The sequence below is a fragment of the Clostridium intestinale DSM 6191 genome (assembly GCF_900130055.1).
Taxonomy (GTDB): Bacteria; Bacillota; Clostridia; order Clostridiales; family Clostridiaceae; genus Clostridium_T; species Clostridium_T intestinale.
This window is the reverse complement of record NZ_FQXU01000004.1, coordinates 461371-519041: the sequence shown is the minus strand read 5'-3', so window position 1 is coordinate 519041 and position 57671 is coordinate 461371. Positions and strand designations below refer to the sequence as shown.

Here is a 57671-nt window from a genome sequence, read left to right as displayed (position 1 = left end):
GTTAGAAGAAAAGAAAAGTTAGAATTAGCAAAAAATTTAATGGATGTACTTTCAGTAGAAATGATAGCAAAGAAAACAGGATTATCAATAGAAGAGGTTGAAAAATTAAGAGAAAGTAAGTAAGGAATGTAACTGAATGGGAATATAATTAAAGTTTTGTGTGGTTAAATATAGAAGTTTAGAAAAAGATGAACTAAAAAAATTATTAGGGAATTCCATGTGAGTTAGATTAATTATCTAGCTCACTTTTTTTAGCGAAGAACTAAAGAACTTTAGATGAAAAAAATAAAGGAACCTTAGAAGTTAAGAAATAAAGAACTTTACTGGCAAGGAACTTTAATGCAAAAGTTCCTTATTTACAATAATAATGTTATTTAATTAATAAGATAATAGGGTTTTTACAATATTATTTCTTAAATTATAGCTTTGTTTGTTGACAAATTTCTATAATCTAGTATAATTTAATCTAAATACTTCATCAATTTATCAGAATAAAGCGATGAAGCGAAGTGATTGGGGGCTAGAATTGTGGCGGTGAAAAATTTCTTACCTGAGGGGTCTAGAGATTTAATCTCAGAGGACTGTTACAAGAAAGAGGAAATCAAGAGGATTCTTGAGAAGAAAATGGAGATTTGGGGCTATGAACAGATAATAACACCTACCTTAGAATATTATGATATCTTTAATTCTCATCCAGAAGGTTTTAAACAGGAAGACATGTATAAGTTCTTTGATAATAAAGGAAAAATTCTTGTCTTAAGACCAGATATGACTATTCCGATAGCAAGAGTTGTTAGTACAAAATTAAAAGAATATGAGAGGCCTATTAGAATAAGATATACCTCAAATATTTATAGAGTCAATGAAGCTTTTGGGGGAAAGGCAAATGAAATAACTCACTGTGGGGTTGAGTTAATAGGAAAAGAAACCCTAGAGGGTGATTTAGAGGTTATATTTCTTGCTATAAACTCACTAAAAGCTTTAGGTCTTAAAGGCTTTAAAATAGAGCTTGGACATATGGGAATAATAACTTCTATATTTAATGAAATAGATATATCTGAAGAGTTAAAAGAGAAAATAGCAGTTTTAATAGAGAAAAAGAGGCTTGGGGAGCTTGAAAATATATTAGAAGAAATAAGCTTAGAGGAATCTAAAAAAGAGTTTCTTAAAAAGCTTCCATGGCTATTTGGAAGTGAAGAGATACTAAAATCAGTTAAAGAGTTAGAGATATATTCACAGGTAAAAGATTCTATAGAATATTTAGAAAATCTTTTAGAGGGAATTAAAAAATTAAACCTAAAAGAATATGTATCTTTAGACATGGGTATGATTCCTAAAATCAATTATTATACGGGCGTAATAATGAGAGGATATGTACAAGGAGTTGGAAAGTACGTGCTCCAAGGCGGACGATATGATAACTTAATCAAATCCTTTGGGGTTGATAATGGGGCAATAGGGTTTGCAATAGACATTGATTCCTTAGGGGATGTTTATGAAATTAAAGAAAAACTTGTAGAGAAAAAACTTTATTTTTCAAGTGAAAAATTTCTAAAAGCATTAGAAAAAGCAGAGGAATTAACCATTAGTGGATATAAGGTGGAATTGATTCCTATAAATGGAGATATAGAAATAGGTGAAAATGAAATAGTGCTTTAGTATGGAGGGGTATCGTGGCAATAAATATAGCTTTAACTAAGGGGAGATTAGAGAAAGAAAGTATCAAAATATTTGATAAGGCAGGGTTTGATGTATCAGCTTTAAAGGATAAAGGGAGAAAACTTATATTTAAGGACAACAAAATGGATTATAACTATTTTTTAGTTAAAAGTGCAGATGCTATAACCTATGTTGAGCATGGTGTAGCTGATATCGGAATAGTTGGGAAAGACACCTTAATAGAAAGTAATTCTAATTATTACGAAATGCTGGATTTAAAAATAGGGGAATGTAAGTTTATAGTAGCATCGCTTCCAGATTCAAAGTTATTTAAATCCTACAGTAATATAAAAATAGGGACAAAGTATCCAAATGTGGCTAAAAAGTATTTTTATGAAAAGGGAATGGATGTTGAAATAATAAAAATTGAAGGTTCTGTGGAGCTGGCGCCTATACTTGGGTTATGTGATGGAATCGTAGATATTATGGAGACTGGAATAACTTTAAAGGAAAATGGACTTATAGTGAAAGATGAAATATGTGACATTAGTGCAAGGGTTATAGTTAATAACACCGCATTTAAGCTAAAAGAAAAAGAAATAAAAGAATTTTTATTTAAGGTTAGCGAGGTAATATAAAAAAAGAGGGGGCTATATATGTTAAGAATTTTTAAATTCAACGAAGAAAGCAGAGATTTGGTAATAAAAGAGCTAAAGGATAGAGAAGGAAAAGAAGACAAAAAAATTCTTAATTCTGTTGAAGAAATAATAAGTAAGGTAAGGGATGAAAAGGATAAGGCACTTAAAGAGTTAACTAAAAGCTTTGATGGGGTAGAGCTAGAGGATTTAAGGGTATCCGATGAAGAAATAGAAGAAGCTTTTAGTTTAGTTGAAGATGATTTTATAGAATCTCTTCAAAAAGCTAAAAAAAACATCTATAAATTTCATGAGATGCAAAAGGGGAATTCATGGATAAATACTGAAGCTAATGGAGTATATATGGGGCAAAGAATTATTCCATTAGATAAGGTGGGAGTTTATGTTCCAGGAGGAACGGCAGCTTATCCATCCTCTGTACTTATGAATACAATTCCTGCGAAAGTTGCAGGAGTAAATAAAATTGTTATGACAACACCACCTTCTAAAAATGGAAAGGTAAATCCATATATTTTAGTTGCTGCTAAAATTGCAGAGGTAGATGAAGTTTATAAAGTTGGGGGAGCTCAAGCTATAGCTGCCTTAGCTTATGGTACTGAAAGTATAGAAAAGGTGGATAAGATAGTAGGACCAGGAAATATTTATGTAGCTACTGCTAAAAAACTTGTTTTTGGTAGTGTTGATATAGATATGATAGCAGGGCCTTCTGAAATCTTAGTTATAAGTGATGAAACTAGTAAAAAGGAATATATAGCAGCAGACTTATTGTCTCAAGCTGAACATGATGTTTTAGCCTCTTCAATATTTTTAACAACATCGGAAGAACTATTAAATGGTGTTTGTGAAGAGATGGAGAAGCAAACTAGGGAGCTTAGTAGAAAAGAGATTATAACAAAATCCATGAGTAAATATGGTATAGGAATACTTTGTGAAAGTATAGAGCAGTGTATAGAACTTTCAAATATAATATCACCAGAGCATTTAGAACTTATGGTAGCTAATCCTATGGAGCTACTTGGAAAAGTTAAAAATGCAGGAAGTGTATTCTTAGGGCAATATACTCCAGAACCAGTTGGGGATTATTTTGGAGGACCTAATCATGTATTACCAACCTCAGGAACAGCAAGATTTTTCTCAGCTTTATCAACAGATAGCTTTATCAAAAAATCTTCATATATATATTATTCAAAGGAAGCCTTTTATGAGGCATCTAAAGACATAATTAATCTAGCTAGTAAGGAGGGGTTAACAGCCCATGCAAATTCTATAAAAGTGAGGTTGAAGTAATATGAAAAAGATAAATTCTTATAAATCAATGGATAGATCAAAACCAATAAGGCTTAATTCTAATGAAATATCTACTAATATGTATAGGGATTCCATATTCTCAATGACTTCAATATTATCAACTATTCAGTTCAACAGATACCCAGAGGATAATCCTTTAGCTTTAAAGAAAGCTTATGGGAAGTATGCAGGGGTAAGTGAAAAGAACATAATAGTTGGTAATGGTTCTGACGAGATGATTAATCTTATGATTACTTCAGCTATATCAAAGGGGAAAAAACTACTAACCTTAGATCCGGATTTTTCTATGTTTGAGTTTTACACTTCCCTACAAGACGGAAAGCTTATAAAAGTAGACATTAATAAAAATGGGAAAGTAGATATAGGCAAGCTTATTAGAAAAGGTAAAGCTGAAGAAGTAAGTTTGATTATAGTATCTAATCCTAATAATCCTTCTGGAATAGTTTTATCTAATGAAGACATAATTAGAGTGTGTGAGGCTTTTGATGATATCCCTATAGTAATTGATGAAGCTTATTATGAGTTTTATGGAGAGACTATGATTGGTTATATAAATAAATATAAGAATTTGATTATTACTAGAACCTTATCTAAAGCATGGGGGTTATCTTCTTTAAGAGTTGGATTTTTAATAGCCTGCGAAGAAAAAGTAAATGAACTTATAAAATATAAGGCTCCATACAATGTTAATAGTATTTCTCAGGCTTTAGCTGTAATAGCTTTAGGTTACGTTGAGCTAGTTAGGCAAAATACTGCAACAGTTATCGAAGAAAGAGAAAATCTTATAGAAGAGCTAAAGAGAATAGAAAAAGAAAGTTGTATGGATATAGTTTTTTATCCTTCTAAGGCAAACTTTATCTTTGGAAGAACTTCTTATAAGGAAGCTCTTATAAATGGACTTAAAAATAAGAACATATTAATAAGAGATTTTGAAGATGATGATAGCTTTAGAATTACTATTGGAACTTATCAAGAAAACAAAAAGCTAGTGGAAGCCTTGGAAAGCATATTAATTTATCAAGGAGATTACGGATATGAAGTTGAGAGCATCTAATAAAGAAAGAAAAACCAAGGAAACGGAAATTAAAATTGAACTAAATTTAGATGGAAAAGGAAATGCAGAAATTAATACTGGAGTAGGTTTTTTTGATCATATGTTAACTCTACTTGCTTTTCATAGCTCTTTTGATTTAAAAGTTGAAGCTAAAGGGGATTTATATGTAGATGATCACCATTTAGTTGAGGATACAGGAATCTTACTTGGGCAGGCAATAAAGGAAGCTTTAGGAGATAAAAAGGGGATAAAAAGATATGGAACCTTTTTTCTACCTATGGATGAAGCTTTAGCTATGGTGTCTTTAGATATATCAGGAAGAGGATTTCTACATTTTGAAGGTGAGTTTAATAGAGAAAGTATAGGGAATTTCTCAACTGAAATGGTTAAGGAGTTTTTTAGGGCTTTAGCTATGAATGGGGAAATAACCTTACATGGAAGAATTCTTTATGGGGAGAATGACCATCACAAGATTGAAGGTTTATTTAAAGCCTTAGGAAGAGCACTAAAAGAAGCAGTAACTATTGATGAAGATAACAAAGATAAGATTCCATCATCAAAGGGGACTCTCTAGGAGGAAGTTGTATGATAAGTATTATAGATTATGGCATGGGTAATCTTAAAAGTGTAGAAAATGCTTTTAAGTTTTTAGGAATAGAGGCAGTTATTACAAGAGATGAAAAAGAAATAAAAAATTCTAAAGGAATACTTCTTCCTGGAGTAGGGGCATTTCCAGATGCTATGAAGAATTTAAAAGAATATAATCTTGATAGCATAATTAAAGAGGAAGTAAAGAATGGAAAACCGCTGCTAGGGGTATGTCTTGGTATGCAGCTTCTTTTTTCTAAAAGTTATGAAGGTGAAGAGTGTGAGGGGTTAGACCTAATTACAGGAAGTGTTAAAAAGCTTCAAGGAGATATAAAAATACCTCATATAGGATGGAATTCTTTAGAGTTTAATAGGGAAGATAAACTTATAGATGAATTAAAAGAGGAGAGCTATGTGTATTTTGTTCACTCCTTTTTTGCTACAGATATGAAGGAAGAAGATTTACTTGCCTATAGTATTTATGGAGATAATAAAATACCTGCCTTAGTTAATAGAGGCAATGTATATGGAGCACAATTTCACCCAGAAAAAAGTGGAGATGTGGGGCTTAAGATTCTAGAAAATTTTTGGGGGATGATTAAATGATAATATTACCTGCAATAGATATAAGAGGGGGCAAAGCTGTTAGATTATATCAAGGAGACTACACAAAGGAAGAAGTGGTAGCTAAGGATATATACGAGCAAGCAAAAGAGTTTCAGAAACTTGGGGCTACTCACCTTCATTTAGTGGATTTAGATGGTGCTAAACAAGGAGCAGGAATTAATGAAGAAATAATATTAAAGCTTGCAAAAACTGTTGATATGTCCATTGAAGTTGGTGGAGGAATAAGAACTCTAGATAGAATTGACAAGCTATTAGGAAATGGAATAGATAAGGTTATATTGGGTACAGCTGCTATGGAGCAAGAGGATTTAGTGAAAGCTGCATTAGCTAAATATGCAGAGCGTATTATTGTAGGTGTAGACGCTAGAAATGGTAAGGTGTGTGGAAATGGATGGCTTAGCGAAAGTGATTTAGATTATATTGATTTCACTAAGAAAATGGCTGACCTTGGAGTAGACAATGTAATAGTTACTGATATAAGTAGAGATGGAACCCTTCAAGGGGCTAATATTGAGATGTTAAAAACTCTTAGCGAAAAGGTTGATATAAAAATAACTGCTTCTGGCGGGGTAAAAGATATTGAGGATATTAAGAAACTTAAAGAATCAGGAATATATGCAGCAATAACAGGCAAAGCCATTTATTCAGGAGAACTTTCATTAAAGGAAGCTTTAGAGGTAGGTGGAGAATATGCATACTAAAAGAATAATACCTTGTTTAGATGTAGCTGAAGGTAAGGTTGTTAAAGGTATAAACTTTAAAAGTTTAGTAAATGTAGGAGATCCTGTAGAGCTTGCAGATTATTATAGCAAGGAAGGGGCAGATGAATTAGTTTTCCTAGATATTAAAGCTACCCATGAAGGTAGAGGAATCATGGAAGACATGGTAAGAAGAACTGCTGAAAAAGTATTTATTCCTTTTACTGTAGGTGGGGGACTCGGTTCTTTAGAGGATATAAAGAGAATATTAAGAGCTGGAGCAGATAAGGTATCTCTTAACTCAGCAGCAGTAAAGAATAAGGAACTTATAAAAGAAGGAGCCTATTACTTTGGTTCTCAATGTATAGTTTTAGCTGTAGATGCAAAAAGAAGAGAAACTAAAGATGGTTGGAACGTTTATGTTCATGGAGGCAGAATAGATACAGGTATTGATGTTCTTAAATGGATAGAAGAAGGTGTTAAACTTGGAGCAGGTGAAATTCTCTTAACTTCTATGGATAGAGACGGGACTAAAGAAGGATTTGACAATGAGCTTTTATCCAGGGTTAATGATATAGTTAATGTCCCAGTAATAGCGTCTGGAGGCTGTGGGAGCCTAGAACACTTCTATGATACCTTTAATGAAGGAAAGGCTGATGCGGCCTTAGCAGCTTCTTTATTTCACTATGGTGAACTTACGATAAATGAAGTTAAGGATTATTTAAGAGGAAGAGATATACCAATAAGGAAATAGAGGTTAGAGATATGTTTGATATTGAAAATTTAGATTTTAATAAAGGAAATTCTTTAATACCAGCTATAGTTCAGGACTTTAACACAAAAGAAGTTTTAATGCTTGCTTATATGAACAAAGAAAGTTTAAAAAGAACTATAGAAGAAGGTACTACATGGTTTTACTCTAGAAGCAGAAATGAATATTGGAATAAAGGGGCAACCTCTGGTAACATGCAATACGTTAAAGAAATGTATTATGATTGTGATGGCGATACAATACTTATTTTAGTAGAACCAAAGGGGCCAGCTTGTCACACAGGTAAGGTAAGCTGCTTTTTCAATAAAATTGAGAGGTAATTAATTATGGAGAATGTAATAGAGAATTTATATAAAATAATTTTAAGTAGAAAAGAAGAGGGAGAAGAAGGGTCTTATACCAAATATCTTTTTGATAAAGGACTAGATAAAATATTAAAAAAGGTAGGGGAAGAAGCTACAGAAGTTATTATAGCAGCTAAGGGAGATAATAAAGAAGAACAGGTAGCTGAAATATGTGATTTAACTTATCATCTTTTAGTTTTAATGGCGGAGCTTAATATACCTATAGAAGAGGTTAGCGAGGAACTTAACAAAAGAGCTAAAAAGATAGGAAATTTAAAAGAAGAGAGAAAAGAGATAGAAAAATTATAAGGCTAAAGTAGAACTGATAATGAATCTGTTCTACTTTAGCCTTTAAGCTTTATGAACTTGAGGTAGATGTTGTTTTTTGAATATTATCATTTTATTTATAACAAAACCTAAAGAACCCGTTATGATTGAAGAAAGTACGGCTGCAAAATTTGCACATAAATTAAGTTGCAGTTTAAGTGGGTTCATATCATTTATTAATACTAATAACTTTGCATCGAATATTCCAAGAACAAATAGCAAAGAAACATACCTAAAATATGATTTGTTGGAAGCTTCTGCTTTAAAAGTGAACTTTCTATTTAAAAAGTAACCAGAGGTTGAATAAACAAGTATAGATATAAATTTAAAGAAATAATTTATGTTCCCTGAATATAAACCAGTTAAATGCCATAAGATGTTTAATACTATAACATCTATAATGATATTAGATGTACCTATTAAAGCGTAACACGCTAATTGAAGAAACGTTTTTATTTTAGATAAACTTTTAAGCAAAATGTGTACCTCCACAATTTTTCTATTTTATTAATTCATAAGGCCATTCACTAATACCTTCATATAAATGATATATGTTTTCATATTCAAATTCTTTCATAGTGTCTATAGCTAAATGACTTCTTCTACCTGTTCTACAATAAACTAAAACTGGATCTTTTCTATTTGGAGAGAAATCTTCTAAGTCATATTCTAGTTCCTCATAAGCTATGTTTACAGCACCAGATACATGTCCCTCTTTAAATTCTGAATAGCTTCTAACATCCAAAATTTTAAGATTAGGATTTGATTCTATAAGTTTTTTTGTTTGGGTATATGTTAAGTTAGTTATCTTGCTTTCCATTATAATTCTCCTTCTTTATACAAACACAAAGATATTCTATCATAATAAATTAAGTTTGTACTGAAATTATTATAAATTTAAGAATTATTCTGTAGAAGATTCCAAAGGGGGCTCAGCAAGTTTATTTAATGTTTATGAGTGGTATAATTAGAAATATACAGAAATGTTGGAGGGATTTATAATTGTCTGAAAATATTAAAGAATTTAAGCTTTTAAATAGTGAGCAAAAGCAAGTTGTAGAGAATCTAGAAGATAATATAGCCCTTCTTGCTCCAGCAGGTACAGGGAAAACAAATACCTTAGCTTTAAGGGTAGCAAATATAATTCATAATAATAAATGTAAACCAGAGGAGATTTTATGTCTAACCTTCACTAATAAAGCAGCTAAAGAGATGAAGGATAGAATAAGCAAGCTTATAGATAATGACTTAGGGGATAGGATAGAGGTATTTACCTTTCATTCCTTTTGTTTCAATTTATTAAAAAGTAGAGGAAGGAATCTACAGGAAATTTCCTTGGATTTTATAGTTTATGATGAAGAGGATTGTAAGGATATAATAAAAGAAATTCTTCCTAAAGAATTTAAATATGGAGAAAAAGAAATATATGCTTTCATAAATCTTATCAAAGGATTGAAGGATTTTAATGAAAGTTATGAAGATACTCTAAACAGAGTAATTAATACCTCAGAGAAGGATGGCATAACAGAACTTCATAAGATAGCATCATCAGGAAGATATTTTGATTATGAGCTTTTTAACTTCTACAAGGAACATGCAATAAAGCTATTAAGAAAATATGATAAAAAGTTATTAGAATACCATGGAATGGACTTTAATGATTTAATAATAAATACAATAAATTTATTTCAAGAGGAAGACTTCTATGAAACTTTAAATTTAAGCTATAAATACATTCATATAGATGAGGTACAAGACACTAATTTAAGAGAATATGGGGTACTACAAAAACTTTTTAAAAGTAATAAGATAATGCTTTGTGGAGATACTCTTCAAACAATATACAGATGGAGAGGAGCCACTGGAGGAGCTATATTTAGAAAGTTTATGAAAGAAGAAAAAGCTGTACTTATAAAGCTTAGGACTAATTATAGAAGCACTGAAAACTTGCTTTTAGGGGCAGCCTCTTTTGTTAAAAACGTACTTCCAAATCCTCAAGGATATGGATATGATTTAATCGCTAACAGCGAGAATAAAGGAGAAAATATAAAGATAACTTCCTATGAAACACTTCAAAAAGAAGCTTTAGGGATTTATGAAAAGATACTTTCATTAGGCAATATTAATTGCTCTAAAGTAGCCATACTCACAAGAAATAATTATCAAAACCAAGAGTTATCAAATATCTTTAGAAAGATAAAAGAGAATATGCCAAAGGAAAAACAGTTAGAGTTTATGCTTGTAGATGAATTTAAATTCTTTAAAAGAAGTGAGATAAAAGATTTATTAGCTGTTTTTAAGTTTTTAGTTAATAGCTATGATAACAGTTCTTTAAAAAGAATTGTAAAGAAGTTTGGGAAAGGTATAGGAAATATAACCATAGAAAGTCTTGAGAAAGGTGAAGAATTAAATATAGGAATAAGATTTATGGACTTAGTTCAAGAGGAAACCTTTAATTATGGGGAACCTTTTAGACTGCTAAATGATAGTATTAACAGCGGAAATGTAGTAGTCATGGATGTTGAAAGCACTGGAATAGATACCTCAAATGATGAAATTATTCAAATAGCAGCTATTAAAATCAATCTTTTGGGTGCAGTTGCTGAAAGTTTTGAGAGGTTTTTAATACCTAAAAAGGAACTTGGCTCTTCAGAAAAGGTTCATGGTTTTTCTAAAGAGTTTTTATTAGAAAATGGAGTAGAAAGTATTAGGGGCTTAGAGGAATTTGTTGATTTTTCAAAAGGATGTGTAATAGTTGGTCATAATATTAACTATGATCTTACAATAATGAAATCACAGATAGCTAGAGAGCGTGCAAGGAAACTAGATATTAATGGAGTTTTCGATACTCTTGATATAGCTAGAAGATTTTATCCAGAATTTGAAAATCATAAATTAGAGACTTTAAGTAAAAAGTTTAGGGTTGAAAATCCATCTACTCATAATGCTATGGATGATATTTTGGCAACAAAAGATATATTAATGGAGATGGTTAGACAAAAGATAATCCCTACTTCTTATGATAGAGCCAATTTCTACTCACCTTATCTTAATAAGTTTAAGGGTATTAAAGATAATATAAATACTTTGAAGAAACTATCAGAAAAGCTTTCTCCAGAAGATATTTTAGAAGAAGTTATTAATATGTTTAACGTATATGAACTGTATGACAAGGTAAAGATTGAAAATATAAAAGAGCTATATGAAATAGTTAAGAATTTTTCAAGTGATTTAAAAGGTAATATTAATGATAAACTAACTGAGATATTGAAGATAACAGCCCTATCTAATTCAGAACTGGATACACTTATAGAAAAGTTTCCAAAGATACCTATACTAACAATTCATGGAGCTAAAGGGCTTGAGTTTGATTATGTTTTTATGCCGTATTTAACAGAAGGAAGTTTCCCATCCTTTAGAGCTATTAAAGAAGATAAATTACTTGAAGAAAAAAGTGTCTTTTATGTAGGATTAACTCGTGCTAAAAAAGAACTTTTCCTTAGTTATCACAAGTTAAATGGAAGTAAAATAAGAAATAGAAGTCAGTTTATAGATAATATAGATTCAAACTTTATAGAACAGATAAATTAAAAGGCACTCAAAGAGTGCCTTTTATATCTTCATTATTCTATTTTCAAAATGTACTTCTTTAAGACCTATTGAATCTACAAATTCATGTGCTATTTTAAAGTTAATGCCTATTGCAGTTTTCCCGTGGGCATCAGAGCCTAGGGTAACATACTTTCCGCCTAATTCTTTATACCTAGTGTATATTTTGTGAAGGGAAGCATATCTTTTTTTATCAGCAATAGTTCTAGTATTAAGTTCTAATATCTTACCTTTATTAAGAAGTTCAATAAATATTCTATCTATATACTCTTTATAGACTTCTAAATGGATTTCTTTATCTTCATAAGGTGCATATCTGCAAGGATAATCTATATGTCCTAATGCATCAAAACAATCAAAGTCTTTAACATCCTTTTCCATTGTCTCGAAGTATTTTAGATATAAAGCGTGTTTATCTGAACCAACTTTAAAAAAGTCCAAAGACATATCGTGTCCATCAATGCTGTGAACTGACCCTATAACAAAGTCAAAGTTATTAGAATTTACAACTCTAGTATATTCTTGTAAAAAGTCTGAATTCATACCTATCTCTATACCAAGACCTAAAGTTGCAGAGCGATAAGATTCATAGGTTTTAAAATAATTTTGAACATCTAATCTAAACATATCTGGATCAGGAAAATCTAAATCAAGGTGTTCTGTAAGTACGATACCAAGATTTTGTTTTTTACTTTCCTCAAGAACTTCTTCGATTTTCATAGTAGAATCACTAGAAAAAATAGTATGCATATGATTATCAAAAATCATCTTTATCCTCCTAAATTTTAAAGATATAAGTTATACCTAGATTATATCATAAAACTCAATGAGATTATATGAGGAAAATCCCCTTAAAAAGAGCATAAGAGCCTTGAGAGGGGACTCAAAACTCTTATTATAATAGGGAAGAATAAATCTTCTACTTCATTATACATAAATTACCTTATTAAAAAATTACAAATAGCTTAAAAGTTATTAAAAAATACTTAAGAATATATTAAGTTCGTAAGGATTTGTGGTATTATTAGTTTCAAGAAAGAAATTATCAGTAAGAAAGGTTGCTAAAGAATATGTTATTATTTAAAATTGATGGAGTTAGTTTTTATAAAGAGGATTTTCAAGATGATTTTCATGAATATCAAGATATTATTCCTATAATAGAGGAGTTTCAAGATGCATTAAACATAGAAAAAATAACTTGTGCAGATTTAAACGACTGTTGTGAGCAAACAAAAGAGAATTATTTTGCTCAGATACAAGGATTTATTAATGAAGAAGATGAATTTTTACTTATAGATGAAGTTGAAGAAGGAAAAGAGCATTTAGACTTATTTGTTATAAGAATATATAAATGTATGAGCTGTAATAAATGGATGATTGACATCTTGGAGTAATTTAAATGGGGGGATGTTAGTGAAGGATAAATTTTTAAAACTTTTAGAAAAACTAGTAGTATACTGTAAAAGAAATATTAAGATTATAATACCTATTATTTTAATCATTTCCTTAGCTGTAGGTTATGGAATAGGGTATGTAAGAAGTACAAAAAGGTATTTTTTTAATAACCTGACAAAGGCAGTAAACAAAGAGGACACAAAAAGATTATCTAAACTTATCTCTTATAAAGGAGATAAAAACGATCTTATACCGTTAGTTGAATATTTAAGAATTGATAATAATAAAAATAGTTTTCTACAATCTATTAAAAACAATGAAAAATATAATAACTTTACTTTAATTCAAGACAAGGGACTTTTATTTAATAAATATAAATTAGAAGTAAAGCCAGTAGAAATACATATTGGGGTTAATTATCCATCGGAAATTTACATAAACGATTTAGAGTCTGGTAAAGTCGATGCAAATAACAAGCTTAGTATAACTAAAGCTATTCCAGGTTTATATAAAATAGAAGGAAAAGCTGTAAATGAATATGGTGAAGTTAAGGCAGATAAGGAAGTTTCAATTTTTAAAGATATAGAGGTATCCTTAGAACTTAAAGGTAACTCCTTAACTATAAATTCTCCTTATTCTAATGGAAAAGTTTATATAAATGGTGAAGATATAGATAAAAAGGTAAGTGATATTAAAGATTTCAGCTTTTTTTCTTCCGATGAAAAAAACAAGGTATCTTTTGATTACGATTTTCCATGGGGAACTATAAAAAGTGAAGAAGTTTCTATAGGTAAGTATCCAGAGGTAGCTCCTAAAATTAATATAGTAAATGATAAACTTAAAGAAGATATAAACAGCACTATAAAAAGTTTTTATGATAGCGTATTAGCCTCTCTAAATAAGGAAGATATGAACCTTATTAAAGAAGTACCAGAGGATTTAAGATTTTCAATTTACTCTGATTTAACTAAAAAGTATTTTCTTCTTAAAAATACCTACACATTAAAAGACCTAGAAATAAATATGGAAGAAGATTCTTTTAAAAACGTTGAAGGAAATAAATATACAGGTAAAGCCTTAGTTAAATTAAGTTATTCAACTTCAAAAAATATTGCAGGTTTAGTTTTTGGAGAAAATAAAGAAGAGAAGTCTTTTATAACCTTCTGTGAGTATATTGATGGAAAATGGAAGATTGTTTCATTAAACAAAAATTAATTAATATAAAAAATAAAACATTATATAAATAGTAGTAAGAAATATTTTTGGAGATGTAAATATGAAAAAATCCTTAGGAATTTTAAGTGTTTTCTTTATCTTAATAATATCCTTACTACTATTTTTTATATTAAGTTATAGGGAGAGACCGAGCAATATTAACAAGGAGTTATGGGATTGGGGAAAAAAGGTCACTAAGAGTTTAAATAATTCTATTGAAGATTTAGCTAAAACTAATATAAGTGATGATAGCGTTTTTTTAAATAATTCAAATAAAGCTAAATTCTTTTTAATAAAAGATGAACAAAAATTTAGGAAACTGATTTTTAGGCAAGGAAAAGACTTAGTAGATGAGGGGAAAGTGGTTACTAGTGAAGAAAAAACACTTTATAAGGCGGTAATAGATTATTACATACAAATGGAGAAGGTTGATGAACTCATAAATGAACATGATGGGGTTGCATTAAAGAATTTGGCTGAAGAAAATAAGGACAACTCAACAGGGGAAGCTAAAAAAACAGAAATAATAAATGAACTTGTGGTATTAAATAATTACAATAAAGCCGTAAAAAATATATATGGATATGATGAAGAAAGTAAAATTAACAAAATAATAAAAAAGTTAAAAGCTTTTAAAAGTTAATAATACATGACATGAAAAAATTCTATAATGATAAAAATTAACCATTCTAATGTGAATATTTTCAAAATAATCTTAAATATAATTAAAAATTCAGTTATATTGTTAAAAATAATTGATTTTACTGTTATAATGTTGAAAGAAGATATTTTATGGGGGTATGGAATGGTAAAGAAAAGTATAATAGTTATTATGAGTATCTTTTTTTCATTGACTTTATTTCCTGTAAAGGAAGTTAAAGCCGAAAATTCAGATCAGATTAAAAATCAGATTGAAAATAATCAAGATAAGATAGATGGACTAAATAATCAAAAAAATAAACTTAATCAAGAAAAGAAAAGTAATGAAAGTGAACTAGATAAGCTTCAAGAAACAATTGATGAAAAAAATAAAGAGCTTTTATCATCACAACAAAATGTTTCTAAATATCAAAAAGAAATAGATGCCCTGCAAGCAGATATAAATTCTGTACAAGCTGAGCTAGATTCTTTAGAGAAAGATATAAAAGACAAAGAACAAGAGATTATTAAAAAAGAAAAAGATAGGGAAGAAAAAGAAGAGTTATTAGGAAAAAGATTAAGAAGCATATATAAGACTAGTTATGAAGAAGAACTTATAGTTATGCTATTAAACAGTCGAAGTTTTGGAGATTTTATTTCTAAAATGTCAATGGTATCAAGAGTTATAAAAACAGATAAGGGTATGATAGAAGAAGTAAAAAAAGCTAAAAAGGAAGTTGAAGAAGGAAAAGCTTCTTTAGAAAAAAAGGTTTCTTACTTAAATACTGAAAAAAATCAGATAGCACTTATGCAGGAGGATGTAAAAGCCTCACAAAAAAGTTACATAGAAGAGCAAAACAAAATTAATGCTCAAGTTAGCTCTTTAAAAACTTTAGAGTCACAAAAACAAGGGGTTATAAACAATATAGCTTCTAAAGAGCAACAGTTACAGGGTGAAATAGAGGATTTAAATTCTTATAATAAAGATTTACAAAATCAATTAGATCAAATATTTAAGGATATAAACAATAATAACAACAATTCGAATAATGGTGGACAATCTAATAATTCAGGTTCAGAAAGTTTTATAAGACCTTCTACAGGAAGAGTTACCAGTGTATACGGAGCAAGAGTAAATCCCGTTACAGGAGTAAATGGATTTCATACAGGAATAGATTTAGGAGCACCAATGGGGGCACCTATAAAAGCATCAAAAAGCGGTAAAGTTGTTACTGCATCATACATATCAGGATATGGAAACACAGTTATATTAGATCATGGAAGTGGAATTCAAACACTATACGCTCATTCAAGTTCTTTGGCTGTATCTGTTGGACAAACAGTTAGTCAAGGACAGGTAATAGCTTATGTAGGTTCTACAGGTAATAGTACAGGACCACATTTACACTTTGAAATTAGAGTTAATGGACAACATCAAAATCCAACCAATTATCTTAGTTTTTAATAAGGTATCTCTTTAAAATAGTAAAATATATATAAATTTATTAAAAAGTTATTTATTACATAGAATTATATTATATAATCTATTACATAAGTAAAAAATAATGTTAAATTATATAGAATAGATTTTTAAGGAGGAAAAAATGATAGGAATAGAAAAGCCATCTTTATTAAAAAATACACCAGAGTATGAAGATGCTGGAGATAATGTTGTTGTACTTTCTGCAAAGGAAAGAGAAGAACTTGGATATGATAGAGGTTGTTGTGCTAACGGCAATCCTTGCTGTAAGGATAAAAAATAACCTATAAATATTATAAAGAAAAGAATAAATAAGTACCTTACATAAATGTAAGGTTAAAAAGGGAAATGTAAGCCTAAGTTATGGCTGTACATTTCTTTTTTTATTACAATTAATGTATAGTCAAATCAATTAATTGGAGGAAGTTTTATGAAATTATTAGAGGTAAATAATTTAAAAAAGATATACACAACTAGATTTGGAGGTAACCAAGTTCAGGCTCTTAGCAATGTAACATTCTCTGTAGAAGAAGGTGAATATGTTGCTATAATGGGTGAATCTGGTTCTGGAAAAACTACTTTACTTAATATACTTGCATCCTTAGATAAACCTACTAGTGGAGAGATTTTACTTCAAGGTAAAAACGTAGTTTCTATTAAAGAAAGTGAAATAGTTGCATTTCGTAGGGAAAATTTAGGGTTCGTATTTCAAGACTTTAACTTACTTGATACCTTTTCTTTAAAGGATAATATATTTCTACCACTTGTTTTATCAAGAAAGTCTTATGATGAAATGGAGAAAAGATTAACTCCAATTGCTGGGAAATTAGGCATAAAGGATATATTAAATAAATTCCCATATGAAGTATCTGGTGGACAAAAACAAAGAGCTGCAGTTGCTAGAGCTTTAATTACAAATCCGCAGCTTATTTTAGCAGATGAACCAACAGGGGCTCTTGATTCTAAGGCTACAGATCATCTTTTGAAGTTATTTTCTGACATTAATAAAGAAGGGCAAACAATACTTATGGTTACCCATAGTACAAAAGCTGCAAGTCATGCTGGAAGAGTTCTTTTTATTAAGGATGGGGAGGTATTTCATCAGCTTTATAAAGGTTCAATGTCTAATGAGGAGATGTTTGAAAAAATTTCAAATACCCTTACAGTCATTGCAACTGGAGGTGTGGTGAATGAATAAACTCTTTTATCCAAAACTTGCAGCTATAAATATAAAAAAGAACAGTAAAACCTACTTACCGTTTATAATAACCTGCATATGCACTATTGCTATGTTTTATATAATGCATGCACTTTCAATGAATGAGGGTATAGAAAAAGGACCTGGAGCTTCTGCAGTAAAAAGCACCCTTCAATTTGGAACTATAGTAATAGGGATATTTTCAGCAATATTTCTTTTCTACACAAACAGTTTTCTAATCAAAAGGCGTAAAAAAGAGATTGGATTATATAATGTCTTAGGTCTAGAGAAAAAGCATATCTCTAAAATATTGTTTTTTGAGTTTATCTATACCTTACTTTTCAGCCTAATATTTGGACTGATTTCAGGTATTATATTAAATAAACTTATGTTTTTAGCATTACTAAAGATTCTAAATTTTAAGGTAGCTTTTGGATTCCAATTATCAGTACAATCTATTTTATTTACGTTGACCGTTTTTGTAGGAATCTTTGTAGCTAATTTGTTATTTAACTTGATTCAAATAAAAATTTTGAAACCTATAGAATTATTAAGAGGTAATGAGATTGGAGAAAAAGAACCTAAGACAAAATGGTTTATGGCGTTAGTAGGGTTAATAGCTCTTATTAGTGCATATGTAATTGCATTAACTATTAAATCTCCAGTTGCAGCTTTAGGAAGTTTCTTTATAGCCGTTATATTAGTTATGATAGGAACTTATGCACTTTTTACAACTGGAAGTATAGCGGTGTTAAAAATACTTAGAAAAAATAAAAGATTTTACTATAAGACAACTAATTTTATTTCTGTTTCAGGTATGATGTATAGAATGAAACAAAATGCAGTTGGTCTTGCGAACATTTGTATTTTAAGCACTTGTGTACTTGTGATGATATCAACAACTGTTTCTCTTTATTTAGGAGTAGATGATGCTATAAAAAATAGGTATCCTAGAGAGATAATGATAAGCAGTAACAAGATTACAGAGGATCAGGCTAAAAATATAAATGAACTAATAGATACTGAATTAAAAAATACTAATATAAATTTAGATAAAAGATTTAATTATTGGAATAACGAATTTAATACTGAAAAAAATAACGAAAACTTTCAAGTTGTAGATAAATCTGGTTTTTCAAATGATTTACATGGTATAAATCTTATTTCTATTTCTGATTACAACAGAATAACAGGTGAAAACATAAGCCTTAAAGATGATGAAGCAGTTTTTTATTCAAATGTAGATGGTTTTGATAAAAACAGTATTACTATAGAAAATAAGGTTTTTAAAATCAAAAAAGCATTAGATAAACCTATAGAGGAATTTGAAAGTGACGGAGATGACTTAGGCAACAATTATTTTCTGTTCGTAAATAATATAGATTTGCCAAATGTAAAAGGTAATAAATTTTATGATCTTGAAATGGATGTTAATGGTTCAGAAAAAGATTTAGTTACACTAACTAATAAAATTAGAGAGGCCTTTAATAAAAATGGAATTGATATTTTTGTTGATAGTGCAGCTGGAGCTAAAGAGGAGTTCTTTTCATTTTATGGAGGTATGTTGTTTATAGGTGTATTTTTAGGAGCATTATTTTTAATGGCAACAGTACTTATCATTTATTATAAACAAGTTTCAGAAGGATATGATGATAAAGAACGTTTTGATATAATGCAAAAAGTAGGAATGAGCAAAGCTGAGATTAAGAAAACAATTAGTAGACAAATACTTATGGTATTTTTTCTACCCCTCATTACAGCAATAATACATGTTGGTTTTGCATTCCCAATGATAACTAAGATTCTTAAAGTGTTAAACATTACAAATGTTAATTTATTTATGTGGCTTACATTAGCAACAATACTCGTCTTTGTTATAATTTATGGAATAGTATTTAGTTTAACTGCAAGAGCTTACTACAAAATTGTTGAATAAATAAGTTATTTAAGGGTGTAAAATAGTTTTTGAAAAGCTATTTTATGCCCTTATAATTTTAATGAAATAAGATGTTATAATATTAGGACAATAGGACATTAGGTTATCCTAATATTAGGATATTATAATATTGGGACAACTTTAAAACCTTAAGAATAATATACAATTATAGAATTAAAAAAGGATTTTAAATAAATGAAATTAGATTATAGTAATAAGGCAGCTCCTTTATACCATCAAATTAAAGAGTTTTTACTAAATAAAATTAAAAATAATAAATACAAGGTTGGAGACAAACTTCCCTCCGAGTTAGTATTAACAGAAGCCTTTAAGGTAAGTAGAGTAACAGTAAGAAAAGCGTTTGATGAACTTTTAAAAGAGGGATATATAAAAAAACAAAGAGGAAAAGGAGCTATTGTTATTCAAAATGAAATTAAAACTCCATCCTCAAAAATAGGTGATTACTTAGAAACACTTAATTTAGATCCTTGGGATAGACGTAAAATGATTGGCATTGAAGTGATTAAATCAAGCAGTAAGATATCAGACATGATGAACTTGGAGCGGGGACAAGAAGTAAAGCGGATTGGAATTACAATCTATTCTGTTCAAACGCCTGTATCATACTCTGAAACATATTTATTAAATGAGATAAAAATACCTAATGATTATAAGGAATTTGCAGGCGAATTACATGATATACTAGAGAATTATAATGATATTATAATATCAAAAATTATAGATTATATTAAGATTGTAAAAGTTAATAAAACAATAAGTGATATATTGAAAGTTGAGGAAAATAGCCAAATAATTAAGAAAACAAGAACTTCCTATGATGATAAAGGGCGGGTATTTGAGTATACTGTTTCTTTTACAAGATGTGATAGATGGGAACTAACAGTAGAGGTATTACCACAATTAAAGAGTTAATGAGATTTATTTTGTAATGAAGGGGCGAAATAATTATAGGTCGAGATTGGGCCATATGGGGTCAAAGAAGATTGAAGGTTTATGCTTTAATAAATTTGGTATATAATATTAATATAAATGAATTTCTTGTAGGAGGTATTGTATATGGAAAATAAGGACATTAATTTATATGATATTTTCATGAATTATACTTATAATGATATTATGAAATTATTTGACAAATCAAAAACAAAAGAAGAACAAGATTTTTATGCAAATTTAGGTAATATGATATTACAGAGAGAACAGATTAAGGTTATAGGTAAATAGTATGAAGAATTATACTATTTTTGCTGGAGTAAATGGATCTGGAAAAACCTCTATATATAACTCAATCTACTATAATGAAAATAAATATGAAAAAAGAAGCTTAGCATCAATAAACCCACTTATTAATGCTAAGCTTTATAATCTTTATTTATTCAACAACCTCATCAACTAATGAAATAGTTTCTAAATCTTTTGGTACAAAAACATTTCCTCTAAAGAAGTAATTAGCCTCAGCAGAGTAAAATTCTTTTTTATTAGCCAAATTATCATCTTCTGTATGTATTAGAATTAGGTTTTTAACTCCTAACTTTTCAGAGATTTCAGCTGCATCTTTTACTGTAGAATGATGTTTTTCATGTGGTGAGTAGATATCTTTTTGTTCATAAAGACAAAAAGCTTCATGAATTAAATAGTCAGCATCATTACAATAATCGAATAAATCATCTTTATAACCTTCGTCACCTAAAAAGACAACTTTTTTATTGTCTAAAGTCTTAAAAGTAAAACCAAATTGTTTTAGTTTTGAGCTGTTAATATTAAAGAAAGTTACATTAAAATCTAAAATATCTATATTAAACTTATCAGTTACCTCAATAAATTTAATTCTATTGTCAAAGAATTTAGTGTTTTTTTCGCTTAAAAGTATAGTACAGAGTTGTTTTGCAGTTTCTAGAACTTCTTTATGTCCATAAACATTTAAGTTTCCTTCATAAACTTCGTTAGAAATTTCACTAGCTATAGCGCGAATAATCCAGCTTATTCCGTTAATATGGTCATTGTGAGAATGGGACAAAAACATATTATGAATTTTGTTTAAGGGTATTCTAGCCTTCTCTAAATTAGTTAATATAAGGTTTCCACCACCTGTATCAACTAAAAAATGCTCATTATTTTCATCTGATATAGTGAAACAAGTATTAAAACATTTCGTAACCATAGCACTACCTGTTCCTAAAAAATTTATTTTACACATAAAACCTCCGATAACCTTAAATAATAAAGTTATCAATAATTATATAACATAAATATAAAATTTACAAAATGTATTATTAATTTTATACACTATAAGGTATAATATATTTGTTGAAATAAAAACCTAGGAGGGAAGAAATTTGGGAAAACCTAGTATTTTTAGTAGAGAGTATGAAATAAAGATGAAAAGAAGACGTAGAAGAATATTTTCACTAATCTTTGTTTTAGTAATAATTGTAGGGATTTTTGCTTTTAGAAGCAATTTAAATACTTATATAACTAAGGCAAAAGATGGGATTTCCTCTATATTCAACAAAAAAGATGAAGCTAATGAAAATCAGTTAGCTACGTCAAAAGAAGAAGAAACAGAGGTTATAGAAGATAGCAATAAAGAAGAAAATATTACTGATCAAAAACCAGTGGATAATCCTCAGGATCAAGAGCAAGCTGTAGAAATTAAGTTTGGGAATGGTGATACTGCAAAAGCTTTATATGAAGGTGAAGGGGATAATAAGCAATATAAGCTAGTTACAGGCCTTCAAAACAGTAATACAGCCTATGTAAGCCCTTCAGGAAAAAGTATAATAGCTACAGATATTACAACTCAAGATCTTAAGCTTATTGATATAAATGGAGCAGAAGCAATAGTTACAAAAACTCAATATGTTTCTAAAGCTGGAGAAACCTTTAATAAAGATGACATAATAAAGAGGTATCAAGGATATAAATGGGCAAATGATGGAAGATTTATAGATGATTCTCATATAGCTTATTTAAGTTATCTGCCATATTTTAAAACTGGTGATATAGATACATATGTATGGATATTAGATACTTCAAATGGTAATCATACTGCTATCTGGGGCTTAAAAGGAAAAAATATTTCCTTTGGTAATGTAACTGACAATAAATTAGAAGTAACAGTGGATGAAAAAAAATATCTATTGATGAATAACGGAAGCGTATCAAATCTGTAAATCGTGGATATAATTAAAATACATATTGCTATTTGAAAATAGGATGGGTTAATCTCATCCCTTTGTTTTTGGAATTCTTATAGGGAAATTAAGGTTATATAGCTTTATTTAAGAAACTTTTCCTAAAATATTTGATATATTAAAAGTTTGTATGTTATAATAACCTAGTTAAATAAGAACTATTTTCTAAAGGCGAAGAAATTAGGAGGAAAATGTAATGGAAGTTAAAATGGAAAAAATAGAAACAAACGTAGTTAAACTTGAGATAAAAGCTACTGCTGAAAAGTTTAACGAAGCTTTAAATAAAGCTTTTAAGAAAAATCAAAAGAAGTTTAATGTTCCTGGATTTAGAAAAGGCAAAGTGCCAATGGCAATAGTAAAAAAATATTATGGTATGGAAGCTTTATATGAAGATGCTATAAATATAGTTATAGATGAAACTTATTCAACAGCTTTAAACGATAATAACGTAAGACCAGTTGATTATCCAGAAATCGACGTATTAGAAGTTGGAGAAGGAAAAGAACTTGTTTATACAGCAAAAGTTACTGTATATCCAGAAGTTGAACTTGGCGAATATAAAGGCGTAGAAGTTGAAAAAGTAGCTTATGAAGTTTCTGAAGAAGAAGTTCAAAAGAGATTAACTTCAATGCAAGAAAAAAATGCTAGAGTTGAAACTAAAGAAGAAGGAACTGTTGAAAAAGGAAATATAGCAGTTATTGACTTCAAAGGATACATAGATGATGTTGCATTTGAAGGTGGAGAAGGAACTGATTACCCATTAGAAATAGGTTCAGGAAGCTTCATTGGAGATTTTGAAGATCAATTAGTTGGTTTAGCTATAGGAGAAAGCAAGGATGTTAATGTTAACTTCCCAGAAAACTATGGCAAAGAAGAATTAAATGGAAAACCAGCAAAATTTGAAGTAACTATTAAAGCTATTCAAGCTAAAGAAATGCCTGAATTAGATGATGAGTTTGCAAAAGAAGTATCTGAATTTGACACTATAGAAGAAGTTAAAGAAGATATAAGAAAGCAAATAGCTGATGCTAATGCAGATAGAGAAAAAAGAGAATTTGAAGAAGCTGTTATAAATAAAGCTGTAGATAATGCTAAAATTGATGTACCAGAAGTAATGGTAGAAAAAGAATTAGAATCTATGGTTAAAGATCTTGAAACAAGATTACAATATCAAGGATTAACTTTAGAGCAATATTATCAATTCACAGGTAATGATGAAGAAAAGATGAAATCTTACATGAAAGAAACTGCTGATAGAAAAGTTAAAACTGATTTAGTATTAGAAGCTATAGCTAAAGCAGAAAACTTTGAAGTATCAGAAGATGAATTAAAAGAAAAAGCTCAAGAAGTTGCTAAGATGTACTCAGCTGAAGATTCTGAAAAAATGGCTGATTTAATATTAAAAGCTCAAGAGTCAGTATTAAAGCATGATGTATTAGTAGAAAAAACAATAAAATTATTAGTTGAAAATGCTAAAGTAAAATAATAAAATAGTATATAAGATATAATTGCCAGAAACAATATTTCTGGCAATTATTTTCAATATAGTAATTAACAAATGATGAAAAGTTTTATATAATTTTAATATAATTACTTTTATATAAATTGGATATATTATAACTAAAAGGGTAATGTATATAGAAAGCGAGGGATTTAGAATGAGTTTAGTACCATATGTCATCGAACAAACAAGTAGAGGAGAAAGAAGCTACGATATCTTTTCTAGATTATTAAAGGATAGAATAATAATGCTTAGTGGAGAAGTAAACGACGTAACTTCAAACCTAGTTGTATCACAGTTATTATTCTTAGAAAGTGAAGATCCTGATAAAGATATATATTTATACATAAATAGCCCAGGTGGTTCTATTACCTCCGGTATGGCAATTTATGATACAATGCAATATATAAAATCTGACGTTTCAACTATATGTATAGGAATGGCTGCTTCTATGGGAGCATTCTTACTATCATCAGGAGCGAAGGGTAAAAGATTTGCACTTCCTAATAGTGAAATAATGATACATCAACCACTTGGTGGATTCCAAGGTCAGGCTACTGATATTGATATCCATGCAAGAAGAATTTTAAGAACAAAAGAAACTCTTAATAAAATATTAAGTGAAAATACAGGTAAGCCATTAGAAAAGATAAATGCAGATGTTGAAAGAGATTATTTCATGACTGCAGAAGAATCAATGGAGTATGGTTTAATAGATAAGGTTATTAGAAAAATAGAAACTGCTAAAGAAAAATAATTGACTATTTTAGAGAGGTGTATTGGATGGCAAAATTTGATGATAAGAAGCAACTAAAGTGTTCCTTTTGTGGGAAAAATCAAGATCAAGTTAAAAGATTAATAGCTGGTCCAGGAGTTTATATCTGTGATGAATGTATAGAACTTTGTTCTGAAATAATTGCAGATGAATTTGAAGAACCTAAAATACTGACATCTACAGAATTACCAAAACCATTAGAAATTAAAAGTCACTTAGATGAATATGTAATAGGTCAAGAAGATGCTAAAAAATCACTTTCAGTTGCTGTCTATAACCATTATAAAAGAATTAATGCAAAAGAAAAGGAAACTGATGTAGAGCTTCAAAAGAGTAATATATTACTTTTAGGACCTACTGGATCAGGTAAAACTCTTTTAGCTCAAACTCTTGCTAAATTTTTAAATGTTCCTTTTGCCATAGCAGACGCAACAACTTTAACTGAAGCTGGTTATGTAGGAGAAGATGTAGAAAACATTCTTTTAAAGCTTATTCAAAACGCCGATTATGATGTAGAAAGAGCAGAAAAAGGAATAATCTATATTGATGAGATTGATAAAATCGCTAGAAAATCAGAAAATCCTTCAATAACAAGAGATGTATCAGGAGAAGGTGTACAACAGGCACTTTTAAAAATATTAGAAGGAACTACAGCTTCTGTACCACCACAAGGTGGCAGAAAGCATCCTCATCAAGAGTTTATACAAATAAATACATCTAATATTCTATTTATTTGTGGTGGAGCATTTGATGGTATAGATAAGCTTGTTGAAAAGAGAACAAGAAGAAGTTCTATAGGTTTTGGAGCAGAAATAACTTCAAAAACTAATAAGGACGTAGGTAAGCTTTTAAAAGATGTAATGCCAGGAGATTTATTAAAGTTTGGATTAATTCCAGAGTTTGTAGGAAGACTTCCTATAGTTGTAACATTGGAGTCTTTAGATCACAGTGCATTAATCAGTATTTTAAGTAAACCTAAAAATGCTTTAGTTAAACAGTACAAAAAGCTATTTGAATATGATAATGTTGAATTAGAATTTGACGAAGAAGCTTTAAGAGCTATTGCAGATGAAGCAATAAAGAGAAGTACTGGAGCTAGAGGACTTAGAGCTATTATAGAGGATACTATGACAAACATAATGTATGAGATACCTTCAAGAGATGATATTGCTAAAGTTGTAATAACTAAAGAATCAATAATATCTAAAGAAGAGCCTACAATTATCATAGGGGAATCTAAAATTAAAGAAGCTAAAAGTAAAAAACTTAAAAAAGGTAAAGATGTAGAAACAGCTTAATGCTATATTAAAAGTCTCTTATATAGAGGCTTTTTTTATTTTCTTTTTTTAGAATTTGTTAACAAAATTTTAGAATAGGATTGTATAAGACAGTCAATAATAACAATGTAAAGAAGGGAGGGTAATTAATGGAAAGTATTAATGTGATGGTCTTTCTACAAATAATATTGATCCTTGTTTTATTTATGCATGTGGTTACAAATTCTAAAACTACTCGTAATCAAAGAGTGGTTATAGATAAAGAAAGTAAAAAGGAAATGGAGAACCTTAATAAGCTGAGAAATATAAAATTAAGTGAGCCACTTACTGAAAAAAGTAGACCTAAAGAATTTAAAGAAGTAATAGGTCAAGAAAAAGGAATAATGGCATTAAAAGCAGCTATATGTGGTCCTAATCCTCAGCATGTAATAATTTATGGTCCACCTGGAGTTGGTAAAACTGCAGCTGCAAGATTGGTATTAGAATATGCAAAAACTAAAGGAAACACTCCATTTAGTAATGAAGCTAAGTTTGTTGAAGTTGATGCTACTACAATAAGATTTGATGAAAGAGGGATAGCAGACCCTTTAATAGGCTCTGTACATGATCCTATATATCAGGGGGCAGGATCTATGGGGATTGCAGGGATACCTCAACCTAAACCAGGAGCTGTAACTAAGGCTCATGGAGGTATATTATTTTTAGATGAAATAGGTGAATTACACTCCACAGAGCTTAATAAATTATTGAAAGTTTTGGAGGATAGAAAGGTATTTCTAGATTCTTCGTATTATAGCTCAGAGGACCCTAATATGCCTGTGTATATTAAAGAAGTATTTGACAATGGGTTGCCAGCAGATTTTAGGTTAATTGGTGCAACCACTAGAAGTCCAGAGGAGATAGCGCCTGCAATTAGATCAAGGTGCGTAGAAATATTCTTTAGGGCTTTAGATGAGGAAGAGATACAAGTAATAGCTCAAAATGCTATTAATAAAATAAATCTAACTATAGATAAAGAAAGCTTAAATAAAATTTCAAGATACTGCACAAATGGAAGAGAAGTTGTTAATATTGTTCAGTTATGTTCGGGTTTAGCTATAAATGAAGATAGGAAAAACGTAACTATTAAAGATGTAATGTGGGTAATTGAAAATGGGCAGTATACAGAACGCGGAGATAAAAGAATATATGATAAACCTCAAGTAGGAATTGTAAATGGGTTAGCTGTATATGGATCAAATTTAGGAACCTTGATGGAGATTGAGGCTACAGCTAAAAAGGTTGATAAGGAAAAAGGAAATGTTAAAATTACTGGTATAGTTGAAGAAGAGGAAATAAGCAGTAATAATAGAAAAATAAGAAGGAAGAGTAATGCTCATTGCTCTGTACAAAATGTATTAAGTATTTTAGAAAACATTTTTAAAATAGATTGTTCATCATATCATATTCATGTTAATTTTCCAGGTGGTACTCCAGTAGATGGGCCTTCAGCTGGAATAAGTATAACTTGTGCAGTTTATAGCGCTATTAATGGAATACCAATAGACAATAAGGTTGCTATGACTGGGGAAGTATCATTAATAGGCAAGGTTAAGCCTATAGGCGGAGTAAGTGCAAAAATATTAGCGGCTAAAAAATCTGGAGCTACAACTGTTATAATTCCAAAAGATAATTATGATGAAAGCTTAGAGAAAATAGAGGGTATAAAGATAGTTCCAGTAGAAAATATTAAAGAAGTTTTGGAAGTAGCTTTATTTAAAGATTATTCTCAAAAGAAAGATGATAATGTAAATATTGAAGTGTTATATGCAGAGGGTAATGAGAGCTTTTAGTTAAAAAGAAAAATCCATCTAGATTTTAGGTGGATTTTTTCTGCGTAGAGAACAAACATACTCTTAAGAGATTGAAAATTGTTGAAAAATAAGAGGTTTATGTGTATAATTATTTAACTAGAGAAGTACAATCTTTAAAGGGAGGAAATTTAAATGAGTGAAAAGGTTAAACTTCTTCCTCTTATTCCACTTAGGGGCTTAACTGTATTCCCTAATATGGTGATTCATTTTGATGTTGGAAGAGAGAAGTCCATAGCTGCATTGGAAGAAGCTATGCTAAATAAACAAGAGATATTTTTAGTATCACAAAAGGATGCTAAGATAGATGATCCAGAGATTAGCGATGTATATAATGTTGGAACTATATCTATAGTAAAACAACTTTTGAAGTTGCCAGGAGATACCGTAAGAGTATTAGTTGAAGGTATAGAAAGAGGAAGATTAGTAGAGTTTATAAATAGGGATAAATATATTAAAGGAAATATAGAATCTATTTATGACAATAATGATGAGTATAAAGATAATGTAGAATTTCTTGCATCCTTAAGAAAACTAATGGATGATTTTAGTGAGTTTTTAGATTTATCAAATAATAAGACGGCTGATGAAGTTTATGACATGGATGAAAGTGATGAGCCAGGTAGAGTCATAGACATAATTGCTTCCTATTTAATGTTAAAGCATAAAATTAAACAGGAGATATTAGAAGCTTTAGATATTAAAGAAAGAGTGGAAAAGCTTTTAGTAATAGTTAAAAATGAAATAGAAGTTTTAAAGTTAGAAAAAAAGATTGGTTTTAAAGTTAAGAAGAAAATTGATAAACTTCAAAAGGAATATTATTTAAGAGAGCAGCTAAAGGTAATTAAAGAAGAACTAGGTGAGGATATTGAAGAAAAACTTGAGATAGAGAAATATGAGAATTTAATAAAAAAAGCAAAACTTCCAAAAGAAGTGAAAGAAAAAGCTACTTATGAGTTAAATAGATTAAAAAATTCATCTTCTTATTCTCAAGAAGGTTCAGTTATTAAAACTTATTTAGACTGGATATTAGAGTTGCCCTGGAACAAATCAACTAAAGATAATTTAGACTTAACTAAAGCTAGAGAGATATTAGAAGAAGATCATTATGGATTAAGTGATGTAAAAGAGAGAATAATAGAATATCTAGCTGTAAAGAAGATGAGCGACAGTTTAAGAGGGCCTATTTTATGTTTAGTAGGGCCACCAGGAGTTGGAAAGTCATCAATAGCTAAATCAGTAGCAAAATCTCTTAATAGAAACTTTATTAGAATATCATTAGGTGGAATAAGAGATGAAGCTGAGGTTAGAGGTCACAGAAAAACTTATGTTGGGGCTATTCCAGGAAGAATAATATATGGTATAAAAAATGCTAAATCAAAAAATCCATTAATATTATTAGATGAGATAGATAAGGTAAGTAGAGATTTTAAAGGTGATCCATCAGATGCCTTGTTAGAGGTTTTAGATCCAGAACAAAATTCTAATTTTAGAGATAATTATATTGAGTTAGATATGGACTTGTCAAAAGTCATGTTTATTACTACAGCTAACTCCTTAGATTCTATCCCAAGACCATTATTAGATAGAATGGAGATAATAGAGGTTTCTGGGTATACATATGAAGAAAAGTTCAATATTGCTAAAAAATATTTATTACCAAAAGTTTTAAAAGAACATAATTTAGATGAGAATAAGCTTAAGATAAGTGAGTCTGTAATTAAAGATGTAATTGAATATTACACTAGAGAATCAGGAGTAAGAAATCTTGAAAGAAAGTTAGGAACTGTTGCTAGAAAAGCGGTTACTGACATAATGGAAAAAAACAAAAACAGTGTTTCTATTAATACAGGTAATTTAGAAAAATATTTAGGAAACAAGATTTTTACTTATGATAAGATTGGAAAAGATGATCAAGTTGGAGTGGTAACAGGTATGGCTTGGACTGCTTACGGTGGAGATACTCTTCCTGTAGAGGTTGTAGTTATGAAGGGCACTGGAAAGCTAGAACTTACAGGTCAATTAGGAGATGTTATGAAGGAGTCAGCAAGGGCTGCTTATTCTTATGTTAGAGCTCATGCTAGTGAATATGGTATAAATGAAGACTTCTATAAAGAAAAGGATATTCACATACACGTTCCAGAAGGGGCTGTACCTAAAGATGGTCCTTCAGCAGGAGTTACATTGATAACTGCTCTTGTAAGTGCTTTATCTAACAAAAAGGTTAGGCACAATGTTGCAATGACAGGAGAGATAACATTAACTGGAAAAGTGCTTGCTATAGGTGGGCTAAAAGAAAAAGCTTTGGCAGCATTTAGGGCTGGAATTGACACAGTAATTGTACCAAAGCAAAATGAGAAAGATGCTAATAAAATCCCTAAAACTATAAGGAGTAAATTAAAATTTATATTTGCTACTAAAGTGGAAGAGGTTTTAGAACATGCATTAATTGGAGTTGAATTAAATGAATATTAAACAATCTGAATTTATAATATCAGCAGTAAAAAGAGAACAATATCCTATAGATGGGATGCCGGAAGTAGCTTTTGTAGGAAGATCAAACGTAGGAAAGTCTTCAATTATAAACGCAATAACCAATAGAAAAAAGTTAGCTAAAACAAGTCAAACCCCAGGAAAAACTAGATTAATAAACTTTTTTCTTATAAATAAAGAATTTTATCTTGTGGATTTACCTGGTTATGGATATGCTAAGGTATCTAAGACTGAAAAAGCAAGTTGGGGTAAAACTATAGAGTTATACATCAATGATAGAGAAGAACTTAAAAGAGTTGTTTTATTAGTAGATTGTAGGCATAAACCAACAAGTGATGATATCACAATGCTTGAGTGGACTAAACATTTTGGATATGATTATGTTATAGTAGCAACTAAAAGCGATAAACTTTCTAATAATGATCTTAAGAAAAGTGAGAAGATAATAAAAGAAACTTTAAAATTAGGAAAAGAAGATAAGCTGTTTTTCTTTTCCTCACTTAATAAAAAAAGAAGAGATGAATTAATAGATTTTGTTTTTGGTGGAATTGTAGAAGAATCAGAAGAGTAATAAAAATAAAAAATCCCATTCTAGGTTAAGGCCTAGAATGGGATTTTTGTTGTATATAAATATATATTCCATATAATCTATAATATTCCAATATTTTGTAGCAACTTTTTGAATTCCAGAATAGTATATACTATAAAATCTTAATTATTTAAAAATGAGAGGAGGATTTTCCTGTGGAAATTAATGAAATTTTAAATGGATTAGGCGGACAAAAGGATAACTGTAACAATAATGGGTTCGGCGGAAGTTGGATCTGGTTAATTCTGTTGTTTATACTATTTGGTAGCGGCTGTGGTGGCGGATTTGGAGCTGGTGCCCCTGGCGGATATCAAGGATATGCTCCAGTAGGAGACACTTATACTTGTAAGTGTAAATGCAAAAAGAATAAGTGCTGCTGCGGAAGTATGCCAATGTATCAACCATATGCAGCTCAACAAGGTGCTGGCTGTGGATTTAATTCATGGTGGATAATAATATTATTAATATTCTTCTGTGGTTGTGGAAGAGGTTTCGGAAACAATGGCTGCGGATGCAATGATAATAATAACGTTTGTGTTTAAGCTAAAAACATTATCGATAAAAAATTAAAATAACTTGAATTTAGGAGGAAAAATATATGAGTAAACATTGTTGTTGTAAACCAGATCCATGTTGCGGACAGCCAATGGGAGGTTATCCAATGGGAGGATACCCAATGGGCGGCGGATACCCAGGCGGATTCGGTGGATTAGGTGGATGCGGATTCGGTGGAAATGGAATATGGTGGATAATAATATTATTAATATTCTTCTGTGGTTGTGGAAGAGGATTTGGTAATAATAATAACTTCTGCTAATATAAAAAATAACTTTAGAAGAAAAATAGTATAAAGATACAATTGAAAGGAGCGATTTGTATGAGTAAACATCGTCATTGTGATGAATATGAGTATTGCTATCAAACAGCAGTTAATCCTTATATGAGTGCTGGAGTAGCTCCATATGGTGGTGGTTGCGGATTTGGTGGAAATAATATTTGGTCACTTATAGTGTTATTAATTATACTTTGCAAACCAGAAGTATTGTGCAATGACAGAGCATTTATATTAATTTTATTGTTCTGGCTTTGTGGAGGTTCTGGAGTAGGAGCTGGAGCAGGAGCACCAGGTTTCGGATTTTAGTATAATAGTTGGAGGGCAAAGCCCTCCAAAAAAATATTCACATATAAATATATAATCTTCACCTATAGATATCTAATTATACATATATAAATAAATACATAGAAGTACATATCTATCTAACAATATGTAGGAGGAAACTTAATGTCAAGAAGAAGACATCGAAATAGATCTGAGAATATACCTAATCCTCAAGCTCAGCCCAATAATATGAATCCTATGGGAAATCCTATGGGATTTAATCCAAATCAATTAATGGATATGTTAGGCGGCAATTTTGATATGGGACAAATTGCAAGTTTATTGGCTGGAATGAGTGGAGAAGGCTTTAATATGAATAGTTTTGCAAATCTTGCAAATATGTTTAATATGAATAATAGCGCACCTAATATGGGGAATATGGGAAATGCAAATGGTATGGGCAATATGGGCAACCTAGGGGGCCTTGGTAATATGGGTGGTCTAGGCAATTTAGGAAATTTAGCAGGACTTGGTGGTTTAGGTGGATTGGGAGATATAGGAAATATAATAAGCATGATGGGGTTAGGTAATATGGGAGGAAATAGCTCCAATAATTTCTCGGATAATTCAGCTTATAATGAAAATGTAAACTTCAGTGAAGCTAGTACTGAAGAAGTTACTGATGATGATAGAAATATGCAAATGATGAAAGCAATGAGAAGAATTGTGGATCCTGAAAGAGTAAAGTTTATAGATAGAGTTATTGATCTTTATGAAAAAGGAAAATTTTATGATTAATATGAAACATATTGAATAGAATGTGACAAGAAGGTAATACTACAATTATAAGGAGATTTATCTCCTTGTTATAGTAAGTTTAACTTATTATAACTAAACCCCCCATCCCCCTTTTTAGGCCGCTTTAGCGGCCTTTTATATTTATGAATAAGTTATGGATGATATATTATATTTATTATCTGAATATTTTAAAGAAATTCGTATACTTATAGATTCATTAGCTTTAGATTTTGATTTGTCTGTCTTTTTAAAGTTAAGTTCCCACATAACTGATGATATGTTTCCATTATTATCCCAGTCAGTATCTACAAAAAAGGCATCCTGTAAGTTATAGCTATAGAGTTCTTTTTCTAATTTCCACAATAAAGCAGTGTCATTTCTTGATATGGAGCTACTAAAGATATTAGGAAGCTCAGATGGTTCATAAGGATTTTCTACAATATCTGTAAATTTAATAACCTCATCTTTACCTGGGACAGGAGAGTTTTCATAGGTTATATCTTTAAAATTACTACCTATAAGCATATGACTTTCAAAAGAAAATACTCCATTAACAATAGATCCAGAAAATACTTTTGGTGTTTTATTATTTTTTGAATTAAGAATTCCTATAATGTTATTTTTGGAGAAATGAATATCATCAAAACCAGTACCATTCCATCTAAAAATATGTGAAATAGGTGTACCTTCTTGAGAGGATTGAAGAAAAATTTCTGGAATACCATCTCTAGATATATCACGTATAAAAAGTCTCATTCCCCAATAAGGATATTCTTTTCCTAAGGAGCCTATTTGTTTGTCTGGAGACAACATGTAGCTTTTATCTTTAATATTTATACTAGCATAATACTTATCCTCTTTAGTCGTAATGTATAAAATATCCTCATTTCCATCTCCATTAAAATCTTTTTTAACTCCTTTTTCTATATCCTTTTTTGCCATTACCATAGAAGTTTCATCATAAGATTTTTGTGAAAAGAGACTATATATAAACAAAAGCGATAAAAAAGTAAATATAAAAAAAAGTGCTATATAGATATTTCTCTTAGTTAGAAAAATAACTTTAAACTTCATTAATAATCACCTCAATAGAATTATATGAAGGCGAGAGAATTTTATTCTAAATATAAATAGTATGAAGGAATTAATATTGAGCAAAATATTTATTAAAGGAGGCGTGATATATGAAGAAATATATTTGTTTTTTGCTTGTATTAATTTTAGGGTTTATGCCAGTAGCTTGCAAGAAAATTGACAAGAGTAGAGATAAAGAAGTTATTGTTTTAGTAGAGAATAATAGTATACCTATTATGGATAATTTAAATAAAATATTAGATAAATTTAAAGAAAGTAATAGTGAGATTAATCTACAGATAATAACCAAAGATAATATTAAGGATGCAATTAGTAATAAAGATTTGTCTCCAGATATATTGATAACTACTAGAAGTAGTTTTATAGAAATATTTAAGGAAAATGAACTACAAGCAATAGATGAGATAATAAAAGAGGAAAAGTATAATGAAAATTTTTATAATATAAATACATCAAGTGGAAGATTAAAGGATAAATATTATGGGATAGGTGCTTTTCCATATACAATAGATTTTTTATATAACCCTAAGGCTCTCGAAAAACTTAATATAAAAATCCCTGAAAATTCAGCAGATATGTTAAATTTATTAAAAACTTTAAGGGATAAAAATATAAAAATCCCCTATATTCTACCTGAGGAGGTTAGTCTAGAGTTAGCATTATCATCCTATATAGCTAATTTTTTATTAGTGTCATCTCAATTAAAAGATATTTATGGAGATAGTGAAGAAGATTATAAAAAGTTAGAATCTATGCAGCAGATGTTTTCTATAATGAATTCAATAGTTTCTAGTGGACAATTTAATCTAACTAACTTTTATGTAGGTTCAGAACATAATATAGAAGAACTTGAAAATGAAGAAATACCTATATTAATAGGGACATCATTTTTATCTAAAAACATAAAAAAAGTTAATTCAATAAAAAGTATATCAAATATTAATTTGACTGAAAACACAATGTTTTCTCCTGTAGGATTAGGTGCAATGATATCTCTTTATGCTGAAGGAGAAAATAAGGATTCTTCTAGAAAGTTATTGGGATATTTAGTTAAAGAAGATACGTATTCTGACTTATCAAAAGAAGGAATAATAGTTGCTAATAAAAACTTAGATATGAGTTTAGAAGGTGTAAGGGGAGCTATGGCAAAAAACATTGTTAACGCAAATGAAAATAATGTTTTCTACTTTTATAATATTCCTAAGAAATATTTATCAAGCCTAAAAGAAAAGTTAAAAGAAGTAATGAATGGTAAATATGACGGTAATGAATGGAATGATATTATTAAGTAAAAAAATAAAGCTACCTAAAAAGTAGCTTTATTTTTCTTGGCATTCTTCACAAACACCATAGAAATAAATTTTGTTTGAAAGTATTTTGTACTTTGAGTTTTGTTCAGCCTCAGTGTTTAGTGAACTAAAGTCTAAGGTATCTAGATCATCGACTCTACCACATTCAACACATTGAACATGAGGATGCTGTCCTAAAGTACCATCATACCTAAAATTGCCTTCACCAACATTTATCTCTTGAACAAGACCAACCTCTACTAAAGTTTTTAATGCTTTGTATACGGTTGCCAGACTCATAGTAGGATATTCAGTTTGAAGGGCTTTGTAGATTACTTCTGCTGAAGGATGTTCATGTGTACTTTTTAGGTACTTATAAACAGCAATTCTTTGAGGTGTTAATTTAAGCTTTTTTTCTCTGAAAATAGAAGTTATATTATCCATGGTCACCATCCTTGAATTTAATTAATTATATTATATGATAATAATTATTTACTGTCAATTCTTATTTATTAATAATTTATTCATAAAGAGAAATAAATTTCAAATAATATAAAAAAATGCTTGTATTACTACGAAAAGTTTGATAAAATAAAAACATGGTTGTTAAACAATTAACAATCCTCATAAATCCATGTTCATTTTATTTCATTTAACTTTAAGAACAGTTTTACTGTTCTTTTTGTTTTACACACCTTATTGCTGTAGAGGCTTTTTCTCAAGCCTCGTTAAAGTCATTTAGTATTATTATCCTGTAGCACGTCACGTAGTGACTGCATTAGATTAATTAGTTATTATAGATAATCACATGTATTAGTAAAATCTAGGACAACTAATTCTACTGGAAATTTTTTATACTCAATATAAAATAATAAAGTATATACGTATAAAAAACAACATAAAATTTAAAAATAATACAATATTTTTAAATGAGAAGTTTTGTACAAGGATAAAGTGAAATTACTTAAAATGTTAAATTTATAATAAATATGTTATAAATTAGAGTTATGCTTTATTTAGGTGTTGAAAGAAATATTTAACAATGGTAAACTATTCTATAAAGTGAAACTTAGCTTCAGAGGGAGTTTTAATCTCCCACTGAAGGTTAGTTGAACTAATCTAGGGGCGTGCCACTGTTATCTCCCACTTTAATAGAAAAGTAGAGAACCAAAATCTTTGATTTTGTGTGATTCACTTTCTCCTTTAGGTCAGATGGGAGTGTTACAGTGGCTAGACATTAGATAATGAAAACAGGAGGTGTAAGTTATGGCAAAATACAAAGTTGGAGAAGAATTAATAATAGTCAATGATGAAAATGTAGAAAAAAAGAAATTAAAAGAATTAACTTATCTTAAAACAGATGAAGACTTTGCACAAATTTCTTGGGGACTTAAGATCATTGATGTAGAATACAACAATCCTAATGTAACTCTTACATATAGAAATGTTGATGGAGAGATAAATAAGGTATTTGCTGTTTGCAGAGATATAGAGAATTTTGATCAAGAAAAAGTTTTAGAGAAAGCCCTTCTTAAGGCCTTTCAAAATGAGATAATAAATATATCTGTGGTTAAAAATACAAATTTTAAAAAATAGATAAAAATAAAAATTAAATTATTTACTGGTAATATAATCAGTAAATAATTTAATAATTAAAATACATTATTTAAAGTGGAAACCTTTACGGGTATGGGGGTATGAATATGAGTCAGTGTCCATTTTGGTCAATAAATGGGGAGAAAATTAACTGTTATTCTGAATGTCCTATTCATGATGGACTAAAAGCAGATGAGATTTGTCCGTTTAAGGAACTAGTAGAAGTTAAAAATATATCTATGAGTGCTTTTGATAGGTTTAACTATGAAGAAGAATTTAATTCATTAGATTTACCTAAAATATCTGTGTATAAATAAAGAGGATGATAAATCATCCTCTTTATTTATACATATTTGAATATTTATGAAGTAATCCTTGTTTTAGTATCCATAAGTCTTCAGACAAGTCTACATAGTAGGTGTGTGGATTCTCAAATCTTAGAACTTCCGGCCATAATTTAACACTTTCACTTATTACTAAGTCTCTTATATCCATAACTGATGGAGAAGAGTAGCAGCTTTTACCCTTGTTAAAAATCTGAACTCTCATGTCTTTAAGATAATAATTAGTTACTTTTTTTCTTTTCCAAGTGTGGATAGGATTAAATAACTCTAAAGGTTCATTTTCATCAAGGTTTTCATTTCCTAAAGCAATTAGGTCAGCAATAGCCATATGACTGTTTTTATCAAAAACTCTATAAAGTTTTTTGAAACCTGGATTCGTAATTTTCTCTTCATTTTCACTAATCTTTATCTTAGGAATAATTTCTCCGTTTTCTTCAATAGCAACTAATTTATATACGCCACCAAATACAGGTTCACTTTTAGCTGTTATTAATCTTTCACCAACTCCAAATATATCTATAGTTGCTCCTTGTTTTAGAACATCACTAATTATATATTCATCAAGAGAGTTAGAAACGATTATTTTACAGTCAGGATATCCTGCATCATCAAGCATTTTTCTACACTTTTTAGAAAGATAAGTTATATCACCTGAGTCAATTCTTATAGCTCTTGGTCTATAACCTTGAGGTGTAAGAATTTCATCAAATACTTTTATAGCATTAGGTATACCAGATTTGATTACATTATAAGTATCAACTAAGAAAACACAATTATCTGGGTAAGTTTTTGCCCAAGCTGCAAAAGCTTCATATTCTGTAGAAAATAATTGTACCCAGCTATGAGCCATAGTACCGGAAGCAGGAATATCAAACATTTGCTCTGCTATTGTGCATGCTGTAGATGTGCAGCCACCTATCATTGCCGCTCTTGCACCATATATTGCACCGTCGTATCCTTGAGCACGTCTAGAACCTAATTCGATTACAGGCCTTCCACCAGCTTCTCTACATATTCTATTAGCTTTAGTAGCTATTAATGTTTGATGATTTATAGTTAGTAATATCATAGTTTCAATAAATTGTGCTTGGATTATTGGTCCCTTTACAGTAACTAAAGGTTCATTAGGAAATACAGGGTTTCCCTCAGGAACAGCCCATACATCACAAGTAAATTCAAAGTTTCTAAGATAATTTAAAAAATCTTGAGAAAATATATTTTTACTTTTTAGATATTCTATATCATCATCATTGAATCTTAAGTTGCTAAGATATTCAATTAATTGTTCAACTCCAGCCATAATGCAGTATCCACCGCCATCTGGAACCCTTCTAAAAAACATATCAAAATATGCTACCTTATCATAGATATCATTACTAAAGTAACCATTACCCATAGTTAATTCATAAAAATCAGTAAGCATAGTAAGATTTCTATCATTTTTAACATCAAAAACTTTAGTCATATTAGTACCGTCCTCTACTAAAAAATAATATAAAATTATTGTAACCCTATAAGATAATTATTACAATATAGTTATTTAATAAATAACATGTCAATAATATAGATGATAAGGTAACTTGAGGTATTTTTATGTATAAATTAGATGAGTTTCAAATAAAAGCTGCAACTTCAGATGAACGAAATTTACTTGTAGTTGCGGCTCCAGGGTCAGGAAAAACCACTGTAATAGTAAATAGAGTAAGGTATTTAATTGAAGAAAAAGGTATAAGTGCAGGGAATATTATTGTGATTACTTTCACAAAATCCGCTGCCGTAAATATGAAAGAAAGATATCTTAAAGAGAGTATAGATAAGAAAGCTCCCTTCTTTGGAACATTTCATGGATTGTTTTATAAACTATTAATAAGACACTTAGGAAAGATAGATATTATTTCATCCACAGATACTTATAGAATTATTGAAAAAAACTTAAAGATATACATAGATGATGTATCAGAGGACAAGGTGAAGGAAGTTTTAAATGCGATATCCCTGCATAAAACTTCTTTAGGAGAGGTAGCTATAGATGATTCCATTATAGCAAGTTGTTTTGAGCAATATGAATTATATAAAAAGGAGAAAGACTTATTAGACTTTGACGACTTACAAATAAATATGTTTAAGATTTTGTCTGAGGACCAGAGTATATTAGATAAATATACTAAGATGTTTAGATGTATTTTAGTCGATGAATTTCAGGATTGTGATAGTTTGCAGCTTAAAATATTGAAACTTTTAAATAAAAACAATAGTGTATTTTGTGTAGGTGATGAAGATCAGTGTATATATTCTTTTAGGGGATCTAGACCAGAATGTATGGTTAATTTTCATGAAGAGTTTAATGGAAGGAAGGTATATCTTTCTTACAATTATAGAAGTTCAAAGAATATCGTTGATATTTCTAAAAAACTTATTGAAAACAATAAAAATAGAAATTTTAAAGAAATAATAAATTATAGAAAAAGTGATGGAGAAATTAGATTAATTAATCCATATAGTGAAAAGTTTCAAGGAGAGGATATTGTTAATCGTATAGAAGAAAAATATACACAGGGAATTCCTTTATCAACAAATGTTGTGATTTATAGAACAAATGTTGAAGCGAGAAGTATAAGTGATGAATTAATTAAAAGAAAAATTCCATTTAGATTTTTAGATAAGGAGTATAATTTTTTTGAGCATTTTATATGTAAAGATATAATTGCGTATATGAAGTTAGCAGTAGATCCCTATGATTTTAATAGTTTTAAAAAAATAATAAATAAACCTTTTAGATATATAAGCAAGCAAAATATAGATATAGTGGGAAATGATATAATTAAGGATAATGTATTTAGTAAACTTATCAATAAAGGAGATTTAAAAAGCTTTCAATTAAATAAAATAGATAGATTAAAAAGTGATATAGCATACCTAAACAAGGTCTCTATAATGACCGCCTTAGATTATGTGCTAAATGATTTAGAGTATAGGGAATATATAAGAGAGTATTCAGAAAAGTTTAAAATCTCCTCAGATGATATAGAAATTATAATACAAGAGTTAAGAACTATACTTACAGAATTTAAAACAATAAGTCTATTTTTAGCTCATGTAGAACTAGTAAAAGAAGAGCTTAGTTCCCTAAAGAGGACAACAAAAGAAGATGGGGTACTATTAAGTACTATTCATGGTGTTAAAGGGCTAGAGTTTGAAAGTGTGTATATTTTAAATTGCTGTGAAGAAATAATACCCCATGGAAATTCCAAAAATATTGAGGAAGAAAGAAGACTTTTTTATGTAGGAATAACAAGAGCTATAAATAATTTATATATTTATTCTCCTAAAACAATTAGGGGGAAATTTGTTAATAGTTCAGTATTTTTAAAAGAGTTAGACTATAAAGAAGAAATCAGGGATTATGGTTATAAAAATGGGGATAAAATAATGCACAAAGCTTATGGCAGTGGAATAGTTAAGGACATAAGTGGAGATACTATAGATATAGTTTTCGAAAATGGAGTCGAAAGAAAGTTCTCATTGATAGTCTTGGTGAAAAATGGTATTATAGGTTAGAATATGGATTGCTTGGGGGTATATAAAAAAGGAGTGATTGTATGGTCTCATTTAAAAAAATGTGGGAAGATGTTAACTCATTAGTAATTGCAGGAAAATTTAATGATTTAGAAAACATTAAAAGTTATGAAGAAGGCTTCATTGTAAATAATGAAGGAGAAACTATGTTTTTGGATTCTCAAGACTTTATTGACTTTTGGTGTAAAATGCTTCTGTATAAAGAGATAGATATGTCTTCAAAACTTAATAACCAAAACGATAATTTTAATCTGATATACATGTTAATAAGACAGTTACCATATATAGAAGAAAATCAAGGAAAGTTAACCTTAATGTCTTCTTTTGTTGAAAAGCATTAACGTATATAATATAATTTTATTATGCTCATATTCATATGAATATGAGCTTTTATTATAAGGAGTAGATGCAGATATGGATATTAATGATTTTAAAGGTGATGATTTAATTTTCGCATTAGATATAGGAACAAGAAGTGTTATAGGAACAGTTGGTGTAATTAAGGAAAATAAATTTTATGTTATAGCAGAAGAGTACATAGAACATGATGAAAGAGCCATGATAGATGGACAAATACATGATATAACTTTAGTAGCGTCTAAAGTTATGCACGTTAAGAATAAGTTAGAAAAATCTTTAGAAAAAGAGTTAAAGGAAGTTTTTATAGCAGCGGCTGGAAGATTTCTTAGAACCTTAGAGGTAAGTGTAGATCAAGAATTAGATTCTAATGAGGAAATCACTAAGGATGTAATAAGAGGTTTGGAACTTCTTGGAGTAAGTAAGGCTCAAGAAGAGATTCAAAGAGAAAAACAAGGAAAGTTATATGCAGTTGGATATAGTATTAAAAACTATTATTTAAATGGATATAGTATATCTAATCTATTAGGACATAAAGGGGAGCAAATAAAAGCAGAAGTAATAGCAACATTTTTACCGAAGTCAGTAATTGAATCCCTTTATGGAGTTATGAATAGAGTTGGATTAAAAATAATAAACATGACTTTAGAGCCTATAGCAGCTATGGAGGCTGTAATACCTCCAAACTTAAGACTATTAAACTTAGCATTAGTAGATATAGGAGCTGGAACGTCAGATATAGCAATATCATCGAATGAAACTATAGCTGCTTATGGAATGGTTCCTTTAGCTGGGGATGAAGTCACAGAAGCTATTGTACAAGCTCTTTTGGTAGATTTTAATATGGCAGAAAAAATTAAAAGAGAGATTTCTACAAAGGATAAAGTTGAATATTTAGATATCATAGGTCTTGAAAATACCGTATCTAAAGACGAAGTTTTAAATATTATAAAACCAGTTGTAGAAAAAATATCAGAAGAAGTTTCAAGTAGAATTATTTCTTTAAATGGTGGTAAGTCTCCATCAGCGGTATTTTTAGTAGGTGGAGGGGCTCATACTCCAATGATGAAAGAATTATTAGCTAAAAAATTAAATCTTCAAGAGCAAAGAGTTGCTATAAGAGGAAGAGAAGCAGTCACTCAATGTGTTGTATTAGATAACAACATGGGGAGTGTAGGTGTAACTGTATTAGGAATAGCATTAGTGGGGGTTAAAAGTGCAGGACGAGATTATATAGATGTGGTACTTAACGATAAAGTTATAAGTTTATTTAATTCTCACAGTCACAAGGTTATGGATGTATTAATTCAAGCTGGAATTAGCCCTAAGGTTCTTATGGCCAGAAACGGGAAAAGCTTAAGATATACTTTAAATGGCGTTAAAAGAGTGGCTTTTGGAGAATTAGGTGATAAAGCCAAAGTATACATAAATGGAAAAGAAGAGACATTAGACAGCAAAGTTAAAAATGGAGACAATATAGAGCTTATCTATGCAAAAGAAGGCAAAAATGCATCTGTCAAATGTATTAATTTAATTGAAGAAATCAATACCTTAAGCTTTAAAATAGACGATGAAAATCATAATTTAGAGCCTATATTTATTAAAAATGGAGAAACTGTTTCTCCAACTGAATATGTGAAAGAGGAAGATGAAGTACAAGTAATTATTCCTAAGACCATAGATGATATTAAAAAATATTTATTTGGTAAAGAAATTAAATTATATAAAGAGAATATAGAATTGGGAAATGAGTACATAATAAAAGAGGGAGATAATTTAACTACAAAAGTTAAAAATGTTGAAGAAAGTGTTAATACAAGCGGAGAAATATTAAAAGTTAATATTAACGGAAAAGAAGTAGTTTTATCTGGAAGAAAAAGCTATGTGTTTGTGGATGTTTTTAACTATATTGAGTTTGATCTTTCTCATGCAAAAGGAAGTATAAATTTAAAATTAAATGGAAAAGCAGCAGCTTATACTGATATGTTAAAAAATGGGGATAATATAGAAGTATTTTGGAGTTAGTAGAAGGGGGCAAGTTATGATAGATTTTCTAGAAGAAGCAAAGGCAATAAAAAAAGAGCTAGTGGCATGGAGAAGAGATTTTCACGAAAATCCAGAGCTAGGATTTGAGGAATGGAGAACCTCTGGAGTAATTAAAGAGTTCCTTAAAAGTGAAGGAATTCCATATACAGAAGTTGCTAAAACTGGTATATGTGCAGTTATAAAAGGAGGACAAGAAGGTAAGACTATAGCATTAAGAGCAGATATAGATGGGTTACCTATTCAAGACAAAAAAAGTTGTGATTATAAATCAAAGGTTGATGGTAAAATGCATGCATGTGGACATGATGCTCATACAACCATATTATTAGGTGCAGCTAAGCTTTTAAATAAGTATAAATCAGAATTAAAAGGGAATGTTAAGCTTTTATTTGAACCAGCAGAAGAGACTGTTGGGGGTTCGAGATTTATGATAGGTGAAGGTGTTCTAGAAAACCCTAAAGTAGATGGAATAATTGGACTTCATGTAAATGAGGCATTAAGTGCTGGTGAAATTAAAATAAAAAAAGGTGTTGTTAACGCTGCGTCTAATCCATTTAAGATAAAGGTTAAAGGGAAAGGTGGGCATGGAGCAGAACCTCATAACGCTGTAGATCCTATAGTAATGGCATCACATCTTGTTCTTGCGCTTCAACCTTTAGTAAGTAGAGAAATTTCACCTGTTAATCCAGCAGTTATAACTGTAGGTAGTATAAATGGTGGATACGCAGAAAATGTAATCCCTGACGAAGTTACATTAAAGGGAATAATAAGAACCATGACAACAGAAGATAGAGAATATGCTAAAAAGAGAGTAGAAGAGATAACTAAAAGCATAACAACAGCTTTTAGAGGGGATTATGAAATAGAAATACAAGAAAGTTATCCTTGTCTTTATAATAATGATGATATGGTAGACTTAGTTTCAGAAGCCGCAGTTAAAATTATAGGTAAAGAAAATGTTAAAGAGCAGCTTGTTCCATTTATGGGAGTAGAAAGTTTTGCATATTTTGCGATGGAGAGAAATGCTGCCTTTTACTTTTTAGGAATAGGTAATAAAGAAAGAAATATAGTTAGTCCTATACATAATGCTCTATTCGATATAGATGAAGATTCTCTACCAGTAGGAGTAGCTATTCAATGTCAAAGCGCATTTGATTATTTGACAAGAAAGTAATTTAATATTAATCTATTTAGATGGAGAAATATACATTTGGAGTTGATTGTGTGAAAATAGAAATAGGAACAAATGAAGCAGGGCAGAGATTAGATAAATTTTTAAGAAAATTACTAAAAGATGTGCCATTAAGCGTTATATTTAAAGCACTTAGAAAAGGTGACGTTAAAGTTAATGGGAAAAAGCAAAAGGAGAAGTATTCTTTAGAGGTAGGAGACTTAGTTGAAGTAAAATACATAACTACTGAAACGAAGAAAAAAGAACCTAACTTTCAAAAAGTTGATGCTTCAGGATTAAAAATTACATATGAAGATGAAAATCTTTTACTTGTTGAGAAATGGCCAGGAGTATTAGTACATTCTGATAAAAAAGATGGTCCTCCAACTTTAACAGATTATGTATTAAGCTATCTTAATGATAAAGGGGATTATCTTCCAGAAAAAGAGGTTACTTTTACACCAGCTTCTTGTAATAGATTAGATAGAAATACATCTGGAATGGTGTTTTTCGGTAAAAACTTCGAGGCTTTAAAAAGTTTAAATGAACTTATAAGAGACAGGGAAGTTAAAAAATATTATACAGCCTTAGTAAAAGGTCGTATAAAAGATAGGGTTTATGAAGGGTACATATTAAAGAATCAAGAAAATAATGTATCTAAAGTATATAATGATAGAGTTCCAAACTCTAAAAAAATTGCTATGGAAGTTAAAACTATACAAAGTAATGGAGCTTTTTCATTAATTGAGATAGAGCTTATAACAGGAAGAAGTCATCAATTAAGAGCTCACTTAGCAGAACTTGGCAATCCGATAATAGGAGATGCAAAGTATGGGGAGAAAAAGCTAAATTCATTTTTTAATAATAAATTCGCACTAGATTATCAATATTTATACGCATATAAAGTTATATTTAAAAATGTACCAGAGAAATTTAGCTATCTTAAAAATAAAACCATAGCAGAAGGACTTCCGCCAATGTTTAAGAAGATAAAGACGGATGTGTTTAAATTTTAGTATAAGATAGGGGTTTTCTTATGAAAGAACAATCAACAACTAAAGGCTTTGCCATATTATCTATAGCAGGGCTTTTAGTTAAGATTTTATCTGTATTATATATTCCTTTTTTAATTGGTCGTATAGGTGATGAAGCATATGGGATATATAATAAGACTTATGAGGTTTTTGTTTTTATATATGCGGTTTCTAACACTGGGATGCAGGTTGCCGTATGTAAGATAGTTGCAGAACTTAGAGCTTTAGGAAGAGAACGAGATGCAATAAGAGCTTTTAAGCTATCTAGAAGGATGCTTTTAATAATAGGAAGTATATTTACTGTTATACTATTTGTTTTTGCCAGACCTATAGCTGAGTTAAGCAAAAGCCCAGGGGTAACTTATGGACTTATGGTTTTATCACCTACAATAGTTATAACATCTGTGCTTGTGAGTTATAGAGGATATTTTAATGGAAGAAACAGTATGGATTCCCTTGCTATATCTCAGGTGTTAGAGCAAATTATAAATGTAATTGTAAGTTTGACTTTTGCAACAATACTTATAAAAACATCTGATGAGCTTGGAAGTGCAGGGGGAACTGTAGGTACTTCAGTAGGAGCATTAGTAGCTTGTATATATCTCATAATAATATTCAAAAGAAAAAGATTTATAGATGAAGCATCAAAACAACCTTATACTGGAAGACGTATATCTGATAAAAAAATAATGAAAAGAATAATTAGATATGGTTTGCCTATAACTTTAAGTGCTGGATTAGCTAATTTTGGATCAATGATAGACATGTTTAATGTAAGTGCTAGATTACAGGCCATTGGATATTCACAAAGTAATCAAGATATTTTATATGGATTGTTAGGGAAATATAAGACTTTAGTAAATGTTCCACTTATCTTTATTATCTCTTTAGGGGCAGCATTACTTCCTGCTATATCTAGGTCTGTAGTTTTAAAAGATAAGAAGGAGCTTAAGAGAAAAGTAAGTTTTGCATTTAGAATGACCTATGGTATAACAATTCCTGCGGCTTTTGGCTTAGCAGTTCTTTATAATGAGATATATAAATCTTTTTATAATAATTTAACAGGTAGTATGCTTATGCTGTATGGTTCAGGAGTAGTAGTTTTAATGGCGTTAAATCAGATACAATCTACTATGCTTCAAGGAGTTAATAAATTTAGTTTCCTAATATTAAGTTTTGGGACAGGAATAATAGCTAAAATAATAGTTAACTATGTGTTAGTTGGAATTCCAAGTATAAATATTTATGGAGCAATAGTTGGAGGATTTGCATGTTACTTATTCCCGGTTATTCTAAATCAAATGAAGTTACAAAAGACTATTAAAGTCAAAATACCACTTATAAGAACAGCAATTAAGCCAACAGTTTCAGCTATAGGAATGTCAATAAGTATTATGATAACAAGATTATTACTTACTGCAATATTGCCAAGCTGGTTTATGGAGAGAAGAATATTTATGATTATTCTAACCTTCACTTATATAATGGTTGGGGTAGTTACCTATGCATATATGATGATATTTACAAAAGGCATAAGAAGAAAAGAAATAGAAGATATGTCACCAAGAATATATGGTAAAATACCTTCTTTCATGAGAAAACATTTAAAATAGAAAAGACTATAGTATTAGCTTTAAAAAGTTAGCACTATAGTCTTTTTTGTTACTATAGGAAAGCCACACAAAAGGGGTGATGGCTATTATTTAATCTTCTCCAAGTCGCCTGCTTGCAAATAGTAAAAATATAAATAAAGCACCTATGAGAGACATTACTATCAAGTTTTTAATAAGTATTGTATCTGAGCTGAAGAGATTAAGTAATAAGCCGATACTCATATATGCTAAAATTCCTATAAATATATAAATTAGTATGTTTATATAAGAAAATTCTAAGCTAATAACCTTATTTACTTCTCTTAAATTTATTGTCAATCCTATTGCAGAAGTTATAACAGCTGTAATAGCTATTCCATAAATATTTATAGAAGGTATAGATGTTAAAATAAATAAAGAGCTTATTTCAACTATTTCAATTATTAAAGAATTTCGAACTATTATACCTTGTTTACCTAAACCATTTAATATCCCAAACATGCTTATGGCTGGGAATAAAATTGGGCTAGCAAATGACGCTGCTTTAATATAAGAGCCAAGATCATTTCTAGTAAAAAACATATACCCAAGAGAGTCTGGAATAAGCTGACAGAGTATAAAAGTACATAATCCTAAAAGAAAAGCAATTTTAATTACTTGCTTTATTCTATTAGAAGCATTGAAATAGTCTTTACTTCCCATGGTTTGTGATAAATCAGGAATTAAAAGTGAATTAATAGATGAAATAACTATTATGGGAAAAGTAACAATAACAAAGGCCATTCCATTAAATTTACCTATCATAGCTAATGCTTCAGAATAAGTAAGTCCAGAAGCCATAAGTCTCCGGGGTACTATCAATGTAGCTGTTGTGCTAAATATTGAAGTCAGAAAACTATTTAAAGCTAATGGAAGAGATATTACTAAGACATCAAACAATAGTTGAGGTCTTCTTTCTGTTTTTGTATATACCTTAGGCACATTCCTTAAGGTGTGTTTATAATAAATAAAAAGAAGTATAAGGCTTTGTAATTCTCCAATACATAAAGAAAAATATGCAACAGTAACTAGTGCAGAAAGACTTTTAGCCTTTAGGAAATATATTAATGAAGCCAAGATAAATATTCTTAAAGCTTTTTCTAAAATATCAATAAAAGATGGTATAGAAATTTTTGAAACTCCAAAGAAATATCCTTTAAGTATGTTTGAAACTGCAATGAAAAACATCGCAGGACAAGTAACTCTTATAGCATTTATAGTTCTTGAATCATTTACCCCATAGGCACCTATATACGGAGCAAAGAAAAACACCACAATACTAATTATCGCAGCCCATATTAAATTAAAAAAAGCCACAGTTCTTAAAGTTTTAATTAAATTGCCATAATCATTTTTGCTACTATAAAGTGCAGATATTTTTGAAATAGCAGCTATAATACCGGCAGTCATTAGACCTATAAAAAGATTATATATAGGCATAACAAGACCATATAAACCAACACCTTCTGGTCCTAAAACTTTTGATAAATATATTGAAAAAATAAAACCTAAAACTCCAGTTGCAATATTGGAGGAGGTTAGTATAAATGAATTTTTGTAAAATGAGTTGCTTTTCAAAAAGTATCCCTCCTTTGAACATTAATAATTACTATTCTGAATTATTGTTAAATATAACCATGATGAAAGCTTTTGTAATTATTATTACTTTACCTAAATATAAATAAATAGAGGTTGTATTAGGGGGAGTGAGTGTGAAGAAGTTTTTAGGTTTTGTGGCATTATCATGTGTTATTACAATAGGAGCGTTTATAGCATATAATTTATCTAAAGATAAAGTTAAGTTAGATGTAATGAAGGGATATGAATATGATATTAAAGCTAAAGGCTTAAATGGAGCTAAAGATATATCCATAGATGAGGAAGGTAATGTATTAGTAGCCTTCGAAAATGAAGTTAGGACTATAAGATCTGATGGTAAAGAAAATAAAATTTTACTAAATCGTAATAGAAATATACAATCTATTATGTATAATAAAGGTAATATATTTTATATATCAGGGAATTCTCTATTTCAATATAATATTAAAACGGAAGAGGATAAAGAGCTATTATCAAACTTACCTAATTCAGGAGAGTACCCAAATAGTAAACTAGCAATAAATGAAGATAAAATTTATATTTCCATAGGTGCGGCAACTAATTCTGGGGTAGCTGAAGATGGGAAAACCTATGATTTATCTCCAATAAAAATAACCTTAAAAGGAAAGAATTTTGATGGAGACAAAACAGGAGCTTTCGTTGAATATGGCACTAAAACCTCAGAGGGTCAGGTTGTGAAAGCTGCTTATCCTGGTAATGCATCTATAATTACTTACAATATAAATAATAGTAAAAGTGAGCTGTTTGCATGGGGAATAAGAAATATAAAAGGCTGGGATTTTTATTCTTCTGGTGAGTTATTTGGAATAGTAGGAGGAATGGAAAACAGAGGCTTAAGACCTATAAAAAGTGACGTAGACTATATTTATAATATAAAAAAAGGATATTGGTACGGATGGCCAGACTATAGTGGTGGAGATCCAGTTAATTCTGCTAGATTTAATGAAGCTGAAAGTGAAAAAACTACATTTTTATTGGATAAACATCCTACAGTAAATCCAGAAGCACCTTTTTACCAAAGTGAGAGAATAGATAGCCTACAGGCTTTAACTATAGATAAACAGGGCGATTTTTCAAGTGAAAATGCAATACTTTTCTTTGATAAAAACGAAAAAAGGCTAGTTAGTTTAACTAAAGATAGAATTTCAAGTAGTTTGATTAATATTAAGGGGAATGGAGAGATTATTGATATAGAAAAATTCAAGGATAGAATTTTTATGCTTGAGAAAAATGAAGGAATAATATATGAAGTTTATAAAGAAAATAAATTAATAAACACATTTTCTCAAAGATTACTGATTTCAATAATAAGCATATTACTGATTTTTATAATAACGATAATAATAAAGGTTAATTTAACTAAAGAGGTGAAATAAGATGGTAAAGAGAATAGAGAATGCATATGGGAAAATGCTTAGAGGTGTGTTTTTTGCAGTAAATCCAATAAAGAAAATAGCAGTAAAAACTACATGCATAATCCATAAGTTCATAAATGTTCAGAGCATACAAATATTACACAATCATGGGGAAGTAGAAGCTTGGAAGTTTTACAAAAAAAATATAAAAGCGTTAAATGCAGGCGTTACATGGGCAGATGGAGATTTTAAGAGTAGTAATCACTTTTTTCACTATAAAAAGGAAAAAGGATTATATGGATTTTCTAATGCTTTAGCAGAGTGTGAGAAATATTATAAATTATCTTTAGATCACTTAAAAAAAGGAGAAATGGATAAGGCATTATTCTTTTTAGGGGCAGCTTGTCATTTGGTTCAAGACTCTACTGTACCACATCATGTTAATAATAAGTTATTAAAAAAACATAGGGAATTCGAATTATGGATAATATCTAGACTCTTTAATGATTATGATTTTACAGAAGAAAAAGGGATAATAGAGTATAAAACTGTAAGGGAATATATAAAAGAAAATGCTCTTTATGCCTATGGGGTTCATGAAGAATATAATAATATTTTGGAAAAAGAAGAAAGATATTATAGTATAGCATTGAAAATATTATCTAGAGCGCAACAAAGTACAGCAGGTTTTCTTTTAGATTATTATAATAAAAACTTTTTAGAGAAAAATTCTTCCAATTAAGGAGGGATTTTTTTTTATTTATAGAATATTAAATGGTATATAATGTAAAATAGGTGGGGTTTTATGAATAAAACAATAGTTTTAAATATGAATGATGTTAATTTTGAAGGAAATATATTAGATGTTGGAGGAGAAAATTACGGAATAATATATAATATTAAAAAGTTTTTAGATGAAGAAGTAGCTGTAGATTATGTGGATGATTCTAAAGCTATGGGAACTTTTGAATACGATACATGCGTATTATTTTTTTCTTTAGGTAAAATAAATACACAAAAAGAACGAGAGAATATGTTAAATGAAATATATCCCCTTATTAAAGAAGATGGTGAAATATTTTTATGGGATATGATAAAATATAAAAATCAAATATATAAAAATAAATTAAGAGTTATACTTCCAGGAGATAAGATTAAGGAGTTTACTTTAAGGGATATTAACTTCTTAAAGGAATGGGGAGAAGAAGACGGGAAAAAAACACTTGAAAAATACTTTGAAATACAAGAAACTAAAGTATGGGAAGATGTTTACTATATAAAGGCTAAGAAACAGAAAGGAAGTAATACAAATGAAGATACTATTGCTAGCAATAAACTCTCAATTCATCCACAGCAATCTAGCAGTGAGATACCTGAGGTCTTTTACACTGGACTTAAATTATGAGGCAGTAATAAAAGAAGTCACTATAAATGATAGAGTTGAAAATATATTAAAAGAAATAATTAAGGAAAAACCAGATGTTGTAGCTTTTTCAGCATATATATGGAATTTAGAGTATGTAGAGAGATTAACTGAACTTATAAAAAGAGTTGATGAAAATATAGAAATATTATATGGCGGGCCAGAAGTATCTTATGATAGCGAAGGTTTCTTTCAAAACAATAAAGTGGACTACATAATATCAGGAGAAGGGGAAGAAACTTATAGAGATTTTGTTTTATATAAATTAGGAGAGTTACATTTAAGTAAAATAAAAGGCTTATATTTCAAAAAAGATGGAGAAGTTTATTTTAATGGGGAAAGAAAGCTTATGAACATGAATGACATAATATTTCCCTATTCTGATGAAGATAATCTTGAAGATAAGATGGTTTATTATGAAGCTAGTAGAGGATGTCCATTTTCTTGTAAATATTGCTTAAGCTCTACTATTCATGGAGTAAGATTTTTAGATACTGAAAGAGTTAAAAAAGAACTGCAATTTTTTATGGATAAAAAGGTTAGGTTAGTTAAATTTGTAGATAGAACATTTAACTGCAATCATAAATTTGTTATGGAGATTTGGAGTTTTTTAATTAATTCAGATACTAAGACAAGATTTCATTTTGAGGTATCAGCAGATATATTAAAAGATGATGAGATAAAACTTTTAAACACAGCACCAAAAGGAAGATTTCAACTAGAGGTTGGAGTTCAAACCACCAATCCACAAATATTAAAAAATATAAATAGAACAATAACATTTGAAGACATTAAGGAAAAGGTAGTTGAAATAAAAAAAGGAGATAATATTCATCAACATTTAGACCTAATAGCAGGACTATCTGGGGAAGATTATGAATCCTTTAAAAAATCCTTTAATGATGTATATAACCTTGGAGTTGAAATGGTGCAGCTAGGGTTTTTAAAACTTTTAAGAGGGTCAGATATGAGAATTGAAGCAGAAGAATGGGGTATTGAATATTCACCTTATCCTCCATATGAAGTTTTAAAGACATCATACATAAATTATTTTGAAATATTAGAACTTAAAAAAATAGATGAGATGGTTGATAAGTACAATAATTCAGGAAAGTTTTCAAATATATTAAAATATCTAATACCTAGATTCGAAACACCTTTTGACTTCTTTAAAGAGCTCGGAAACTTTTTTGAGGAAAAAGGATATTTTAATAGAAATATAGGAAGTGTAGAATATTACAAGGTATTTCTAGATTTTTATAATGATAAAATGCAGGATAAAGAAGAAAGAATTTTAAAAGAAATAATAAAATATGATTATTTGTGTTTTAATAAAAAAAGATGGCTGCCTGATTTTCTTATAAGAGAAGTTAATAAAGATTTAGAAAAAAATATAAAGGAAGCTAAACGAAACAAAATAATTGAGTTAGATTATGATAGTTATCATATAGAAAAGTTTAGTATAGATATAATTGGTTTTGTTAATAATGATGTAATAAAAGAAGATGATTGTTATTTAATTTTTGATGAAAGAGATTTTAATAATTTTATAGATGTTACTAAAATTATTAAAGAGAAAGATTTAATATAATAAAAAAGCTCTGTTTCTTATTTAGTAGGAACAGAGCTTTTTTTACGAAAATTCTTAATAAGATGAATTTTCAGTAAATTATATTAAAATACTTTGAATTTTTGTATAAACTACAATTTATATCGCAATTGCTTCAATATAGTATAAAGATCAGATTTGGACAGAGGTGCTAAAAGTCATTATAATATACATAAATGTATATTATAAGCAGAGATATAAAATCAAGGAGGTCAATAATTTGGAGTTTGTAATGAATAAAATTATTAGTATTGACAAAGATGCTGAAACTTATCGCCAAGGAATAGAGAAACTATTGATAGAAAAAGAGATGGAATTAGAAAAAAATATTAATGAACTTAGGCAAGAATGGGTCATTGAAGAAAAGAAAATACGAGAGGATATAATGAATGAGAAACTTGGGGTTGCAGAGGAAAAAGCAAAGTCAATTTCTAAAGAAAAAGAAGAATCTATAGAATTAATTAAAAATAAATATGCTGAGACCTCTGATCAAATAGTAAATGAAGTTTTTCTAAAAATAATTAATTCATTATGAGGCAATGATATGGGGAATATAGTTAAATTTAGTGCTGTAAATTCAAAGATAAAGACCTTAAAAGGAAAAATGTTAAAGAAGAATCAATATTATCAGCTGCTTAATAGCAAAGGGTTTAAAGATGTATTAACCATTTTAAAAGAAAATACTTATTATGGAGAAGTGTTGAAACAGTATGATCTTGACAAAATAAATAGAGGAGAATTAGAAATAATTTTATATAGACATTATGTATCTATACATAATAAATTTATTAGTTACTTTAGTGGAGAATATAGAAAATTCATTAAGAATCTTTTTTTGAAGTGGGAAATAGAGGACTTAAAAATAATAATTAGAGGGAAGTATATAGGTAGATCTAAAGAAGAAATAGAGAGGACTTTGATAGCTAGAAGTTCTTTAAGCACTTTAGATTACTCATATCTACTAGATTCAAAAGACTTAAATGTGCTGATTGAACGATTAAAAGAGACTATTTATTATAAAAGTATAAAAAATCTTATAAAAGATATAGATGTGAATGGATTATTTAGAATTGAAACTGAATTAGATTTTATCTATTTTTCTAATATAAGAAAAGAACTTAAACATTTAGATAAAGAAAATAGAGAAATTATAGATGAAATAATAGGTTTAGAAGGTGATCTTTTAAATTTAAGCTGGATTTATAGAGGGAAAAAATTCTTCAATTTAAGTTCAGAAGAGCTTTTTAATTATACTATTTATGATGGGTTTAAGCTTTCGAAAGAGAAGATTAAACTTTTATGTTATGCAAAAAATGGAGAGGAGTTTCATGATATTATAAGAAACACAAAATATGGGTATATTTACGAGCAAGATGAGACTAAAACTATTGAGAAAAGAGAAAGGGAGTATGAAAAAAAATATTATGGTAAGTATTTAAAAGAAAATAAGCAGAATTTTGGAATGCTTATGAGCTATTTAAACCTGTATAGGATAGAGATGAAAGATATAGTTTCAATTGTAGAACAAAAGAGATACTATGGGGATAATAATGCTATGAATTATGTTTCAGTAAGCTTGTAATTTGGAGGTGAGGTTTTGGCTATTGAAAAAATGTACATGGCCAATTTAGTTGGAGCTTTTTCTGATTTTGATAAGTTAACTAAGCTTCTAGCGTTAAGTGGATTTATGCAACCTATAAGTGCTTTACAAGAGATAAATACATCAGACTTTTCTTTAAAGACTTCAGAAGATAATATAGAGGCTTTAATTGATGTAGGTTATATAAGACCATATATTTATGATAATGACATTGGAGTAAGTTATAAAAAAGTTAATGAACTATTAGAGAAGCAAAAAGAATATGAAGTTTATAATAAACCAAGTAAAGATATAGAGTTCAATATAAATAAAGTTGAGGAGACTTTTGGGAATATATACACAACTTATGAGATATTAAAAAAGCAATTAGAAGATTTAATAGATAAAAAACAATATCTAAAGCATACTCATGAGGTTGTTGAATTTTTGAAAGATTCATCTATAGTTATAGAAGATTTATATTCCATGAAGAATTTTAAAGTTGGATTATATAAGGTTAAAAATGAAAATATGATTAAACTTAAAGCTAACTATGAGAATATACCTTCAGTAATCCAAAGTATTTGTAAACAGAAAGATTTCACTATATTTATATCGTTTACTCCATTATTATTAGTGATTGAGGCAGAGCGAATTTTTAAATCTGCTAATTGTGAAGAAATAGAAATTCCTAATCATTATGAAGGTACACCTAGCGAGGTTTTAGAAATTATAAACAATGAGATGAATAGTGTAAACTCATCTATAAGAGATATAGAAACTGGCCTAAAGGATTTTTTTAAGACTAATCATAAAATTATAGGGGTTTTAAAAAATAGTTACGAGCTTGAACTTAAAGCAGGCGAAATAAAAAAAATGTCAGCTTGTACACAGGAGTTCTTTTATACTTCTGGGTGGATACCTAAAAGCAATATAAAGGACTTGGAAAAGATTTTAGAAGGATTTGAAGAAAAAATATTAGTAATAATAAAAAATACAAATGAGCTTAACAATGAAAATATTATTCCACCTACAAAGTTAAAGAACAATAGATTTATAAGACCATTTCAAAGTATAGTAGGAATGTATGGGGTACCTAATTACCATGAGATAGATCCTACCTTATTTTTAGCTATAACTTATACATTGATGTTTGGGGCTATGTTTGGAGATGTAGGTCAGGGAATAGTGCTATTTATAGCAGGGATATATTTAAGAATTAAGCTAAAAAGAGTTAATTTGGGAGGGGTATTAGAAACCCTTGGGATCAGCTCCACTATATTTGGATTTTTGTATGGAAGCATATTTGGATCTGAGCATATTATTAATGCAGTACTAATAAGACCTATGGAAGAAATAAACGATATGTTAGTTGCAGCCGTAATTTTTGGGTGTGTCTTTTTGTTAATCGGGTTTGTACTTGGGATTATAAATAAATTAAAAATAAAAGATATAGAACATGGGATTTTTGGAAAAGAAGGATTGATGGGCTTTATTTTTTATGTTGGAGTACTTCTATTAGTAGCAGATAAATTATCAAATACAAATGTATTACCAACATTTACTGTAATTATTTTTTTAATTTTGTGTTTGATACTTATACTTTTAAAACAACCGTTAGCTAATAAGATTACTGGTAAAAAAGTGCTATTTAATGATGGTGCTAAAGATTATTTTATAGAAGCAAGTTTTGAAGTAATAGAAACAATATTATCAATGTTTTCTAATACTGTTTCTTTTATAAGAGTAGGAGCCTTTGCTTTAAACCATGTTGGGTTATTTGTAGCCTTTTCTGCTATGGCAGAAATGAGTAATAATGGAGCAGCTTCAATTTTAATATTAATACTTGGAAACATAATAATAATAGGACTTGAAGGTCTTATTGTATTTATTCAAGGATTAAGACTTCAATATTATGAACTTTTTGGTAAGTATTATAATGGTGGAGGAATTCTTTTTGAACCGATAGAAGTTAGTTTTAAATAGTGAAAATTTATAATTAGAAGAGGTGTAATTAAATGATAATATTATTGATTTTAACGTTTTGTATAGTAATAGGAACAATAACATATGGAGTTGTTCAACAAGGAAAAGAAGAAGTAACAGGAAAAAGCAAGGTTAAAAAAGCACTAAAGGTTAATTTAGGTGTATTTTTACCTGTAATGACCTTTGCATTAGTAATGAATATACCAACTATAGCTTCAGCAGCAGATGTAGCTACATACAATCCTGCAGCAGGATTAGGTTATATAGCAGCAGGATTATCAACTGGTCTTGCAACTATTGGAGCTGGCTATGCTGTTGGAGCCGTAGGATCATCTGCCCTTGGGGCAGTATCAGAGGATCCTAAGATATTAGGAAAAACCTTAATATACGTGGGTCTTGGAGAAGGAATAGCTATATATGGACTTATAATATCCATAATGATTTTATCAAGAATATAATACACCGCTATTCTGTAGAAGCTTAAGTTAGCTTCATTAAAGAAATTTTATTAAATGTTATATAAATAAATATTTGAGGTGTGTTATGAGAAGCTTTCTAATTAGTGATAATAGGGATACCCTAATAGGTATGAAGATGGCTGGAATTGATGGAGTAATTATTAGAGAGAGACAAGAGGTAATAGAAAAAATTGAAGAACTAAAGAAAACTGATGATATAGGAATAATAATAATTACAGAAAAAATCTCACTTATGGTTAATGATTACGTATATAAGTTAAAGTTATCTAAGGATAAACCGCTTATAATTGAAATTCCAGATAGACACGGATCTAATAAAGGACAAGACTCCATATTAAGATACATAAAGGAGTCAATAGGTCTTAAAATTTAGGGGGTATAT

At 29.3% G+C, this 57671-nt stretch carries 58 protein-coding genes and 1 pseudogene (1 of these 59 running past the window's edge); 51 read left to right on the top strand and 8 right to left on the bottom strand.

Going from position 1 to position 57671, the window contains the following annotated elements; translation table 11 throughout:
- The 11 genes from BUA92_RS06390 to hisE form a co-directional block, all read left to right on the top strand.
- A protein-coding gene (locus tag BUA92_RS06390; protein WP_083553428.1) for an RpnC/YadD family protein crosses the window boundary here: on the top strand, window positions 1-123 show its final stretch. The gene continues 744 nt to the left of window position 1, outside the view; the window shows 123 of its 867 coding nt (coding positions 745-867); the start codon falls outside the window, past its left edge; it ends in the stop codon at window positions 121-123.
- 405 nt (window positions 124-528) lie between these two features.
- Entirely contained in the window at window positions 529-1659 is a 1131-nt protein-coding gene (gene hisZ / locus BUA92_RS06385; protein WP_073017872.1) for an ATP phosphoribosyltransferase regulatory subunit, read from the top strand.
- A gap of 14 nt (window positions 1660-1673) precedes the next feature.
- Window positions 1674-2297, top strand: coding sequence for an ATP phosphoribosyltransferase (gene hisG, locus BUA92_RS06380; protein ID WP_021802899.1), 624 nt, complete (start codon window positions 1674-1676; stop codon window positions 2295-2297).
- 18 nt (window positions 2298-2315) lie between these two features.
- Window positions 2316-3602 (top strand): histidinol dehydrogenase, encoded by a 1287-nt coding sequence (gene hisD / locus BUA92_RS06375; RefSeq protein WP_073017869.1) that lies wholly within the window; start codon window positions 2316-2318, stop codon window positions 3600-3602.
- Window position 3603: 1 nt separating this feature from the next.
- Window positions 3604-4677, top strand: coding sequence for a histidinol-phosphate transaminase (gene hisC / locus BUA92_RS06370; protein WP_073017867.1), 1074 nt, complete (start codon window positions 3604-3606; stop codon window positions 4675-4677).
- The gene (hisB, locus tag BUA92_RS06365; protein WP_034856208.1) at window positions 4658-5251 is read left to right on the top strand and encodes an imidazoleglycerol-phosphate dehydratase HisB; all 594 of its coding nucleotides are present in this window, start codon (window positions 4658-4660) and stop codon (window positions 5249-5251) included. The genes hisC and hisB overlap by 20 nt, the downstream gene beginning before the upstream one ends.
- A gap of 11 nt (window positions 5252-5262) precedes the next feature.
- Window positions 5263-5871 carry an imidazole glycerol phosphate synthase subunit HisH gene (gene hisH, locus BUA92_RS06360; RefSeq protein ID WP_073017864.1) on the top strand — a complete coding sequence of 203 codons (609 nt, stop codon included), beginning with the start codon at window positions 5263-5265 and terminating at the stop codon, window positions 5869-5871.
- Window positions 5868-6593, top strand: a complete 726-nt coding sequence (hisA, locus tag BUA92_RS06355) for a 1-(5-phosphoribosyl)-5-[(5-phosphoribosylamino)methylideneamino]imidazole-4-carboxamide isomerase (RefSeq protein ID WP_073017862.1) — start codon at window positions 5868-5870, stop codon at window positions 6591-6593. Before hisH ends, hisA begins: the two co-directional genes overlap by 4 nt.
- Window positions 6583-7344: an imidazole glycerol phosphate synthase subunit HisF gene (gene hisF / locus BUA92_RS06350; RefSeq protein WP_073017859.1), complete on the top strand. Its 762-nt coding sequence runs from the start codon at window positions 6583-6585 to the stop codon at window positions 7342-7344. Before hisA ends, hisF begins: the two co-directional genes overlap by 11 nt.
- A gap of 11 nt (window positions 7345-7355) precedes the next feature.
- Window positions 7356-7682 (top strand): phosphoribosyl-AMP cyclohydrolase, encoded by a 327-nt coding sequence (hisI, locus tag BUA92_RS06345; RefSeq protein ID WP_073017857.1) that lies wholly within the window; start codon window positions 7356-7358, stop codon window positions 7680-7682.
- Between the two features lie 6 nt (window positions 7683-7688).
- Window positions 7689-8015 carry a phosphoribosyl-ATP diphosphatase gene (hisE, locus tag BUA92_RS06340; RefSeq protein WP_021802893.1) on the top strand — a complete coding sequence of 109 codons (327 nt, stop codon included), beginning with the start codon at window positions 7689-7691 and terminating at the stop codon, window positions 8013-8015.
- A gap of 42 nt (window positions 8016-8057) precedes the next feature.
- Here the strand turns inward: hisE and BUA92_RS06335 are convergent, their stop codons facing one another.
- On the bottom strand, window positions 8058-8510 hold the full coding sequence (locus BUA92_RS06335; RefSeq protein ID WP_073017855.1) for a GtrA family protein: 453 nt from the start codon (window positions 8508-8510) through the stop codon (window positions 8058-8060).
- A 22-nt stretch (window positions 8511-8532) separates the two neighbouring features.
- Window positions 8533-8853, bottom strand: a complete 321-nt coding sequence (locus BUA92_RS06330; protein WP_073017853.1) for a rhodanese-like domain-containing protein — start codon at window positions 8851-8853, stop codon at window positions 8533-8535.
- A 182-nt stretch (window positions 8854-9035) separates the two neighbouring features.
- On the opposite strand from BUA92_RS06330, the gene BUA92_RS06325 reads away from it, so the two are divergent.
- A complete protein-coding gene (locus BUA92_RS06325) occupies window positions 9036-11624 on the top strand; it encodes a 3'-5' exonuclease (protein WP_073017851.1) in 2589 nt (862 codons plus the stop codon).
- Between the two features lie 21 nt (window positions 11625-11645).
- Here the strand turns inward: BUA92_RS06325 and BUA92_RS06320 are convergent, their stop codons facing one another.
- Window positions 11646-12410 (bottom strand): histidinol-phosphatase HisJ family protein, encoded by a 765-nt coding sequence (locus BUA92_RS06320; RefSeq protein ID WP_073017849.1) that lies wholly within the window; start codon window positions 12408-12410, stop codon window positions 11646-11648.
- 302 nt (window positions 12411-12712) lie between these two features.
- Between BUA92_RS06320 and BUA92_RS06315 the strand changes: the two genes are divergently transcribed.
- The 10 genes and pseudogenes from BUA92_RS06315 to BUA92_RS23570 form a co-directional block, all read left to right on the top strand.
- Window positions 12713-13036, top strand: coding sequence for a hypothetical protein (locus tag BUA92_RS06315; RefSeq protein ID WP_073017847.1), 324 nt, complete (start codon window positions 12713-12715; stop codon window positions 13034-13036).
- 19 nt (window positions 13037-13055) lie between these two features.
- Entirely contained in the window at window positions 13056-14252 is a 1197-nt protein-coding gene (locus BUA92_RS06310) for a TcaA 3rd/4th domain-containing protein (RefSeq protein ID WP_073017844.1), read from the top strand.
- A gap of 61 nt (window positions 14253-14313) precedes the next feature.
- Window positions 14314-14895, top strand: coding sequence for a hypothetical protein (locus tag BUA92_RS06305; RefSeq protein ID WP_073017842.1), 582 nt, complete (start codon window positions 14314-14316; stop codon window positions 14893-14895).
- A gap of 162 nt (window positions 14896-15057) precedes the next feature.
- The gene (locus BUA92_RS23470) at window positions 15058-16356 is read left to right on the top strand and encodes a murein hydrolase activator EnvC family protein (RefSeq protein WP_073017840.1); all 1299 of its coding nucleotides are present in this window, start codon (window positions 15058-15060) and stop codon (window positions 16354-16356) included.
- 139 nt (window positions 16357-16495) lie between these two features.
- The gene (locus tag BUA92_RS23215) at window positions 16496-16654 is read left to right on the top strand and encodes a hypothetical protein (protein WP_175550865.1); all 159 of its coding nucleotides are present in this window, start codon (window positions 16496-16498) and stop codon (window positions 16652-16654) included.
- Between the two features lie 147 nt (window positions 16655-16801).
- Entirely contained in the window at window positions 16802-17569 is a 768-nt protein-coding gene (locus BUA92_RS06295; RefSeq protein WP_073017837.1) for an ABC transporter ATP-binding protein, read from the top strand.
- Window positions 17562-19505, top strand: a complete 1944-nt coding sequence (locus BUA92_RS06290) for an ABC transporter permease (protein ID WP_073017835.1) — start codon at window positions 17562-17564, stop codon at window positions 19503-19505. Before BUA92_RS06295 ends, BUA92_RS06290 begins: the two co-directional genes overlap by 8 nt.
- A 195-nt stretch (window positions 19506-19700) precedes the next feature.
- Window positions 19701-20438 (top strand): GntR family transcriptional regulator, encoded by a 738-nt coding sequence (locus tag BUA92_RS06285; RefSeq protein WP_073017833.1) that lies wholly within the window; start codon window positions 19701-19703, stop codon window positions 20436-20438.
- A gap of 144 nt (window positions 20439-20582) precedes the next feature.
- Window positions 20583-20747, top strand: coding sequence for a hypothetical protein (locus BUA92_RS22970; RefSeq protein ID WP_139259312.1), 165 nt, complete (start codon window positions 20583-20585; stop codon window positions 20745-20747).
- 1 nt (window position 20748) lies between these two features.
- Window positions 20749-20844, top strand: a pseudogene (locus BUA92_RS23570) (ATPase); the annotation flags it as partial.
- A gap of 51 nt (window positions 20845-20895) precedes the next feature.
- Here BUA92_RS23570 and BUA92_RS06280 read toward each other — a convergent pair.
- Window positions 20896-21720 (bottom strand): MBL fold metallo-hydrolase, encoded by an 825-nt coding sequence (locus BUA92_RS06280; RefSeq protein WP_073017830.1) that lies wholly within the window; start codon window positions 21718-21720, stop codon window positions 20896-20898.
- 139 nt (window positions 21721-21859) lie between these two features.
- On the opposite strand from BUA92_RS06280, the gene BUA92_RS06275 reads away from it, so the two are divergent.
- The 11 genes from BUA92_RS06275 to BUA92_RS06225 all read left to right on the top strand — a co-directional run bounded on the left by BUA92_RS06275 (window position 21860) and on the right by BUA92_RS06225 (window position 33099).
- Complete coding sequence (locus tag BUA92_RS06275) at window positions 21860-22696, top strand: hypothetical protein (protein ID WP_073017828.1); 837 nt, start codon at window positions 21860-21862, stop codon at window positions 22694-22696.
- A 217-nt stretch (window positions 22697-22913) separates the two neighbouring features.
- Window positions 22914-24203: a trigger factor gene (gene tig / locus BUA92_RS06270; protein ID WP_073017826.1), complete on the top strand. Its 1290-nt coding sequence runs from the start codon at window positions 22914-22916 to the stop codon at window positions 24201-24203.
- Between the two features lie 172 nt (window positions 24204-24375).
- A complete protein-coding gene (gene clpP / locus BUA92_RS06265; RefSeq protein ID WP_021802881.1) occupies window positions 24376-24975 on the top strand; it encodes an ATP-dependent Clp endopeptidase proteolytic subunit ClpP in 600 nt (199 codons plus the stop codon).
- 26 nt (window positions 24976-25001) lie between these two features.
- Window positions 25002-26291, top strand: a complete 1290-nt coding sequence (gene clpX, locus BUA92_RS06260; RefSeq protein WP_021802880.1) for an ATP-dependent Clp protease ATP-binding subunit ClpX — start codon at window positions 25002-25004, stop codon at window positions 26289-26291.
- A 128-nt stretch (window positions 26292-26419) separates the two neighbouring features.
- Complete coding sequence (gene lonB / locus BUA92_RS06255) at window positions 26420-28102, top strand: ATP-dependent protease LonB (protein WP_073017823.1); 1683 nt, start codon at window positions 26420-26422, stop codon at window positions 28100-28102.
- 153 nt (window positions 28103-28255) lie between these two features.
- Window positions 28256-30595, top strand: a complete 2340-nt coding sequence (lon, locus tag BUA92_RS06250; protein WP_073017820.1) for an endopeptidase La — start codon at window positions 28256-28258, stop codon at window positions 30593-30595.
- Window positions 30585-31184 carry a ribosome biogenesis GTP-binding protein YihA/YsxC gene (yihA, locus tag BUA92_RS06245; protein ID WP_073017818.1) on the top strand — a complete coding sequence of 200 codons (600 nt, stop codon included), beginning with the start codon at window positions 30585-30587 and terminating at the stop codon, window positions 31182-31184. Before lon ends, yihA begins: the two co-directional genes overlap by 11 nt.
- A 173-nt stretch (window positions 31185-31357) precedes the next feature.
- Window positions 31358-31744, top strand: a complete 387-nt coding sequence (locus BUA92_RS06240; protein WP_073017816.1) for a hypothetical protein — start codon at window positions 31358-31360, stop codon at window positions 31742-31744.
- A 56-nt stretch (window positions 31745-31800) separates the two neighbouring features.
- Complete coding sequence (locus BUA92_RS06235) at window positions 31801-32019, top strand: hypothetical protein (RefSeq protein ID WP_073017814.1); 219 nt, start codon at window positions 31801-31803, stop codon at window positions 32017-32019.
- A gap of 60 nt (window positions 32020-32079) precedes the next feature.
- Window positions 32080-32343: a hypothetical protein gene (locus BUA92_RS06230; protein WP_021802874.1), complete on the top strand. Its 264-nt coding sequence runs from the start codon at window positions 32080-32082 to the stop codon at window positions 32341-32343.
- Window positions 32344-32484: 141 nt separating this feature from the next.
- Entirely contained in the window at window positions 32485-33099 is a 615-nt protein-coding gene (locus tag BUA92_RS06225) for a hypothetical protein (protein ID WP_073017811.1), read from the top strand.
- Window positions 33100-33240: 141 nt separating this feature from the next.
- On the opposite strand, the gene BUA92_RS06220 is transcribed toward BUA92_RS06225, so the two are convergent.
- Window positions 33241-34173: an FG-GAP repeat domain-containing protein gene (locus BUA92_RS06220; protein WP_073017808.1), complete on the bottom strand. Its 933-nt coding sequence runs from the start codon at window positions 34171-34173 to the stop codon at window positions 33241-33243.
- 110 nt (window positions 34174-34283) lie between these two features.
- Between BUA92_RS06220 and BUA92_RS06215 the strand changes: the two genes are divergently transcribed.
- Entirely contained in the window at window positions 34284-35486 is a 1203-nt protein-coding gene (locus BUA92_RS06215) for an ABC transporter substrate-binding protein (RefSeq protein WP_073017806.1), read from the top strand.
- A 27-nt stretch (window positions 35487-35513) separates the two neighbouring features.
- On the opposite strand, the gene perR is transcribed toward BUA92_RS06215, so the two are convergent.
- Entirely contained in the window at window positions 35514-35927 is a 414-nt protein-coding gene (gene perR / locus BUA92_RS06210) for a transcriptional regulator PerR (protein WP_021802870.1), read from the bottom strand.
- Window positions 35928-36749: 822 nt separating this feature from the next.
- On the opposite strand from perR, the gene BUA92_RS06205 reads away from it, so the two are divergent.
- The gene (locus tag BUA92_RS06205; protein ID WP_021802869.1) at window positions 36750-37079 is read left to right on the top strand and encodes a hypothetical protein; all 330 of its coding nucleotides are present in this window, start codon (window positions 36750-36752) and stop codon (window positions 37077-37079) included.
- 107 nt (window positions 37080-37186) lie between these two features.
- Window positions 37187-37396 carry a hypothetical protein gene (locus BUA92_RS06200; protein WP_073017804.1) on the top strand — a complete coding sequence of 70 codons (210 nt, stop codon included), beginning with the start codon at window positions 37187-37189 and terminating at the stop codon, window positions 37394-37396.
- Window positions 37397-37418: 22 nt separating this feature from the next.
- On the opposite strand, the gene BUA92_RS06195 is transcribed toward BUA92_RS06200, so the two are convergent.
- On the bottom strand, window positions 37419-38888 hold the full coding sequence (locus BUA92_RS06195; protein WP_073017802.1) for a nicotinate phosphoribosyltransferase: 1470 nt from the start codon (window positions 38886-38888) through the stop codon (window positions 37419-37421).
- A 128-nt stretch (window positions 38889-39016) separates the two neighbouring features.
- On the opposite strand from BUA92_RS06195, the gene BUA92_RS06190 reads away from it, so the two are divergent.
- The 6 genes from BUA92_RS06190 to BUA92_RS06165 all read left to right on the top strand — a co-directional run bounded on the left by BUA92_RS06190 (window position 39017) and on the right by BUA92_RS06165 (window position 47220).
- Window positions 39017-40981, top strand: a complete 1965-nt coding sequence (locus BUA92_RS06190; RefSeq protein WP_073017800.1) for an ATP-dependent helicase — start codon at window positions 39017-39019, stop codon at window positions 40979-40981.
- A gap of 41 nt (window positions 40982-41022) precedes the next feature.
- Complete coding sequence (locus tag BUA92_RS06185) at window positions 41023-41340, top strand: hypothetical protein (protein ID WP_073017798.1); 318 nt, start codon at window positions 41023-41025, stop codon at window positions 41338-41340.
- A gap of 73 nt (window positions 41341-41413) precedes the next feature.
- Window positions 41414-43381 carry a cell division FtsA domain-containing protein gene (locus BUA92_RS06180; RefSeq protein ID WP_073017796.1) on the top strand — a complete coding sequence of 656 codons (1968 nt, stop codon included), beginning with the start codon at window positions 41414-41416 and terminating at the stop codon, window positions 43379-43381.
- Between the two features lie 16 nt (window positions 43382-43397).
- Window positions 43398-44576 carry a M20 metallopeptidase family protein gene (locus BUA92_RS06175; RefSeq protein WP_073017794.1) on the top strand — a complete coding sequence of 393 codons (1179 nt, stop codon included), beginning with the start codon at window positions 43398-43400 and terminating at the stop codon, window positions 44574-44576.
- A gap of 50 nt (window positions 44577-44626) precedes the next feature.
- Window positions 44627-45589, top strand: coding sequence for an RluA family pseudouridine synthase (locus BUA92_RS06170; protein ID WP_073017792.1), 963 nt, complete (start codon window positions 44627-44629; stop codon window positions 45587-45589).
- A 20-nt stretch (window positions 45590-45609) separates the two neighbouring features.
- Window positions 45610-47220, top strand: a complete 1611-nt coding sequence (locus tag BUA92_RS06165) for a putative polysaccharide biosynthesis protein (protein WP_073017791.1) — start codon at window positions 45610-45612, stop codon at window positions 47218-47220.
- Between the two features lie 90 nt (window positions 47221-47310).
- Here the strand turns inward: BUA92_RS06165 and spoVB are convergent, their stop codons facing one another.
- A complete protein-coding gene (gene spoVB / locus BUA92_RS06160; protein WP_073017789.1) occupies window positions 47311-48816 on the bottom strand; it encodes a stage V sporulation protein B in 1506 nt (501 codons plus the stop codon).
- 134 nt (window positions 48817-48950) lie between these two features.
- Here spoVB and BUA92_RS06155 point away from each other — a divergent pair, with 134 nt between their 5' ends.
- The 9 genes from BUA92_RS06155 to BUA92_RS06115 all read left to right on the top strand — a co-directional run bounded on the left by BUA92_RS06155 (window position 48951) and on the right by BUA92_RS06115 (window position 57662).
- Complete coding sequence (locus BUA92_RS06155; protein ID WP_073017787.1) at window positions 48951-50234, top strand: PQQ-dependent sugar dehydrogenase family protein; 1284 nt, start codon at window positions 48951-48953, stop codon at window positions 50232-50234.
- 1 nt (window position 50235) lies between these two features.
- The gene (locus BUA92_RS06150; protein ID WP_073017785.1) at window positions 50236-50955 is read left to right on the top strand and encodes a zinc dependent phospholipase C family protein; all 720 of its coding nucleotides are present in this window, start codon (window positions 50236-50238) and stop codon (window positions 50953-50955) included.
- 63 nt (window positions 50956-51018) lie between these two features.
- On the top strand, window positions 51019-51618 hold the full coding sequence (locus BUA92_RS06145) for a hypothetical protein (RefSeq protein ID WP_073017782.1): 600 nt from the start codon (window positions 51019-51021) through the stop codon (window positions 51616-51618).
- Complete coding sequence (locus BUA92_RS06140) at window positions 51524-53227, top strand: B12-binding domain-containing radical SAM protein (protein WP_073017780.1); 1704 nt, start codon at window positions 51524-51526, stop codon at window positions 53225-53227. The genes BUA92_RS06145 and BUA92_RS06140 overlap by 95 nt, the downstream gene beginning before the upstream one ends.
- 238 nt (window positions 53228-53465) lie before the next feature.
- On the top strand, window positions 53466-53780 hold the full coding sequence (locus BUA92_RS06135) for a hypothetical protein (RefSeq protein ID WP_073017778.1): 315 nt from the start codon (window positions 53466-53468) through the stop codon (window positions 53778-53780).
- Window positions 53781-53789: 9 nt separating this feature from the next.
- Window positions 53790-54827 carry a V-type ATPase subunit gene (locus BUA92_RS06130; protein ID WP_073017776.1) on the top strand — a complete coding sequence of 346 codons (1038 nt, stop codon included), beginning with the start codon at window positions 53790-53792 and terminating at the stop codon, window positions 54825-54827.
- Between the two features lie 15 nt (window positions 54828-54842).
- Window positions 54843-56810: a V-type ATP synthase subunit I gene (locus BUA92_RS06125; RefSeq protein ID WP_073017774.1), complete on the top strand. Its 1968-nt coding sequence runs from the start codon at window positions 54843-54845 to the stop codon at window positions 56808-56810.
- 32 nt (window positions 56811-56842) lie between these two features.
- Window positions 56843-57268 (top strand): ATP synthase subunit C, encoded by a 426-nt coding sequence (locus BUA92_RS06120; protein ID WP_073017772.1) that lies wholly within the window; start codon window positions 56843-56845, stop codon window positions 57266-57268.
- 85 nt (window positions 57269-57353) lie between these two features.
- Window positions 57354-57662 (top strand): V-type ATP synthase subunit F, encoded by a 309-nt coding sequence (locus BUA92_RS06115; RefSeq protein WP_021802851.1) that lies wholly within the window; start codon window positions 57354-57356, stop codon window positions 57660-57662.
- Window positions 57663-57671 lie beyond the last annotated feature (9 nt).

What these genes read in the sequence shown, in the direction of transcription:
- hisF (WP_073017859.1), top strand. Translation starts at nt 6,583, where the DNA reads ATGCATACTAAAAGAATAATACCTTGTTTAGATGTAGCTGAAGGTAAG.
- tig (WP_073017826.1), top strand. Translation starts at nt 22,914, where the DNA reads ATGGAAGTTAAAATGGAAAAAATAGAAACAAACGTAGTTAAACTTGAG.
- BUA92_RS06305 (WP_073017842.1), top strand. Translation starts at nt 14,314, where the DNA reads ATGAAAAAATCCTTAGGAATTTTAAGTGTTTTCTTTATCTTAATAATA.
- BUA92_RS06195 (WP_073017802.1), bottom strand. Translation starts at nt 38,888, where the DNA reads ATGACTAAAGTTTTTGATGTTAAAAATGATAGAAATCTTACTATGCTT.
- clpX (WP_021802880.1), top strand. Translation starts at nt 25,002, where the DNA reads ATGGCAAAATTTGATGATAAGAAGCAACTAAAGTGTTCCTTTTGTGGG.
- BUA92_RS23470 (WP_073017840.1), top strand. Translation starts at nt 15,058, where the DNA reads ATGGTAAAGAAAAGTATAATAGTTATTATGAGTATCTTTTTTTCATTG.
- BUA92_RS06190 (WP_073017800.1), top strand. Translation starts at nt 39,017, where the DNA reads ATGTATAAATTAGATGAGTTTCAAATAAAAGCTGCAACTTCAGATGAA.
- hisH (WP_073017864.1), top strand. Translation starts at nt 5,263, where the DNA reads ATGATAAGTATTATAGATTATGGCATGGGTAATCTTAAAAGTGTAGAA.
- BUA92_RS06220 (WP_073017808.1), bottom strand. Translation starts at nt 34,173, where the DNA reads ATGAAGTTTAAAGTTATTTTTCTAACTAAGAGAAATATCTATATAGCA.
- BUA92_RS06295 (WP_073017837.1), top strand. Translation starts at nt 16,802, where the DNA reads ATGAAATTATTAGAGGTAAATAATTTAAAAAAGATATACACAACTAGA.
- BUA92_RS06165 (WP_073017791.1), top strand. Translation starts at nt 45,610, where the DNA reads ATGAAAGAACAATCAACAACTAAAGGCTTTGCCATATTATCTATAGCA.
- BUA92_RS06150 (WP_073017785.1), top strand. Translation starts at nt 50,236, where the DNA reads ATGGTAAAGAGAATAGAGAATGCATATGGGAAAATGCTTAGAGGTGTG.
- BUA92_RS06235 (WP_073017814.1), top strand. Translation starts at nt 31,801, where the DNA reads ATGAGTAAACATTGTTGTTGTAAACCAGATCCATGTTGCGGACAGCCA.
- BUA92_RS06130 (WP_073017776.1), top strand. Translation starts at nt 53,790, where the DNA reads ATGGGGAATATAGTTAAATTTAGTGCTGTAAATTCAAAGATAAAGACC.
- BUA92_RS06215 (WP_073017806.1), top strand. Translation starts at nt 34,284, where the DNA reads ATGAAGAAATATATTTGTTTTTTGCTTGTATTAATTTTAGGGTTTATG.
- clpP (WP_021802881.1), top strand. Translation starts at nt 24,376, where the DNA reads ATGAGTTTAGTACCATATGTCATCGAACAAACAAGTAGAGGAGAAAGA.
- BUA92_RS06205 (WP_021802869.1), top strand. Translation starts at nt 36,750, where the DNA reads ATGGCAAAATACAAAGTTGGAGAAGAATTAATAATAGTCAATGATGAA.
- hisD (WP_073017869.1), top strand. Translation starts at nt 2,316, where the DNA reads ATGTTAAGAATTTTTAAATTCAACGAAGAAAGCAGAGATTTGGTAATA.
- BUA92_RS06185 (WP_073017798.1), top strand. Translation starts at nt 41,023, where the DNA reads ATGGTCTCATTTAAAAAAATGTGGGAAGATGTTAACTCATTAGTAATT.
- BUA92_RS23215 (WP_175550865.1), top strand. Translation starts at nt 16,496, where the DNA reads ATGATAGGAATAGAAAAGCCATCTTTATTAAAAAATACACCAGAGTAT.
- BUA92_RS06145 (WP_073017782.1), top strand. Translation starts at nt 51,019, where the DNA reads ATGAATAAAACAATAGTTTTAAATATGAATGATGTTAATTTTGAAGGA.
- hisA (WP_073017862.1), top strand. Translation starts at nt 5,868, where the DNA reads ATGATAATATTACCTGCAATAGATATAAGAGGGGGCAAAGCTGTTAGA.
- BUA92_RS06290 (WP_073017835.1), top strand. Translation starts at nt 17,562, where the DNA reads ATGAATAAACTCTTTTATCCAAAACTTGCAGCTATAAATATAAAAAAG.
- perR (WP_021802870.1), bottom strand. Translation starts at nt 35,927, where the DNA reads ATGGATAATATAACTTCTATTTTCAGAGAAAAAAAGCTTAAATTAACA.
- hisE (WP_021802893.1), top strand. Translation starts at nt 7,689, where the DNA reads ATGGAGAATGTAATAGAGAATTTATATAAAATAATTTTAAGTAGAAAA.
- BUA92_RS06320 (WP_073017849.1), bottom strand. Translation starts at nt 12,410, where the DNA reads ATGATTTTTGATAATCATATGCATACTATTTTTTCTAGTGATTCTACT.
- BUA92_RS06180 (WP_073017796.1), top strand. Translation starts at nt 41,414, where the DNA reads ATGGATATTAATGATTTTAAAGGTGATGATTTAATTTTCGCATTAGAT.
- hisC (WP_073017867.1), top strand. Translation starts at nt 3,604, where the DNA reads ATGAAAAAGATAAATTCTTATAAATCAATGGATAGATCAAAACCAATA.
- BUA92_RS06120 (WP_073017772.1), top strand. Translation starts at nt 56,843, where the DNA reads ATGATAATATTATTGATTTTAACGTTTTGTATAGTAATAGGAACAATA.
- BUA92_RS06175 (WP_073017794.1), top strand. Translation starts at nt 43,398, where the DNA reads ATGATAGATTTTCTAGAAGAAGCAAAGGCAATAAAAAAAGAGCTAGTG.
- yihA (WP_073017818.1), top strand. Translation starts at nt 30,585, where the DNA reads ATGAATATTAAACAATCTGAATTTATAATATCAGCAGTAAAAAGAGAA.
- BUA92_RS06285 (WP_073017833.1), top strand. Translation starts at nt 19,701, where the DNA reads ATGAAATTAGATTATAGTAATAAGGCAGCTCCTTTATACCATCAAATT.
- BUA92_RS06225 (WP_073017811.1), top strand. Translation starts at nt 32,485, where the DNA reads ATGTCAAGAAGAAGACATCGAAATAGATCTGAGAATATACCTAATCCT.
- BUA92_RS06330 (WP_073017853.1), bottom strand. Translation starts at nt 8,853, where the DNA reads ATGGAAAGCAAGATAACTAACTTAACATATACCCAAACAAAAAAACTT.
- BUA92_RS06315 (WP_073017847.1), top strand. Translation starts at nt 12,713, where the DNA reads ATGTTATTATTTAAAATTGATGGAGTTAGTTTTTATAAAGAGGATTTT.
- lonB (WP_073017823.1), top strand. Translation starts at nt 26,420, where the DNA reads ATGGAAAGTATTAATGTGATGGTCTTTCTACAAATAATATTGATCCTT.
- BUA92_RS06280 (WP_073017830.1), bottom strand. Translation starts at nt 21,720, where the DNA reads ATGTGTAAAATAAATTTTTTAGGAACAGGTAGTGCTATGGTTACGAAA.
- BUA92_RS06115 (WP_021802851.1), top strand. Translation starts at nt 57,354, where the DNA reads ATGAGAAGCTTTCTAATTAGTGATAATAGGGATACCCTAATAGGTATG.
- BUA92_RS22970 (WP_139259312.1), top strand. Translation starts at nt 20,583, where the DNA reads ATGGAAAATAAGGACATTAATTTATATGATATTTTCATGAATTATACT.
- BUA92_RS06230 (WP_021802874.1), top strand. Translation starts at nt 32,080, where the DNA reads ATGAGTAAACATCGTCATTGTGATGAATATGAGTATTGCTATCAAACA.
- hisI (WP_073017857.1), top strand. Translation starts at nt 7,356, where the DNA reads ATGTTTGATATTGAAAATTTAGATTTTAATAAAGGAAATTCTTTAATA.
- BUA92_RS06140 (WP_073017780.1), top strand. Translation starts at nt 51,524, where the DNA reads ATGAAGATACTATTGCTAGCAATAAACTCTCAATTCATCCACAGCAAT.
- BUA92_RS06200 (WP_073017804.1), top strand. Translation starts at nt 37,187, where the DNA reads ATGAGTCAGTGTCCATTTTGGTCAATAAATGGGGAGAAAATTAACTGT.
- lon (WP_073017820.1), top strand. Translation starts at nt 28,256, where the DNA reads ATGAGTGAAAAGGTTAAACTTCTTCCTCTTATTCCACTTAGGGGCTTA.
- hisB (WP_034856208.1), top strand. Translation starts at nt 4,658, where the DNA reads ATGAAGTTGAGAGCATCTAATAAAGAAAGAAAAACCAAGGAAACGGAA.